This window comes from Bacillus sp. S2(2024) (assembly GCF_050474045.1).
Lineage (GTDB): Bacteria > Bacillota > Bacilli > Bacillales > Bacillaceae_G > Bacillus_A > Bacillus_A yunxiaonensis.
Genome location: NZ_JBFLUS010000005.1, coordinates 230685 through 288355, shown reverse-complemented (window position 1 = coordinate 288355; position 57671 = coordinate 230685). Strand labels below are relative to the sequence as shown.

Annotated in this window: 47 protein-coding genes, 3 pseudogenes and 2 CRISPR repeat arrays (1 of these 52 only partly in view); of the genes and pseudogenes, 41 read left to right on the top strand and 9 right to left on the bottom strand. The window is 34.6% G+C overall.

Features of this window, described 5'->3' with window-relative positions; translation table 11 throughout:
• Nucleotides 1–301: 301 nt before the first annotated feature.
• Complete coding sequence (locus AB1284_RS26375; RefSeq protein ID WP_429762101.1) at nucleotides 302–1309, bottom strand: helix-turn-helix domain-containing protein; 1008 nt, start codon at nucleotides 1307–1309, stop codon at nucleotides 302–304.
• 391 nt (nucleotides 1310–1700) lie between these two features.
• Between AB1284_RS26375 and AB1284_RS26370 the strand changes: the two genes are divergently transcribed.
• A complete protein-coding gene (locus tag AB1284_RS26370) occupies nucleotides 1701–2873 on the top strand; it encodes a tyrosine-type recombinase/integrase (protein ID WP_429762100.1) in 1173 nt (390 codons plus the stop codon).
• Between the two features lie 122 nt (nucleotides 2874–2995).
• Here AB1284_RS26370 and AB1284_RS26365 read toward each other — a convergent pair whose 3' ends face one another.
• Nucleotides 2996–3682, bottom strand: coding sequence for an IS6 family transposase (locus AB1284_RS26365; RefSeq protein ID WP_429762099.1), 687 nt, complete (start codon nucleotides 3680–3682; stop codon nucleotides 2996–2998).
• A 183-nt stretch (nucleotides 3683–3865) separates the two neighbouring features.
• Here AB1284_RS26365 and AB1284_RS26360 point away from each other — a divergent pair, with 183 nt between their 5' ends.
• From AB1284_RS26360 to AB1284_RS26340, 5 genes are all read left to right on the top strand, one after another.
• The gene (locus AB1284_RS26360; protein ID WP_429762098.1) at nucleotides 3866–4774 is read left to right on the top strand and encodes an acyl-ACP desaturase; all 909 of its coding nucleotides are present in this window, start codon (nucleotides 3866–3868) and stop codon (nucleotides 4772–4774) included.
• Between the two features lie 215 nt (nucleotides 4775–4989).
• Nucleotides 4990–5451: a CarD family transcriptional regulator gene (locus tag AB1284_RS26355; protein ID WP_429762097.1), complete on the top strand. Its 462-nt coding sequence runs from the start codon at nucleotides 4990–4992 to the stop codon at nucleotides 5449–5451.
• Between the two features lie 559 nt (nucleotides 5452–6010).
• Entirely contained in the window at nucleotides 6011–6175 is a 165-nt protein-coding gene (locus tag AB1284_RS26350) for a BC1881 family protein (RefSeq protein WP_253629179.1), read from the top strand.
• Between the two features lie 279 nt (nucleotides 6176–6454).
• On the top strand, nucleotides 6455–6688 hold the full coding sequence (locus AB1284_RS26345; RefSeq protein ID WP_429762096.1) for a hypothetical protein: 234 nt from the start codon (nucleotides 6455–6457) through the stop codon (nucleotides 6686–6688).
• Nucleotides 6689–6926: 238 nt separating this feature from the next.
• Nucleotides 6927–7160, top strand: a complete 234-nt coding sequence (locus AB1284_RS26340) for a YuzF family protein (protein ID WP_026591141.1) — start codon at nucleotides 6927–6929, stop codon at nucleotides 7158–7160.
• A gap of 67 nt (nucleotides 7161–7227) precedes the next feature.
• On the opposite strand, the gene AB1284_RS26335 is transcribed toward AB1284_RS26340, so the two are convergent.
• Entirely contained in the window at nucleotides 7228–7503 is a 276-nt protein-coding gene (locus AB1284_RS26335; RefSeq protein WP_429762095.1) for a hypothetical protein, read from the bottom strand.
• 356 nt (nucleotides 7504–7859) lie between these two features.
• On the opposite strand from AB1284_RS26335, the gene AB1284_RS26330 reads away from it, so the two are divergent.
• The 3 genes from AB1284_RS26330 to AB1284_RS26320 all read left to right on the top strand — a co-directional run bounded on the left by AB1284_RS26330 (nucleotide 7860) and on the right by AB1284_RS26320 (nucleotide 11782).
• Nucleotides 7860–8570: a class I SAM-dependent methyltransferase gene (locus AB1284_RS26330; protein WP_429762094.1), complete on the top strand. Its 711-nt coding sequence runs from the start codon at nucleotides 7860–7862 to the stop codon at nucleotides 8568–8570.
• 104 nt (nucleotides 8571–8674) lie between these two features.
• A complete protein-coding gene (locus AB1284_RS26325; RefSeq protein WP_429762093.1) occupies nucleotides 8675–10108 on the top strand; it encodes an IS4 family transposase in 1434 nt (477 codons plus the stop codon).
• A 318-nt stretch (nucleotides 10109–10426) separates the two neighbouring features.
• Nucleotides 10427–11782: an RNA-guided endonuclease TnpB family protein gene (locus AB1284_RS26320; RefSeq protein ID WP_429762092.1), complete on the top strand. Its 1356-nt coding sequence runs from the start codon at nucleotides 10427–10429 to the stop codon at nucleotides 11780–11782.
• Between the two features lie 270 nt (nucleotides 11783–12052).
• A CRISPR array of direct repeats spans nucleotides 12053–12475; the repeat unit is 30 nt; unit sequence GTTTAACACAAACATAAGATGTATTTAAAT.
• Nucleotides 12476–12852: 377 nt separating this feature from the next.
• On the opposite strand, the gene AB1284_RS26315 is transcribed toward AB1284_RS26320, so the two are convergent.
• On the bottom strand, nucleotides 12853–13509 hold the full coding sequence (locus tag AB1284_RS26315; protein ID WP_429762091.1) for a DUF6037 family protein: 657 nt from the start codon (nucleotides 13507–13509) through the stop codon (nucleotides 12853–12855).
• Nucleotides 13510–13722: 213 nt separating this feature from the next.
• Here AB1284_RS26315 and AB1284_RS26310 point away from each other — a divergent pair, with 213 nt between their 5' ends.
• The 13 genes and pseudogenes from AB1284_RS26310 (at nucleotide 13723) to AB1284_RS26250 (ending at nucleotide 31270) form a co-directional block, all read left to right on the top strand.
• Complete coding sequence (locus AB1284_RS26310; protein WP_429762090.1) at nucleotides 13723–14298, top strand: recombinase family protein; 576 nt, start codon at nucleotides 13723–13725, stop codon at nucleotides 14296–14298.
• Nucleotides 14299–14325: 27 nt separating this feature from the next.
• Nucleotides 14326–14574, top strand: a complete 249-nt coding sequence (locus AB1284_RS26305; RefSeq protein ID WP_429762089.1) for a YueH family protein — start codon at nucleotides 14326–14328, stop codon at nucleotides 14572–14574.
• A gap of 44 nt (nucleotides 14575–14618) precedes the next feature.
• Entirely contained in the window at nucleotides 14619–15410 is a 792-nt protein-coding gene (locus AB1284_RS26300; protein WP_429762088.1) for a DNA/RNA non-specific endonuclease, read from the top strand.
• Nucleotides 15411–15909: 499 nt separating this feature from the next.
• Complete coding sequence (locus AB1284_RS26295; RefSeq protein ID WP_429762087.1) at nucleotides 15910–19059, top strand: phosphatidylinositol-specific phospholipase C domain-containing protein; 3150 nt, start codon at nucleotides 15910–15912, stop codon at nucleotides 19057–19059.
• Nucleotides 19060–19261: 202 nt separating this feature from the next.
• Nucleotides 19262–19759, top strand: a pseudogene (locus tag AB1284_RS26290) (IS6 family transposase); the annotation flags it as partial.
• A gap of 189 nt (nucleotides 19760–19948) precedes the next feature.
• Nucleotides 19949–20533: a TetR/AcrR family transcriptional regulator gene (locus tag AB1284_RS26285; RefSeq protein WP_429762086.1), complete on the top strand. Its 585-nt coding sequence runs from the start codon at nucleotides 19949–19951 to the stop codon at nucleotides 20531–20533.
• Between the two features lie 59 nt (nucleotides 20534–20592).
• Nucleotides 20593–22419: an alpha/beta fold hydrolase gene (locus tag AB1284_RS26280; RefSeq protein WP_429753082.1), complete on the top strand. Its 1827-nt coding sequence runs from the start codon at nucleotides 20593–20595 to the stop codon at nucleotides 22417–22419.
• Nucleotides 22420–22469: 50 nt separating this feature from the next.
• The gene (locus tag AB1284_RS26275) at nucleotides 22470–22952 is read left to right on the top strand and encodes a TetR/AcrR family transcriptional regulator (RefSeq protein WP_429762085.1); all 483 of its coding nucleotides are present in this window, start codon (nucleotides 22470–22472) and stop codon (nucleotides 22950–22952) included.
• A gap of 72 nt (nucleotides 22953–23024) precedes the next feature.
• Nucleotides 23025–26219, top strand: coding sequence for a bifunctional cytochrome P450/NADPH--P450 reductase (locus tag AB1284_RS26270; RefSeq protein WP_429762084.1), 3195 nt, complete (start codon nucleotides 23025–23027; stop codon nucleotides 26217–26219).
• A gap of 237 nt (nucleotides 26220–26456) precedes the next feature.
• A protein-coding gene (locus AB1284_RS26265) for an IS3 family transposase (protein WP_429762083.1) occupies nucleotides 26457–27805 on the top strand; the annotation gives its coding sequence in 2 pieces (ribosomal slippage) (nucleotides 26457–26913 and nucleotides 26913–27805; 1350 coding nt in all).
• Between the two features lie 229 nt (nucleotides 27806–28034).
• Nucleotides 28035–28556: a hypothetical protein gene (locus tag AB1284_RS26260; protein WP_429762082.1), complete on the top strand. Its 522-nt coding sequence runs from the start codon at nucleotides 28035–28037 to the stop codon at nucleotides 28554–28556.
• A gap of 528 nt (nucleotides 28557–29084) precedes the next feature.
• Nucleotides 29085–29723, top strand: coding sequence for an NAD(P)H-binding protein (locus tag AB1284_RS26255; RefSeq protein ID WP_429762081.1), 639 nt, complete (start codon nucleotides 29085–29087; stop codon nucleotides 29721–29723).
• 110 nt (nucleotides 29724–29833) lie between these two features.
• The gene (locus tag AB1284_RS26250; protein WP_429762080.1) at nucleotides 29834–31270 is read left to right on the top strand and encodes an IS4 family transposase; all 1437 of its coding nucleotides are present in this window, start codon (nucleotides 29834–29836) and stop codon (nucleotides 31268–31270) included.
• Nucleotides 31271–31412: 142 nt separating this feature from the next.
• Here the strand turns inward: AB1284_RS26250 and AB1284_RS26245 are convergent.
• Nucleotides 31413–32276 (bottom strand): annotated as a pseudogene (locus tag AB1284_RS26245) (FecCD family ABC transporter permease); the annotation flags it as partial.
• Nucleotides 32277–33247: 971 nt separating this feature from the next.
• Here AB1284_RS26245 and AB1284_RS26240 point away from each other — a divergent pair.
• The 11 genes from AB1284_RS26240 (at nucleotide 33248) to AB1284_RS26190 (ending at nucleotide 48034) form a co-directional block, all read left to right on the top strand.
• Complete coding sequence (locus tag AB1284_RS26240) at nucleotides 33248–33514, top strand: hypothetical protein (protein ID WP_429762079.1); 267 nt, start codon at nucleotides 33248–33250, stop codon at nucleotides 33512–33514.
• Between the two features lie 446 nt (nucleotides 33515–33960).
• Nucleotides 33961–34179 (top strand): small, acid-soluble spore protein, alpha/beta type, encoded by a 219-nt coding sequence (locus tag AB1284_RS26235; protein ID WP_377881911.1) that lies wholly within the window; start codon nucleotides 33961–33963, stop codon nucleotides 34177–34179.
• A 1053-nt stretch (nucleotides 34180–35232) separates the two neighbouring features.
• Nucleotides 35233–35799 (top strand): recombinase family protein, encoded by a 567-nt coding sequence (locus tag AB1284_RS26230; RefSeq protein ID WP_429762078.1) that lies wholly within the window; start codon nucleotides 35233–35235, stop codon nucleotides 35797–35799.
• 300 nt (nucleotides 35800–36099) lie between these two features.
• Entirely contained in the window at nucleotides 36100–38529 is a 2430-nt protein-coding gene (gene cas3 / locus AB1284_RS26225; protein ID WP_429762077.1) for a CRISPR-associated helicase Cas3', read from the top strand.
• A 118-nt stretch (nucleotides 38530–38647) separates the two neighbouring features.
• A complete protein-coding gene (cas5c, locus tag AB1284_RS26220; RefSeq protein ID WP_429762076.1) occupies nucleotides 38648–39358 on the top strand; it encodes a type I-C CRISPR-associated protein Cas5c in 711 nt (236 codons plus the stop codon).
• Nucleotides 39359–39362: 4 nt separating this feature from the next.
• Entirely contained in the window at nucleotides 39363–41267 is a 1905-nt protein-coding gene (gene cas8c, locus AB1284_RS26215; protein ID WP_429762075.1) for a type I-C CRISPR-associated protein Cas8c/Csd1, read from the top strand.
• A gap of 2 nt (nucleotides 41268–41269) precedes the next feature.
• On the top strand, nucleotides 41270–42130 hold the full coding sequence (cas7c, locus tag AB1284_RS26210; protein WP_429762074.1) for a type I-C CRISPR-associated protein Cas7/Csd2: 861 nt from the start codon (nucleotides 41270–41272) through the stop codon (nucleotides 42128–42130).
• Nucleotides 42120–42779, top strand: coding sequence for a CRISPR-associated protein Cas4 (cas4, locus tag AB1284_RS26205; RefSeq protein ID WP_429762073.1), 660 nt, complete (start codon nucleotides 42120–42122; stop codon nucleotides 42777–42779). Before cas7c ends, cas4 begins: the two co-directional genes overlap by 11 nt.
• Complete coding sequence (cas1c, locus tag AB1284_RS26200) at nucleotides 42776–43807, top strand: type I-C CRISPR-associated endonuclease Cas1c (RefSeq protein ID WP_429762072.1); 1032 nt, start codon at nucleotides 42776–42778, stop codon at nucleotides 43805–43807. Before cas4 ends, cas1c begins: the two co-directional genes overlap by 4 nt.
• A gap of 9 nt (nucleotides 43808–43816) precedes the next feature.
• Entirely contained in the window at nucleotides 43817–44107 is a 291-nt protein-coding gene (gene cas2 / locus AB1284_RS26195; RefSeq protein ID WP_429762071.1) for a CRISPR-associated endonuclease Cas2, read from the top strand.
• Nucleotides 44108–44274: 167 nt separating this feature from the next.
• Nucleotides 44275–46954: direct repeats of the CRISPR family, unit length 32 nt; unit sequence GTCGCACCTCTTGTAGGTGCGTGGATTGAAAT.
• 402 nt (nucleotides 46955–47356) lie between these two features.
• Nucleotides 47357–48034: a hypothetical protein gene (locus tag AB1284_RS26190; protein WP_429762070.1), complete on the top strand. Its 678-nt coding sequence runs from the start codon at nucleotides 47357–47359 to the stop codon at nucleotides 48032–48034.
• Nucleotides 48035–48105: 71 nt separating this feature from the next.
• Here AB1284_RS26190 and AB1284_RS26185 read toward each other — a convergent pair whose 3' ends face one another.
• Nucleotides 48106–48435, bottom strand: coding sequence for a YolD-like family protein (locus AB1284_RS26185; RefSeq protein WP_429762069.1), 330 nt, complete (start codon nucleotides 48433–48435; stop codon nucleotides 48106–48108).
• 14 nt (nucleotides 48436–48449) lie between these two features.
• Complete coding sequence (locus AB1284_RS26180; RefSeq protein WP_429762068.1) at nucleotides 48450–49721, bottom strand: DNA polymerase thumb domain-containing protein; 1272 nt, start codon at nucleotides 49719–49721, stop codon at nucleotides 48450–48452.
• Between the two features lie 506 nt (nucleotides 49722–50227).
• Here AB1284_RS26180 and AB1284_RS26175 point away from each other — a divergent pair.
• From AB1284_RS26175 to AB1284_RS26165, 3 genes are all read left to right on the top strand, one after another.
• Nucleotides 50228–50557, top strand: coding sequence for a PadR family transcriptional regulator (locus AB1284_RS26175; protein ID WP_429762067.1), 330 nt, complete (start codon nucleotides 50228–50230; stop codon nucleotides 50555–50557).
• Complete coding sequence (locus tag AB1284_RS26170) at nucleotides 50554–51279, top strand: permease prefix domain 1-containing protein (RefSeq protein WP_429762066.1); 726 nt, start codon at nucleotides 50554–50556, stop codon at nucleotides 51277–51279. The genes AB1284_RS26175 and AB1284_RS26170 overlap by 4 nt, the downstream gene beginning before the upstream one ends.
• Before the next feature lie 169 nt (nucleotides 51280–51448).
• Entirely contained in the window at nucleotides 51449–52879 is a 1431-nt protein-coding gene (locus AB1284_RS26165; protein ID WP_429762065.1) for an IS4 family transposase, read from the top strand.
• 327 nt (nucleotides 52880–53206) lie between these two features.
• On the opposite strand, the gene AB1284_RS26160 is transcribed toward AB1284_RS26165, so the two are convergent.
• Entirely contained in the window at nucleotides 53207–53752 is a 546-nt protein-coding gene (locus tag AB1284_RS26160) for a transcriptional regulator (RefSeq protein ID WP_306200607.1), read from the bottom strand.
• 126 nt (nucleotides 53753–53878) lie between these two features.
• Between AB1284_RS26160 and AB1284_RS26155 the strand changes: the two genes are divergently transcribed.
• From AB1284_RS26155 to AB1284_RS26145, 3 genes are read left to right on the top strand one after another with little or no spacing between them, the layout of a single operon-like run.
• Nucleotides 53879–54118: a PLD nuclease N-terminal domain-containing protein gene (locus tag AB1284_RS26155; protein ID WP_098198184.1), complete on the top strand. Its 240-nt coding sequence runs from the start codon at nucleotides 53879–53881 to the stop codon at nucleotides 54116–54118.
• Nucleotides 54115–55020: an ATP-binding cassette domain-containing protein gene (locus AB1284_RS26150; RefSeq protein WP_429762064.1), complete on the top strand. Its 906-nt coding sequence runs from the start codon at nucleotides 54115–54117 to the stop codon at nucleotides 55018–55020. The genes AB1284_RS26155 and AB1284_RS26150 overlap by 4 nt, the downstream gene beginning before the upstream one ends.
• A complete protein-coding gene (locus tag AB1284_RS26145) occupies nucleotides 55017–55805 on the top strand; it encodes an ABC transporter permease (RefSeq protein ID WP_429762063.1) in 789 nt (262 codons plus the stop codon). Before AB1284_RS26150 ends, AB1284_RS26145 begins: the two co-directional genes overlap by 4 nt.
• Nucleotides 55806–55896: 91 nt before the next feature.
• Here AB1284_RS26145 and AB1284_RS26140 read toward each other — a convergent pair.
• Nucleotides 55897–56016 (bottom strand): annotated as a pseudogene (locus AB1284_RS26140) (IS6 family transposase); the annotation flags it as partial.
• 461 nt (nucleotides 56017–56477) lie between these two features.
• On the opposite strand from AB1284_RS26140, the gene AB1284_RS26135 reads away from it, so the two are divergent.
• Together AB1284_RS26135 and AB1284_RS26130 are read left to right on the top strand one after the other, a co-directional pair.
• Entirely contained in the window at nucleotides 56478–57032 is a 555-nt protein-coding gene (locus AB1284_RS26135; protein ID WP_429762062.1) for a recombinase family protein, read from the top strand.
• A gap of 24 nt (nucleotides 57033–57056) precedes the next feature.
• A protein-coding gene (locus tag AB1284_RS26130; RefSeq protein ID WP_429762061.1) for a Tn3 family transposase crosses the window boundary here: on the top strand, nucleotides 57057–57671 show its 5' portion. 2346 nt of this gene lie beyond the right edge of the window; the window shows 615 of its 2961 coding nt (coding positions 1–615); the start codon lies at nucleotides 57057–57059; the stop codon falls past the right edge of the window.

Below are 57671 nucleotides of genomic sequence, written 5' to 3'. Positions count from 1 at the left end.
AGTTGAAATAATAAGAGCCATAGAAGAAATATGATTCTCTTTGAATCTATAAAAATATAAAAAAGAATTTATTCCAATTCTCTTCAAGTAGGGGCATGTGTTGATTGATGTGATTATGCCCCCTATATTATTTCTATTTATAAAATCTATTAAACCGAATTATAGTTGTGTAATTTTTATATAATAAATAAGAATAATTCTGAAGAAATATATATATATAAATAATGTTTCTTGCATAAGGCTTTTAAAAGAAAAAAGGTTATTCCTTGATGAGAATTGAGCACTATCCATTATGTAGATTTTAATTATTTCCCTCTTTTAATGTACTCATATATGTCTTAACAGCTTGAAATAAAAATTCTTCTTGCCCTAAACCTGCAACCGTTGCCATTTTAATGACTTGTTTTTTAAATTCATGATCTGCATGAAATGTTAATGGTTCCATATTACTTTTAAAGAAGATTCCTTCAGCATGTGGTAATATAGAACCTGTTTTCATATGTGAATGTAAATACCTAATCTCTTCTTGAAATTGAATCGGATCAACCTTACATACAAAGGGCTTAATTTCTATATGAATTGTATCTTGATCCACAGATAATCGCATATTTGTAGAGCCAATTTCTCTATAAAATAATGTAATTAATTTGTACGTAATAGAGTCAAAAAGCTGCGGTCTTTTAAATTTAAATGAGAGATATCCACGTTTTGTAATAACTGCTTGCTTTTCAAAATGCTCCACTTTGTATCCACGAGCTATGTATTCAGATAGAGGAAAGATTTCTTCCTCTTGTGTCATGACTTTTCCATCTTTTCCGTTTATCTCTATAATACGAGCTAATTTAGATGTTTCATTGTGTGTGAGTAACTGAAATAAATGCACTTCAGTATCCTCAATCTTGGTAATAAATGTTTTTCGCTCTTTCGTAGTGGTTTTTGCATAATGAAGTTGAAAGGTTTGTAAATCGTCTTCCGAAATCATATAAACTAGTTTTCCACGCTTCTCGATTAATGTTGCGGGCAACTTTCCAGATTTAATATAAGTAAAGATAGTAGATGGTGCCACGTTTAAAAGTTCAGCTGCTTCTTTAGTGCTTAAGCCTCTTATCTCTTCTTCATTTATTAACTTTTCAATATCTTCTAAGTAAAATATTTTGCTACCAAATTGTTTCCAATTATCTTTATATACACATTCTATTAGACCCTCTTTTTCTTTCTTCAAAACGGTCTGTACAGTTACTCCTAATATTTCAGCTGCTTCTTTGGTAGTTACTGTCGGCTTCGAGATAAATAATAAATCTTGTGACATTAATACAATGCCTCCTAATCTATAAACTTATATTTATATTATATCAGAGTATTTGATATATATTAAACCTATGGATATTATAAATCAAAATTCATTGTGTTTATATAAGTATTTAAAACATGATATGTAATTTATTAATTATTAAACTTCTAATCAATATTTAAATATAAATCAATTGAAATAGATTAGATATATTCTTTAAACTAACAATCATTTAATAATAAATTATAAAAAAATAAGTGTATATTTAAATATAGAAGAATGGGGGATTCTTACCGAAAAAAGATGATTTTTAATTTATATAATTTATGTAAGTAAATTCAATTACGTATTATAATGTATTATAAGATAATATATTAAGAATCTATACAGAAAGTGGGATAGTAATTGTATGGATAATAAAAATGGAAAAGAAATTATACCTATTAAAAACAATCAAAACGAATTTATAGATACATATATAGATAACATAAAAGATGTTGTTACCTTTTTGAATAACAGTCATTATATAAATGATGTAGAACAAAAAATGGAAGCAGCAGAAAGAGAGGGGAAGGGAAAATACGATTTCCTGAGTGACCTTGAAGTGATTTACCACTTTGTACATATGCAAAAAGATATGGATGAAAAAAAGAATAGAAAAGAAGATACCAAGAAGAGCTATTTAACTGAAATACTATCATTTTGCCAATGTATGGTGCAGCATGCAGAAGCATTTGAGATAGATGGGGCAGAAGTAACGAAAAAAGATTCCTTATTAAAAACACTAAAACCTTGGCACATTCGAAAATTTAATAACTGGTTAAAACAAGTAAAGAATGGCCGAAATGAATCCAAATATGCAGTCGCAACACTTGCAAAGAAGACGGTTTTAATTCGTTCATTTCTAAAACACTTGTATGGGTTTGGATACATAGAAAAACCACTTCATGAAGAAATGCAGCAGGCAAATGTAAACGCACAGGATCGACCAAACCGCGATTTATCTTATGACGAGGTTATGAAGATACTTGGTTTTTATAAAGATAGAGGACATTTAGTGAATTACACGATTCTGCTTGCATTAGCAAGTACTGGAGCACGTATTCAAGAATTTTGTACAGCAAAGGTAAAAGATTTACATTACGATGGAAAGTACTGGCTAAAAGTAACAGGAAAGGGGAATAAAGTACGTGAACTTTTCATTTCAGAATATTTGTATCGATGTATTTGTGAAATGAGAAAAAGAAGGGGATTTGAGACAGTATTGAACCAGGGAGATGAGAATCCTTTATTTGTGAATCAAAGAGGCAACTTTTATAGTGCCAAAACACTATCTAACCAGGTAACGGATATGATTAAAAAAACAAATTTAGATTTCTTAAAACATCGTGAAAACCCTGTAACTGCACATACATTTCGTCATGCTTTTGCGATTATGGCGGTAGAGCAGGGAAATGCTGATTTGTATCATCTTATGCAAACATTGGGCCATGAAGATATACAAACAACAAAGATTTATTTAGAAAAGCACATGAAACGTAAAAATAATGTGGGGACTACTTTTGCAGATATGTTGAATTAAAAGTAGAAAGACAATGAATAACAAAGAATTTCAATATATGTATCAAAGTAAACGATGAATAAAACGGTTCTGTTGCAAAGTTTCCGAAGATATAAAGAGATGGGGAATGTTATGGACCAGTTTTATGAAACTATTAATAATTCATGTAATGCGTTATACGTCGAAAAAACGAAGTTTGGTTGAAGACTTCGTTTTTGTTTGTATATAGCATGAACAGTTTCTATACCTTTAATAGTACGTGAGGCATGGCGAAGACTTTGAAATCCTAAAGAACGGGAGAATCGACGTTTCACATGCCGGTGATCTTGCTCAATGATATTATTGAGGTACTTGATTGTACGATGAAAGGTATTTTTGTAAAGGCCTATCTCCTTTAATTTTTTGAATGCGGAAGCTAAAGAAGGGGCCTTATCTGTCGTCAGAACCGTTGGTTCTCCAAAAGATTGAACAAGTCTTTTCATAAAAGCATATGCTGCTTGTGTGTCCCGTTTTTGACGAAGTTGAATATCAAGTGTTTGTCCCTCTTTATCGATTTCTCGATATAAATAACACCATTTCCCTTTCACCTTGATATAGGTTTCATCCAAACGCCAAGATAATAATGTGTTTTTGTTTTTCTTTTTCCAAATTTGATAGATAAGTTTTCCATATTCATGAACCCAGCGCATGATAGTTGTTGGATGAATGGAAATACCACGTTCTTTGAGAATTTCAGACACATCGCGATAACTTAAAGAAAAACGACAATAGTAGCCAACGGCTATTAAAATAATATCCTTCTTGAACTGTTTTCCTTTAAAATATCCCATCTGTAATTCTCCTCGTTTTCTTTTTCGAAAGTGTAGCTTAGTTTAGAAAACTTTGCAACAGAACCTTTAAGGCTATCTAATCAACTACATTTATTTAACAAAAGGAAAGTAATATTTATTTGTAGAAAATTTTTAAGGATAAAAATAGGATGAATATCCATGGTAAGAAAAGGGGGCACTTATATGCTAACAAATGATTTAGATTTCCGATTAGAACCACGTTTAAAAGAATTGTATGAACAACATAAAATAAGAGCGCAGAAGATAGACTGGGGTTATCATGAGTTTTTACCATGGGATAAGGGGATGGACTTTAAAAGAGTTCCTTGGGATGAAAGTCAAGTTACTCTTCCTTCTGGTGTAATTACGGCCATTGAAACAGCCTTATTAACAGAAGTGAATTTACCATGGTTTACAACGTATTTATCGGCGACCTTTAAAGGATCCCTTTCTGTTATTACAGACTTTATTCATACTTGGACCTCAGAAGAGGATCAACATTCGAATTTATTGGAGACATATTTACTACTCACTCGAAGTGTGAACCCTAAACGAATACATGATTTAAGAAAGTCAGTCGTTGAGGGTGGATTTGAGCCTGATTTTCATACACCAATCGAAGCAATGACGTATACGACGCTACAAGAACTTGCAACGATGGTGTTTTACAATAATGTAGCTAAGGTTGCAAGTAAGCATGATCCAGATCTTGCTACATTATTACGCCGTCTTGCAAAAGATGAAACTCTTCATTATGCGTTTTATCGAGACGTCATTCGAACACATTTAGAATTGGAACCAAATTATTGCTATCATATTGCCAATGTGATTAAGAATTTTAAAATGCCAGGTGCCGTCATGCCTGATTTTGAAAATAGAATGGCTGTGATTGCAAAAGAAGCGAATTATGGACCACTACAATATTTTGATCAAGTACTTGATGTATTGGTTGATTATTGGGGGTTAAAAGACTTACGACCAATTGCACCTTTAGCTGAAAAAGCAAGAATTGAGATTTTGGAGTACCACACAAGATTGAAAAAAATACGGGATCGATTTGGTCATTTTCAAGGGAAAACTGATCTACGTTAATGAATAGAGATTTCAGAATATAAGCGGGGAAATTCCCCTTCCCTTTATGGGAAATCTGACACACTCCCTATTGTTTTGGGGGTGTTTTTTACTTAATTTAATTTTTGTTAAAAGTAGTTGACGGTAAAAATGATTTTATGATATTATAAAATATTTGATAAAAAACCGCGTATATGTTAAGGTTAAGAAGGTTACCATATATGGAGGTGGATTATATGTTTCAAATTGGCGATAACATTGTTTATCCAATGCACGGAGCAGGTATAATTGAAGCCATAGAAGAAAAAGAATTCTCAGGGGAAAAACAACAGTATTATGTCATAAAAATGTCGATCAGTAATATGCAAGTCATGATTCCTACGGATAAAATATTGAATGCGAATATACGCCCAGTTACTGATATACTTGCATTAAAGCACATTATACACATTTTTCAGCATGAAGAATCTTGTAAATTACTGCCGTGGAAACAAAGACATAAAGTGAACACAGACAAAATAAAAACGGGTGAAATACAAGAAGGTGCTGAAGTTGTACGCGATTTAATGCGTATGAAGAAAGAAAAAGAACTGAATACAAGCGAAAAAAAATTGTTGGATGATGCATATAAATTTTTGGTCAGTGAACTAGAATTAATTAAAGGAATTACTGAAAATCAAATAAAAAGTTTCTGTTAAGGTTCATTATAGATAATGTATTATCTCACCCGAAAACATCCTGAATTTTTCGAGAATGTGATGAGTATTAAAAGCAAATCATTTCAAAGACATTCAATTTCTTCAACCCACTTTTAGAGTAGGAACCTCTTTTGTTATTACTTCAATCTAATCCATTTTTATTATAAAATTTCTTTTACGATCGTTCGAAGTTTCATCAAATAATTCGATTAAATAGTCACTTGATTTTTGTAATCCTGATTCACACTGGCACGGACAAGGAGCCGTAAGGATGAAAGAGAGGTAGGGCTTTCATTGTTTTAGGTAATATACTATCTAAGTCATTATTTCTAGAAGAAAAAACAATCAATCGCATTTCTATCTTTAAGAATTTTTTTACAATTACTGAGACAATGAATAGTAATTATTTATCTTCTTTTCATAAGAGAGATGCGCGAGTTGGTAACATCTAAATATATGGTCAACGATAAAAAATGATGGGATTTCTAGAACTAGAACCCATTTTTACAATTTATTTAACATAATAAGATTAAATGGAACAATAAGAAGGAGTGAAGATATGAAACGCATGCCAACGCAAGAATTAAGTAACGAGTTAAAGAAGCGGAAAGGAATTACTTCTATTAAGATTGAGTCTTATGAAAAAATTGAAGTTGGTGGAATTCTTGTAAATGGACCGGCTGTTATTTTAATTAATCAAGAATACCTAAAAATTGTTGAATGAACGAAGAAAAGGATGATCCTTTACAAAAAGGGATGATCCTTTTTGTTTGCTGCAGCTAATGTGGGATATACATAACTTTTATCTGATGTGTTGGGGTTAAAAGGAAGGAGAGGGTCGGGATTATCATGGTGGAAAGCTTAATATTGGTAGGATTTCTTTTTACGTTATATAAATTAGTTGATAAAAAAACAAACTAATTATTTAAAACGATAGATTGTTTCCTTTTTAAGGGCGAGATTTATTTGAGAGTGAAATGGATCATTTAAAGGAGGAATTTAGATGGATGCAAGGAAAGAACGCATAAAATACGAGAAGATGTCAAAGAATTATAATCGTATTTATTTAGTTTCGTTTATCCTATTAATTGTACTTGTTTGTAGTAGTGTGATTATCATAGGAGCTACAGGGGGAAAATATGGAGTGTTTTTATTGTTAGCAATTTTACTTAACGCACGTATTACGAAAGAATCAAAAAAAAAGTATGAGCGCTATTCTAATAAAGGGCGTATTTAAAATGATACATATCCTAAAAAGAACAACCTAGATGTACATTCAAAATATCCCTATATCATCTCCTATTAACTAGTAAAAATAACTTTATATAAATCATTTTTTAGCAATATAGAAATAGAAACCGAACCTTATTAAAATGTTATTTCCGTTCCTATAATGAATTATCCTTCTAGCATATTGATAAGATTTATATCATATATTAGGAGAAAGAATGCAAGTTAGAAAGGAGTCTTATAGAATGAGTTATTCGGAAGGAAATAACTTGAGTGAACAACATATGGTAAGTGCACCCAATCCCTACGTATATCAGACATTACAATCAGTAATTGGTAAACATGTGGTTATTGAAACTGTAAGAGGTAATGTAAGAGGAAAGTTAAAAGATGTGAAACCAGATCATTTGCTCATTGAAGATACGATGCCATATATTGTACGCATTCAACAAATTGTATGGATTATGCCAAAACAATAATCAAATTATATCTAATCAGATTTATAAAAAATTAGTGTCATAGTGCACCAAGTAAAAACACAGGGTTTTATCTCTGTGTTTCTTCAAATTTCCGTTTTTGAATATATGCTTGAGCATGAATAAGTTCTTCTTGAAGTTCTTTTAATTCTTTTGTAGATTCTGATTCAATAACCATGTAAGTAGTAACTAAACTGATCATCATATCCATCTTCTCTACTATATTTTGAATGACTTGTTCAGATTGCTCTTTTTTAGGGTGTTGTATTGCTATTAATACATTTTCTATATAATTGTTCTTTCTTTGCTGGATATCATAAATAAACTGTTTTGTGTTTGAGTTCATTTGTTATTCCTCCGTTTTGGATATACTTGTATTCTATCATATTTGAGTGGAAAATATTAGATTCTCCTAAATTTACACCTGTCTCGTACATCTCCTCAAATAGGCGTACCGCCACATGCCCATCAACCTAAGAAATTAAGTCGCCCCCAAAACAAAAAATCTCACTTCTTATCTTTTTTCAGATAAGAAGTGAGATTTTTTTTGATACTTTCAATAATGAGTGGTTATGTCAACCTCACATGTATATATGATTCATCTTTTTTTCTTCAAGTAACAAGGTAAGATAGTTCAAAAAGTTATATTAAATCTGTTACAGTATTTTATAGAATACATAATTTGAGAAATGAGGAAAAACAATGAACAGAATTGAATTTATAAGAAAAGAAGAGAAAAAATATCACGACTATTGTTATGATAATTATAAACTGTTTGAAGAAGGTTCGTGGCTACATAAACCTGTAAAAACGGTAATAGATCTAATTCCATTGTTTGAAGGAAAAGACGATCTTAATATGCTTGATTTAGGTTCTGGAGTGGGTAGAAATAGTATCCCATTGGCTCAAGCTATAAAAGAAAATGGCGGTACAGTTGTGTGTGTTGATGTATTAGACTCTGCTTTGCAAAAATTAAATGAATATAGTCAGGAATATGAAGTTCAAGAAGTAATTCAAACTGAAAAAGCTGATATAGGAAACTATGAGATTAAGCCTAATAACTTCGACTTCATTGTTGCAGTTTCAAGTTTAGAACATGTCCAATCAGAAGAGGTATTTGGAAAAGTTGTTCAACGAATGGCAGATGGAACGAAGTACAACGGAATAAATTGTATCATTGTAAATTCTGAAGTTGAAGAAATTGATATGGATACCAATAAAAAATTGGATGCACTAATGGAGATAAACATTCCAACAGAAGAAATGATGAATATATTAAGACAAATATATGATGGTTGGGAAGTATTGAGTATCATGGTAAAACCACTCGAATATAAAATTATTCGAAATGAAAAGTCTGTTTTATTAAAAACAAATGCAATCACATATGCTGTGAGAAAAAATAATCTATAAGGGGCCATCATACATTACTATCAATCAAAGATGAATTTATACCCATAATTCACAGAAAACGTTATTCTTTTTGTAGAAATATAAAGAAAGGATGGCGTTTTTGTATGAATCTATCGACTCAAGATGAGTTTCATTTGTTCGCTGAAGAACTACAGCGATATCTATCTCCACATATTCTTCAACAACTTGCACAAGAGACAGGTTTTGTAAAACGTAAAAGTAAGTATGGCGCACAAGACTTAGCTGCTTTATGTATCTGGATTAGTCAACAGGTAGCAAGTGATTCTCTTACTCGATTATGTAGTCAGCTTTATGCAAATACAGCTACACTTATGAGTCCAGAAGGACTTAATCGACGCTTTAACCGATGCGCTGTTTTATTTTTGCAGCGTGTATTTTCCCTTTTAATCAAAAGTAAACTAAACGACTCGTCTCAAATCTCAAACCAATACACCTCTTATTTTCAACGTATACGAATTTTAGATGCTACTATTTTTCAAGTACCCAATCATTTGGCTCCTATTTATCCTGGTTCAGGAGGATGTGCACAAACAGCCGGTATTAAGATTCAACTAGAGTATGATTTACATAGTGGGAAATTCCTCAATTTTCAAATGGAACCAGGTAAAAATAATGATAAAACCTTTGGTACAGAGTGCTTAGATACCTTACGTCCAGGAGATTTATGTATTCGAGATTTAGGATACTTTTCTCTAAAAGATTTAGACCCAATGGATCAACGAGGGGTATTCTATGTTTCACGGTTAAAATTAAATAATAGAGTATATATAAAAAATGAATCTCCAGAATTCTTTCGGGATGGGACGGTAAAAAAGCAATCGTTATATGTTTTACTTAATCTTGAAGATATCATGCATCAGATAAAACCAGGGGATACTTATGAAATTCGGAATGCCTATGTTGGACAACAAAAATTACCCTCACGAGTTGTAATATACAGACTTACATCAACTCAAATTCATAAACGTAGGAAACAGCAATCTTATATTGAAAAGAAAAAAGGAGTTACATACTCTGAAAAAAGTAAACGTTTAACAGAAATCAATGTTTATATTACCAACATACCGTGGGAAATTGTTCCGATGGAACATGTTCACGAGATTTACTCTTTACGTTGGCAAATAGAGATTGTATTTAAAACATGGAAGTCTCTTTTTGGTATCAATCATTGTCACAATATTAAGAGAGAGCGTCTAGAATGTCATCTTTATGGACAGTTAATCGCTATTTTTCTTTGTTCTTCCACTATGTTCAAAATGCGACAGCTGTTACTACAGAAAAAACAAAAAGAATTAAGTGAATATAAAGCGATTTATATGATTCAAGATCATCTGTACTTAGTATATGAAGCTATACAACAAGACACCAAAGAAGTATCAAAAATTTTCCTTCGTTTGTTTGATCTCTTACAGAAAAATGGACGGAAATCCCATCGATATGAGAAAAAGACAGTCTTTGATATTTTAGGCGTTGTTTACCAATGCACTGTATCCAATCTAAAGCAGAAAACTGCATAACCTTTAAAAATACACCTTATCAAGGTTTATTTGGAATGCGTATTTTTAAAAATAAATAAACAAAATATCAATCATGTAGACCCCATGTAGGCAATAAGAACGGAAGTTCATGGAATACCCAACCTTAGGTTGATGGGCATGTGGCGGTACCCCTTATATATCAAAAGGGTCTTTTTTTACGCAAATTTTAATACACAGACCTCTATACATGATAAATTCACAACTGATTAAAAATATATAGTTATAAAAATAATTGATAGTATAATTTTTATTGATTTGGTTAGGATGGTGACATCAGGTACATGAAGAGGTGACATTTTGGGAGTAACAATTAAGATAATGAAATATCAAATTTTATGTCCAATGAATGTCGATTGGACAATATTTGAAAAACATTTACGAAACTTAACATATCAGGTCAGAACGATAAGTAATCGAACCATTCAACAATTATGGGAGTTTGATGCTTTATCCTTTGACTACTTTAAAGCAAGAGGGACATACCCTACTGTCCAAGATTTGTATGGGTGTACACAGAAGAAAATTGACGGTTATATATACCATACATTACAAAGTAAATATCCAAATATACATAAAGGAAACATGTCTACCACTCTTCAAAAAATTATAAAAACGTGGAAGAGTAGAAGAAATGAAATTAGAAAAGGTGAAATGTCAATTCCTTCTTTTCGAAATCGTATACCAATTGATCTCCATAATAATTCTGTAGACATAACAAAAGAGAAGAATGGAGATTATATTGCTGGTATATCTCTTTTTTCACGAGACTTTCATAAGGAAAATAACGATGTTCCAAAAGGGAAGATTTTTGTAAAGTTAGCTACCCAAAAACAAAAAAGTATGAAAGTTATTTTAGACCGATTAATGAATCAAACATACAGTAAAGGCGCATGTATGATCCATAAATACAAAAATAAGTGGTATTTATCAATTACTTATAAATTCAATGCTATAAAAGAAAATAAATTTGATAAAAAATTAATCATGGGTATTGATATGGGTGGAATAAATACAGTTTACTTTGCATTTAATGAAGGGTTTATTCGTAGCAATATTAAAAGTGATGAAATTAAAGCGTTTAATGAAAGAATTCGACAGAGACGTATCAATTTATTGAAACAAAGTAAATATTGTAGTAATAGTAGAACTGGAAAAGGTAGGACAAAACGGTTACAGCCAATAGACCTGTTAAGTAATAAAATAGCTAAGTTTCGAAATAGCACTAACCATAAATATGCAAACTATATAATAAAACAGTGCCTAAAACATAACTGTGGGCGTATTCAAATGGAACTTTTAAAAGGCATATCAAAAAATGATAAGGTTCTTAAAGATTGGACTTATTTTGATTTGCAGGAGAAAATCAAGAATCAAGCTGAGATTCATGGAATTGAAGTCATTAAAGTTGCCCCCGCATATACTAGTCAACGATGTAGTCAATGCGGATATATTTGTAAAGAAAATCGTTGTACACAAGCGGTTTTTGAATGTAAGCAGTGTGGATATAAAACACATGCTGATTATAATGCGGCAAAAAACATTGCTACTTATGATATCGAAAATATTATAAATAAACAATTAGCGGGACAAAGCAAATTGCATTCAAAAAAATGCATGGAAGAGTATATAGAAAAATTAGGATACCTTGATTAATACAGGTGAGTGAGTCTATATTAAATAATTTGGTGGATTTACACGCCATAAATGGAGAAGTAGCACGTAAGAAATTTACCAAGTGCCAACACTCCATAAGGTAGTATCAAATGTAAATAAACATTGATGCATGGGCATTTTTCATGCTCTGAAGGGTGTAACACAAAAACCGTTACACGATACATCTAGTTGTTGGTAAAATAATGTTTAATGTTCATCTTATCAGGTTTTTTCCGTATCTGTTAAAGTATATATCTTTATTTCATCGGTGTTTAACACAAACATAAGATGTATTTAAATAGTTAATTGAAGTATCTTGTCTAACAGCATATTCTGTTTAACACAAACATAAGATGTATTTAAATAGTTAATTGAAGTATCTTGTCTAACAGCATATTCTGTTTAACACAAACATAAGATGTATTTAAATGTGGGCATCATCATTTTTCCTACGTACCCACGTGAGTTTAACACAAACATAAGATGTATTTAAATAATTGTAATACAATAACGCTTTTGTACAAAACTTATGTTTAACACAAACATAAGATGTATTTAAATGCTAGGAGGACACATGAGCAAGGAAGCAATGATTGTGTTTAACACAAACATAAGATGTATTTAAATTCACGACAAGACTTACATAAAGTTTTGTTGTCTTCCATTGAACACTAAGATTAAATGTATTTAAATAAGTTTATAAAAAGCATTAAACTAAGCTAAGAAAGTGAATTTTATCAATACGGGTTTTTTCTTTTACATATTAAAATGAAAGCACCCTTTCAATGTATACTGACCCCTTCACAAATCGTGAAGGGATTTTTTTATTCAATAAATGAGTTTTACAAAAGATACAAAATGTTAAATTTATAAAAGCCATTGATTTCAAGAAGAAATGCTGAAATCAATGGCTTTTTATATAGATATTTAACGAACAGTTTTACAAACAATAAAAAATTATCAACTTAGTTTTACTTTTTATAAATAATACGTCCTTAAAAGGATGCATAAATATAACGAATCTTCACTATATCCTTAGTAAAGGTCTCAAGATAAAACCGCTTTCAGTCCTATAAAACTAAGGAGCGGTTTCTTTCCGCCCATCGTAGAAGAATAATCTCATCTGAAGTCTCTCTAGCAGGGTCTTCAGAAAAACAAAAACTGATTGTTAGATCATCCTTTAATTTTTTAAATAATTCTGGTCTCAATAGTTCTGCTTTTTGATTATTTTCAGGCCTTCTTTGCCCTGGTGTACCATCATTTTTAAGTCCATTTCTTTTGACACCAAAACAGTAGATACCATCGGAATCAGTTTTATTCAAATACCTTGTTATAGATTTTTCTAATGCCGACTCTTTATTTATAATTAATTGATTTGGAATAAAAGTAGAAAAATATTGTGTGAATTGTTGAATGATATCTCCTAGATTTTCTTGATCAAAATCGATTTCGAAAAACTCTCTAAACGACTTATAAGTTGGAAAATGTAATTTATATAAATCTGCATACGCACATAAGCTTTCGGAACCGCGTCCCTTTTTTATAAATTCCAGCTTTACAATCGCATATGGACTATCCTTAGTTTCCCCTTTTGAATAAACTTTTACTAAAACAATATATTCTCTCTTTTTATACTGAAATAGAAAAGCGTCTACAGCCCAATCTCTTTTCTTTAATTCATCTCGGATAAGTTTTAAATTGTATAAACGAGCTTTTTGTGAACACATTAAGTAATCCTCCACCCCTCTAAACGTTTTGAATATTCTTACATATTTATTTTAAATATAAAGTTAAATTTTTACAAATCCAATCATGTCATATAATTTAGTGTCCCAAAAAGTAAAGTTTTTGGAATTGGATTATTTACCAATTGTAAGGAACGTGGTATTCTGTACTTAGATAGTTCCAAAAACTTATTCCAAAAATAAGACGGTGATAATGTGATTCGCGGATACGCAAGGGTAAGTAGTAGTGATCAAAACTTAGATACACAAATTGAAGCGTTGCAACAACACGGGGTAGATATCATTTATCAAGAAAAAGTTAGTGGCATATCCCAAAAGCGTCCCAAATTAGAGGAATTACTTTCTGATTTACAGGAAGGGGACACAGTTGTTGTAGCTCGTATGGACCGTTTAGCCAGAAGTTTAAAGCACATGTTAGAGTTAGTTGAAGATCTGGAAAGAAGAAATGTCCATTTAGTTAGCTTAGACTATAATTTTGATACACGAACAGCAACAGGAAAGATGTTATTTCACATTATTGGTGCTGTTGCAGAGTGGGAGCGCGAACTTTTAAAGGAAAAGCAAAAAGCTGGTTTAGATATCGCTAAGAAAAAAGGGGTGCAGCTGGGTCGACCTCGTAAGTATGGAAAAAAGCATGAGGGTATGGAACATGCCATTGAGTTATATAAAAATGAAAAACATACGATAAACCAAATTTGTAATATTACACAAGTTAGTCGTTCAGCTCTATATCGTGAAATTAACAAAAGAAATCTGAAAAAAAATGTTTGAAACATTCTTTGAAGGGAGGAATTTTACGTGAAATGTGTTGAGTTTGAAGTGTTGAAAAATTATGAATCACCAACGGTGTATTTTTGTGAACATGATATGAAGCATAGTTGTTTGGTTGCTATTCCATCGTGGAATTGGAGTTTCTTAATTGATTATGCAATTGACTTTAAGGATGAAAAACCTATGTTGATGGAAGCTTTGGAAAATCATGTTTCGTATCATCATGTAGAAAATGTGGCCGATGCGTTTTATGACTTTGCTCTTAGTGAATTTTAATCAATCAGATTTGAATTTTGTAGAAAAGGAAGGTGTAATATAGCGTGTTAAGTAAAAGATTATTATCTACATTAGCGTTAACAACAGCATTACTAGGTTTAGGTACTGGTTGTGCAAATCAACAAGCTAGTAAAGAAACCAATACGATAAAAGTAGCAGAACAGGGTCAAAAGAAACAAGAATCTAATCAGGCTCAAAATAAGACTTCTAACGGCCATCAACAACAGTCTTATAACATAGAGGACATTGCAAAGAACTACAAAGGGCAAAAAGTAGTAGAAGTAAACGGAAATAAAGCTGATTTTACACAAGAGCAATTAGATAAAGTACAGTTGAAGAATACAAATCCTACATGGCAAGAGTTCTCTAACTTAGATAGTAAGAACAGAGTTGGAGTAGCAACAGCACTAATTGGTAAAGAAATTCAACCTAAAGAAAAACGAGACGAGAGATTGAATACAAAGCCTACTGGTTGGCATCAAAAGAAATTAAGTGATGGTAGTACATTATTTGATAGAAGTCATTTAATTGGATATCAACTAACTGGTCAAAACGACAATCCAAAGAATTTAATGACTGGTACAAAAGATTTCAACCGACATAGTATGTTAAAGTATGAAAACATGGTAGATAAAGAGGTTGAAAAAGGAAGTTATGTACTTTACGAAGTAAAACCAGTATTTATCGGTGACGAGCTAGTCGCGAGAGGTGTACAAATGAAAGCGAAAACGGTTAATAACGACCACTTAGACTTCAACGTATTTTGTTATAATGTGCAAGACGGTGTAGAGATTGACTATAAGGATGGTACTTCTAAACTAGTGGGTAAACAATAAGTATTCATTGGAGTACCACCAGTATTTCGGAAAAAATCCACGCTAAGAGCATGCAAAATTTTATACAAAAAATAGGGAGACATAGGGAACCATCGGGAAGCCAAAAGGCGCACCAGAATAGGAATGTATAAAAAGATGCATAGAATCATAGAAAAAGAAAAAGGCGAATCCCTTGTGAGAATTGGGATTCGCCTTTTTCTTTGCTACCGATAATGTTACGTTATGTTAACCGAGAATGTATACAATATGCAACATAAACAGCTCAAAAAATAGAGCCCATTAAATTTGAAATGTAGATAAATTTATAAATATAAGTAAAAATGGAACGAAAATAAAAATTTAATAATTTTGTATAATTTTGAAATAAAAACCAATTAAATATTTACATTTATTTCCTGTCTTTATAACATAGAAATGTAGCCACAAATAATTAAGTAGGGGTTACCATATCAAAAAAGAAGACGGTTGTTTTAAATTTATTCAAAGGAGTGATTTATTAATGACTAATGAATTAGATAGCAATACGCAGTGTTTCAATGAAATCGATAATGGTATACAAGCTCTTGATCCATATACTTTTTACCGTATTCGTACTTTTTGTGGAAAAATGCTAGATGTAGTGGGGCAATCAACTGCTGATAATGCAATGGTTGTACAATACTCTGTTAACAATAAAAAAAACCAAAACTTTCTCATTTTCACTCTTGATGATGGCTATTCAGTTATTGCATCAGAAAATAGCGGTAAAGTACTTGATATATCACAATCATTAATTTTCAAAGGAATTCTAATACAATACGGTTTTGAAAATGCAGATAATCAAAAATTTCTTATAAGTAATAATGGAACTATTGCAGTAAAACGTAGTGGAAAAGTGTTTGATGTAGCTGGCGCATCAACCTCTAATGATGCATTAATTGTAGAATACAATTTTAATAATGCGGTTAATCAGAAATTTACTTTTGATCAAGTTAAAAATTTTCAAGTACCAAATCCATCAAAAGAAACTCTACCACCTGCGCCTGATTTTAAAAATGATATAAATGAACAATTACCAGATAAAACAGATCCTGTTATCACACACTATACCAATATTCCTTATTTTATGGTTGCTGATAATACTTTGAATGCCCAACAACAAATTCAAATTTCTCCTTATTATAAATTAGTAAAAATTCAATATTGGGAAAAGGTTACCCAACGAATATTAGGACCAAGAGACGAGTATGAATATCAAAAGAGAAAAGGGATATCTCGAACAGATCAAACAAGTATGACAGAAACGGTTTCTATGTCAATTGGTGCAGATTTTGGGTTTATGTTCAAAGGATTTTCAGCAAACCTTTCAACACAAATTACCAAAGAATTATCTGTTACCAAAAGTACTTCAACTACAGAAATGACAGAAGAGACTTATAAAGAGAACTATACAAACCCGTTTAATTATGAGTTGGCACGTGCTCAATATGTATTGGTAAATGAATTTTATGTAACACATATGGATGGTACACGAATTACAGCTAATTGGACTGTAAGAGATGACACTAGAACCGTTACAAGGGTTTTCCCTAAATCAACTTTTAATGGTGATGTAGAATCTTTTGAGGATTCCGTAATTACGAATAATGATAACGGTTATGCGTATGATTCAAATATTGGATATTCTAATCCGAATTGGATGAGTAAAATTTCCAGTAGTAAAAAAATTAGTGAATTATCCATTCCTGGGACTCATGGATCTATTGCATTACATGGGGTTACATTTGCGGATGAGGATTGGGTACGTAATCAAAGAATGTCTATCACAACACAATTAACTTCAGGTATTCGTTATTTAGATATACGTGCAAGGCGAACCGGTAACTCATTCGCTATGCACCATGGTTCAGTATATCAAAAAAAAATGTTTGGTGATATTTTAAACGAAGTCACTACTTTTTTACATCAAAACCCTCAAGAAACAGTCTTGATGCGCTTAAAAGAAGAACATACACCTGAAGCAGGATCATTATCATTTGAAGAAATTTTGAACAGATATTGGGATAATCCTGCATATAAACAATATTTTTGGAAACCACCTTCATCCAATAATAATCCAACATTAAATGAAGTGAGAGGAAAGATCGTACTCATACAAAACTTTAATGCCTCAAAAAAATTTGGTATTTCCTATAATACGCTTAATATTCAGGATCAGGATAATGTAGATGATACACCAGATAGTATGTATTCAAAATGGACTGCTGTAGGCAACCACTTGAAAGCTGCTGATGCGAGTAATCGTCAATCCATTTATCTAAACCATCTAAGTGGAAATGGTGGTTTTTCAGGGGCAAAACCTTGGTTTGTTTCGAGTGGGTATAGAGGTCGAGGTACAAATGATGGCAAGCAAATGATCACAGAGCATCGTGATCCAAACAAGTGGCCACAATTTCCACGTGGATATTATGGTCAAATTTTCTATGGTGGAATGAACATAATGGCTACCCAATATATCCAACAGTGGCCTATCCACCATGCTGGTATTATTGCCGCAGACTTCCCAGGAAAAGGATTAATTGATCGTGTTATTCGATTGAATGAGAGATTCATGGGTGAAACTATTCGCTATATAGAACCACAAGGATCTAAAACTATAAGAATCGGGTTTGGTGGGAATAATTATTTGCAAAATCACTATAAGATTTATGTTAATGGTAGGTATTATGGAGAAATTAATAAAGGACACCCATATTATGGCACTTGGCATCAGACAGATTTTGGACATGAGTTTAAAACAGGGGACGCTCCCTTATTTACAGGTGATAAAGTAGAAGTTTTTATAAAAAATAGTGACCAACAAACACTAATTAAAAGTCAAATTTTAAATGTAGACGAACAAGAAGGGGAAGAAATTCGAGTACTAGATGGACATTTTAGTATTAGATCTGCATTAAATACAGCTAAAGCTGTTCATATGCACCGTAATGACAGTCGAAATATTACTCTTTACCAGTATAATAATGAATTACATCTTGAATTTACCCTTCAATACGATGAATCTAAAAAAGCATACACTATTTGGAACCGTTGGGATCCAACTAAAGTGATGGCATGGAATGATATTCCTAATTCGCTTAATGTGTTTGGAACACCATTTGATCCGAACAAAGATGAACATTATTGGAAATTTAAGCGTGCTGGAAATAGTTATGTATATCTAGAAAACTTAAAAAATGGTGAGGTATTAGATGTAACTGGCGGGAGTAGCACTAATGATACCAATATAGGTGTTTGGCCATTAAACCAAAAAAATAATCAAAAATTCAAGTTAGTTCAACGAAATGAAACAAAGAAAGCTTCCATAGTGTCTGAAAAAGGTCCACAATCTGGACAAAAAAATAGATCTAGCAACAATTTTTCTCTTGGCAGCGCAAAAGGTAAGCAAGTTCGAGTTCTGATAAAAAATGCTGAAGGGCAAGAAGCGAGTATTAGCTTCCGAGTAATGCGTGATAAGTCGGCCGATACTGATCCGGTTATTTGGTCAGGGGTAAGAAATGGTTCGTTATTAACTGTACCTACAGATGCAAATAGTAGTAATTTATACATTGCAAATCCAAGCGGTGCGACTAGCAACTTTACTGTGGAATTTTATACCTTAGAAAATTAATCAAAAAACTGGACATACTCTGTCCAGTTTTTTATCGTGAATAAGGGTGTTTTTGCCCAAATCCCGAAACGGGGGAATTAGCTCAATTCACAAAAAATTTATACATCATATCAAAAAGTACAATGCAAAAAGGTTCTGGTGCAAGAAATCTAGTAAACTTGGACATACTGATACTAGTACTCTAAAAAGGGGCGTGATCAGTATGGAAAAGCAAAATTTATTCAAGTGGAAACATTATCAACCCGATATTATTCTTCTTACTGTCAGATGGTACCTACGGTACAACTTGAGCTTTCGTAATCTTGTGGAAATGATGGAGGAACGAGGATTATCGATGGCTCATACGACCATTATGCGTTGGGTTCATCAGTATAGTCCTGAATTAGACAAGTGACTTCGTCGTCATCTAAAACGTACAAATGATTCATGGAGAGTGGATGAAACATATATCAAAGTAAAAGGTCAATGGATATACCTGTATCGTGCTGTTGATTCGAGAGGAAATACAATCGATTTTTACCTAAGCAAAACAAGAGACCAGAAAGCTGCAAAGCGCTTTTTCAAGAAGGCCTTGCAGTCTTTTCATGTTTCAAAACCTCGTGTTATAACAGTCGATAAAAATCCAGCTTATCCTATAGCAATTGAACAGTTAAAAAAAGAAAAAAGCATACCTGGTGGTATGCGACTTAGACAACAAAAGTGACACTTGACTGGAAGCCCCTAATTTTTAGTTCGGTCACAATATATTCGGATTGGGTATTTATCCAGGCTCGTACGTTTATGGGGAATTCTTTAGGAGTATTGATACCTCCATAGTGATTTTTATATTTGTATGCATTTCATCAATCATTCCCTTGACTCTCCATTTGTAGTACTGTATAGTACTAATATGAAAAAAAATACACTTAGTAATAAAGATATTGCTCTGCAATCCGCTTTTACATTGTTTCTTACTAAAGGTTTTCTGGCAACAAGCATGGACGACATAGTCACACATAGCAAAGTTTCAAAAACGAACATTTATTATTATTTTAAGAGCAAGGAGGAGTTGCTGCTCGCTATTGTTAATCAGTTGATAGCACATTACGAGCAGCGAATTAATTATATTGTGTCTCAAACTGAGCTCACCGTTCAGGAGAAATTAGAAGCGGTACTCCACATTTTAAGCGATACTATTGAACAAAATAACTACCTTGGCGGTTGTCCTTTCCTGACTCTGTATACACAGACGCCTATTGACGCGGTTGAAATTAGAGATAGAATCAAGAGTTTTTTTGAAAAACAGCTGCATGGTGTTGAATTGATTTTAGCCCAAGGGATTGCACGACAGGAACTAAAGGAAGAGCTGCCCGTTAAACAAACAGCTATGTTGATTGTCTCCTCTATTGAGGGTGCTCTCTTCTTGGCTCAAGCTTCTAACAATCAAGATATGATCAAAAATTTATTTCCTGCTTTAGCTTCCATGCTAAAGTAATATTTTTAGATGCATTAGTACTAGTTAGTACTATAAAATAATAAAGGAGTGTTTTTATTATGAATATCTTCATGACCGGCGGAACTGGTTATATTGGACGTCATTTAATCGCTGAGTTAGCTTCTCAGCATCAGATTTATGCACTTGTACGTCAAAAAAATCGTCTTCTTACCATCATCAATCAACTGGCACCCGATCAACAGAACAACATTGTTCCTGTTATCGGTGATCTAACGCAGCCTCGATTAGGTTTAAGTGATGACAGCTACAAGCAATTACTTGCAACTGATCTAATTATTCATGCAGGAGGTCCAATGAATATTGAGTTGAACCTCAGTGAAGCTGAGCAGTCTTTCCTCACCCCTGCAAAATCCCTTGTTCGGCTAGCACAGGATATCCACGCTGCAAAAGAATTAAAGCATTTTATCCATGTCGCAGGCTTTATGAGTCCCTATCATGAACAAAATGCATTGTTGGATCTAGATCATTTGCTGGACAATCAACCGCCTTATGAAAAAATGAAGTTTTTAGCCGATTCTTATATACGAAAATCTCTTCATAACATGAGCATTCCCTTATCTACTGTTAATCCTAGTGTAATCGTCGGAGACTCCTTCTCAGGGAAAACAGAACAGATTGGAGGCCTTAGTATCTTAGTCGATGCCGTAAGGCGAAATCTTATGCCGCTTGTTCCAGGCGGCGACGATTATTGGTTACCAATGGTTCATATTGATCATGTGGCTTCGTTTATTTCAAAACTTGCTAATACAGAAGGGTTATCAAGCAATACCTACTATCTTTTAGATTCTAAGCAAGAGAGTCCGTCGATCCGAACTTTCATCAAACTCATGGCACACGAATTGCAGACAACAAAGCCGTTAGGAACTATACCGCTTCCGTTATTGAAAACTGTACTTAGAATGGGTGCTGGTAAGATGCTTGGTATTCCTAAAGAATCCATGAGTTTTCTTGTTAAGTCGGAATTCCCTGTTTACAGTAAATTAGAAATAGAACAAAGGAGCGGCAGAAATTCATTCGTAGTTCCGTCCACGCTCCCTTTTATCATTAGTGATTTGGATTATCGGTTAAATCATTTAGGTCTGAATCAAAATGAGCAGAAAGATTTTAGTCAACGAAGAAGGGCTAACTTAGTTTCGCTAGAGAAAGATAGGAATGAAACGCCTATTATTTTTCTTCATGGGACGTTCAGCAATGCCGATGCCCTTTTGCCCCTCTCACAATTTTTAAGCAGTTTAAATACTTGGTTCGTAGATTTACCTGGATTTGGGCGTACCCCTTATCACCATAATCCTTCTGTGCTAGAAGGCTATGTAGAGAGCATTTCCACTATGATCACTGAGTTGAACAGACCCGTTATATTAGTGGGGCATTCATTTGGCGGATTGATTGCGGCTCAAGTGATGGAACGGCTGCCCTCACTGATCAAACAACTCATTTTATTGCAGCCAGTACTGCATCCTATCCAACCTAAATATAGATTTCGACGTATTACAAGTTTCGTTCTAAAATATATGGAGCCCGCCCGTTTGGAAAAAGAGCTACTTCAAGCCAATAGCTTTAGAACATCCAGTCAGTTATTGAGTAATTACGCTCATTCTGTGGTTCGGGATTTAAAATCCCCCCGTATACGCAAAACTAACGCTACGGTCATGTCTTGCTTAACTATATCAAAATCCATTCAGTTAAATCCCGAGACATGGGATAAGAGGAAAATTAAGATACTATGGGGAGCTTTGGACAAAGATCATCATGTCCCAAAGCAGTTTGAACACTTGGATATTACACGTATTCAGTACGGTCATCAGTTTCCTGTTGAATCTCCTGAACTAACTGCTCAATGGATTTCTCAAGCTGTAACAGTATAAGGGGTACGGAAACGAGTCTCCGCGAAATTGCAATGGATGCTAATGTCAATATGGCTCTTGTAAAGTACCATTTTGGTTCAAAATTAGATTTATGGAAAGAAGTGATATCAAAACTTTCCCATAGGGTGATGCAAACCAATGACTTTAGTCTAAAAGATGTAAATAATGCTTCGGATATGAGAGTCTTATTAGTCGAATTATTCGACAAACTGGTTGACATGAGTTTTCAACATCGAGAATTCAGTTTGTTTATCATTAACGAAACCGTTCAACAAGGTGAAAGATTTGACCATTTACTTGCTAAATTAATCAAGCCTTTTCACGAACAAACTTATCCTTTTATTGTAAAAGGGATAGAATTGGGTGTTGTCGCAGACCAGCATCCAGAGGAACTCAGTGTCATGTTGTTGTCATCTGTTGCATACCAGCAGGCCACCCCTCATGTTATGAGAAATTTCACGGATATAACAAAAGATGAAGAGAAATGGAAACAAGTGATCAAGCACAGCTTAAAAGTAAACTTTATCAAGTAATACGGATAGTCAGAGATTTTCAAATAAAGATAATCAATAAAAATAACATACTTTTTTGAAAGGGTGTTTTTAATGGAAAAATTGACTGCTATTCCTCAACCGAAAACCTATGGACCGCTTGGTAATATCCCATTAATCGATAGAGATAAACCTGTTTTATCGTTTATCAAACTAGCCGAAGAGTACGGTCCCATTTTTCGGCTTCAAACTCCAGGAGATACCGCCATTATCGTTTCTGGACATGAACTGGTAGCGGAAGTCTGTGACCAGTCACGGTTCGATAAAAGTGTAGAAGGGGCTTTAGCAAAGGTTCGTCCGTTTGGAGGAGACGGGTTATTTACAAGCGGGACTCACGAGCCTAACTGGAGAAAAGCCCATAATATTTTAATGCCTACATTTAGCCAGAGGGCAATGAAGGATTACCATGCCATGATGGTAGATATTGCCGTACAGCTCGTTCAAAAATGGGCACGGCTTAATCCGAATGAAGAGGTGGATGTCCCGGAGGATATGACCCGACTTACATTGGACACGATTGGTTTATGCGGTTTTAATTACCGATTCAACAGTTATTATCGTGAGACTCCTCATCCTTTTATCACCAGCATGGTCCGTGCTCTAGATGAAGCTATGCATCAATTACAGCGACTGGATATACAGGACAAACTCATGGTAAGAACGAAACGTCAATTTCAGCATGATATCCAAACCATGTTTTCTTTAGTGGATAATATTATTGCTGAACGTAAGGCCAATGGAAACCAGGAAGAAAATGATTTACTTTCCCGTATGTTAAATGTGAAGGATCCGGAAACCGGCGAAAAACTGGATGATGAAAATATTCGTTTTCAAATCATCACCTTTTTAATAGCCGGGCATGAGACAACAAGTGGATTGTTATCCTTTGCGATCTATTTCTTATTGGAAAATCCGGATAAATTGAGAAAAGCCTATGAAGAAGTAGATCGGGTATTAACAGGTCCCACTCCGACATATCAACAAGTTCTGCAGCTTAAGTATATACGGATGATTTTAAATGAATCGCTGCGTCTATGGCCTACCGCACCAGCATTCAGCCTATATGCAAAAGAAGACACGGTGATTGGCGGGAAATACCCAATTAAAAAAGAAGAAGAACGAATTACTGTTCTTATTCCACAGCTGCATCGAGACAAAGACGCATGGGGAGACAATGCTGAAGAATTCCATCCTGAACGGTTTGAAGATCCGGATAAAGTCCCACACCATGCTTATAAGCCATTTGGAAATGGCCAGCGGGCATGTATCGGTATGCAGTTTGCCCTTCATGAGGCCACTCTCGTACTGGGAATGCTTCTCCAGCATTTTGAATTTATCGATTATCAAAACTATCAGCTGGATGTCAAACAAACATTAACACTAAAGCCAGGCGATTTTAAGATTAGGGTTCAATCCCGAAATCAAGCTGCCATCCATCCATCTGTCCTTACACCTATAGTGGAGACGCCGGAGGAACGCAAGATGGAACAACAAGTTCAGAATGCAGCTTCTCTCATTGGAATCAATAACCGTCCGCTGCTTGTTCTTTACGGCTCTGATACAGGGACTGCAGAAGGAATTGCACGAGAACTGGCGGACACAGCTAGTTTACACGGTGTTCAGACGGAAGTAGCAGCCCTTAATGATCGGATTGGAAGCCTGCCAAAAGAAGGGGCGGTTCTTATTGTGACTTCCTCTTATAATGGAAAGCCGCCAAGCAATGCAGGTCAGTTTGTTCAGTGGTTGGAGGAACTAAACCCGGGTGAGCTTACCGGTGTCCATTATGTGGTGTTTGGCTGTGGAGATCATAACTGGGCCAGTACCTATCAGTATGTCCCGAGATTCATTGATGAACAGCTTGCCCAAAAAGGGGCAACCCGATTTTCGGCACGCGGGGAGGGCGATGCAAGCGGAGACTTTGAGGAGCAGTTTGACCAATGGAAATGCAGCATGTGGTCGGACGCGATGAAAGCTTTTGGATTGGAGCTCAATGAAAATGTAGAAAAAGAACGCAGTACCCTAAGCCTTCAGTTTGTCAGTGGCCTTGGAGGGTCTCCTCTTGCTCGTTCGTACGAAGCAGTGAATGCAACTATTGTGGAAAATCGCGAACTTCAATCAGCAGGCAGTGATCGGAGTACTCGGCATATCGAGGTGGCCTTATCGCAAGGAGTTACTTATCAGGAAGGAGACCATCTCGGAGTGCTCCCACACAACAGTGAGGAGAATGTCAACCGCATTCTCCGTAGGTATAATTTGAATGGAAATGATCAAGTAGTGCTAACATTAAGTGGACGAAACGCAGGTCATCTGCCACTTGATGTGCCTATTAGTTTACATGATCTTCTCAGCTATAATGTGGAAGTGCAGGAAGCAGCAACCAGAGCACAAATACGGGAACTGGCATCGTTTACGGTTTGTCCTCCGCACAAACGCGAATTGGAAGCTTTAGTGGAAGAGGGAATTTACCAGGAGCAAATATTAAAGAAACGTATTTCCATGTTAGATCTTCTCGAAAAGTACGAAGCATGTGAAATGCCGTTTGTGCGGTTTTTAGAACTTCTCCCTGCACTCAAACCGCGTTACTATTCTATTTCAAGCTCACCACTCGTTGCCCGGGATCTCCTTAGTATTACAGTCGGTGTTGTAAGCGGACCTGCATGGAGTGGACGAGGCAAATATAAAGGGGTCGCTTCTAACTATTTAGCTCAACGTCACAACAAAGACAATATTGCTTGTTTTATTCGTACTCCACAATCCGGTTTTCAGTTGCCAAAAGATCCAGAAACGCCAATTATCATGGTTGGACCCGGAACTGGGATTGCACCATTTCGAGGGTTTTTACAAGCTCGCCGAGTTCAAAAACAAAAAGGGGTAAAGTTAGGAGAAGTTCATCTATATTTCGGTTGTCGTCATCCTGAAAAAGATTATCTTTATCGTACAGAACTGGAAAAAGATGAAATGGATGGCTTAATATCCTTGCACACAGCTTTTTCTCGCTTGGAAGGACATCCCAAAACATATGTACAGAACTTAATGAAACAAGATGGAGCTAAATTAATTTCATTATTAGATAATGGAGCTCATCTCTATATATGCGGTGATGGAAGTCGAATGGCTCCGGATGTAGAAGATACTCTTTGTCAGGCTTACCAAGAACATCATGGTGTCAGTGAACAAGAGGCAAAAAAATGGTTGGATCAGTTACAATGTGAAGGACGATATGGAAAAGATGTTTGGGCTGGAATCTAATTTTTCTTATTAAAGGGGTCTAGACGCATACCCATCAACCTAACAGACATAAACTACCCCAAAACGAGAAAATTGAGCAATTTGCACAAAATCTTTGTTTTGGGGTAATTCTAAATTCTTACCTTGATGGCGATGTGGCGGGACCCCATATTATAAAGAAAAGTGGAAAAGGAACTGACTTATGAACTGCACCCCAATTGTTAGACACAGTCTAACAATTGGAGGTGCAGTTTTTTTATGGCCAAATATTCTTTAGAAACAAAATTAGCAGCAGTTCATGCTTACCTGAGTGGTGTGGAATCTTTTAAAACAGTGGCTGAAAAATATAGTGTAAATATATCAATGCTAAAGAAATGGGTAGCTAGGTTTAGAGAACACGGATTGGAAGGTTTTCCAAAAGCGTATACAAATTATTCAATTGAGTTTAAAATGGACGTACTTAATTATATGAACGAAACGGGAGCGTCCATTTCAGAAACTACTACAATCTTTAATATTCCTGGCTCTAACACTGTTTGGGAGTGGAAGAGTTTATTTGATACACAAGGCATCGACGCTCTTCAATCAAAGAAAAAGGGGCGTCCATCTATGAACAATAAAAAAGAAAACAATCACTTAGTCGAAGGATCAGAAGAAACATTACAAGCTGAAGTTGAGCGATTACGTATGGAGAATGCGTATTTAAAAAAGTTACATGCCTTAATTCAAGAAAAGGAAAAATCACCGAGAAAGACAAAGCGCAAATAATTTATGAATTAAGGTACGAATTTAAAGTCATTGACTTAGTTAAAGTCGCTGACATTCCGCGCGGTACGTATTACTACTGGACAAAACGACTAAATCGCCCAGATAAATATAGTGAAGTGAAAGAAGTTATTCAACGTATATTTCATGAACATAAAGGTCGATATGGCTACCGCCGTATCGCATGGGCATTACGTAATCGTGGCATGGTACTAAACCATAAAACAGTACTTCGCCTAATGAGCGAGATGAACTTGAAATCTCTTGTCCGTATGAAGAAATATCGTTCTTATCGTGGGGAGGTTGGTAAAATCGCACCGAACATTCTAAAGCGCGATTTCGAAGCTGCAAAGCCAAATGAAAAATGGGTAACCGATGTGACAGAATTTCACTTACACGGGGAGAAACTATATTTATCGCCAATACTTGATTTGTATAACGGAGAAATTATTGCTTATAACGTGGAGAAACGCCCTGTCTATCCACTTGTATCAAAGATGTTGGATAAAGCTTTTGAACACTTAAAAGACGGAGATACACCTATCCTTCACTCGGACCAAGGATGGCATTATCAAATGAAACAATACCAGCACACACTGAAAGAACAAGGAATTACGCAAAGTATGTCTCGGAAAGGAAATTGTTTAGATAACGCAGTCATTGAAAACTTCTTTGGCTTATTAAAGTCTGAATTACTTTATTTACAAGAGTTTGAAAGCATGGAGCATTTTACGTTGGAATTAGAACAATATATTCATTACTACAATAACGATCGAATTAAGACAAAATTAAAAGGTATGAGTCCTGTACAATACAGAACTCATACCTCGCAAGCTGCTTAAAAATATGTGTCTAACTTTTGGGGTTCACTTCATTCCTGATAGGTTCCTTCTATAAATGGGGAAAATTTCAAATGTGGTGGGTTATTCTTCGAATCGTTTCCGTACCCCTATATCAATAGACATTTACACGTTTCTACAAATATATGTTTAAAAACATGCTAACATTAAACTGGCTATTCTTCATTTTAAATCAAATACCAATGTAGCTGCGCTTAGGAGGTGATTATCTGTGGATTTTCTTAATGATTTTTTTACTTGGGCGTTTGAAAGACATCAAAATATCCTAAGTTGGTATATTCGTCCGCTATTTTTATTGCCGTTTTGCTATTTTTCTTATAAAAGAAGTATCAAAGGGATAATAATCACTTTAGTTGCATTAGCTACAAGTATGTTTTGGTTTCCAAAACCTACAACAGTAAATCCCAAAGTGGAAGCTTTTTTGGAAATAGAAATGGATTATTTGTTTGGCAAGTGGAACTTTATTAAGATTGCGTTGTCTTCACTGGTTCCGGTGACAATGTTTGCTTTAGCATATGCGTTTTGGAAACACTCTTGGACGTATGGAATACTTGTCATTAACTTAATTGCTATATTGAAAGTTCTATGGAGTTTATATGCAGGTGATGGTTCAGGAGTATCAATCGTTTTACCAGCTTCTATCGGACTGATAATTTGTAATTTATTTATTTGGATTGCTTACAAAATTGTAAAAAAAAGAGATAATGATAAATCAACAAATAATAAATTTTAATCATTTAAGATCATTACGAGATAAAAACTTCATAAAAAAGCAGTAAAATAAATAACCGGTTCCTTAACGTACAGGGAATCGGTTAATTTGTGTCCAAAATGTGTCTAAACGTACAATTTTCTTTTTTTGATATGGTGACCCCATGCCCATCAACTTAAGAAATTCATTATTCCCCAAAACGAAAAAAATGAGCTAAATTCTTATAAATAACTGCAAAATAATAAAATTTTTGTTTTGGGGACACTTCAAAGTACTAGATTGATGACAACGTGGCGGGGCTCCTAAAATAAGATTATAATTAGCATCGCTTTTAACAATGTGACAATGATTATTGTCAGACTTCCATTTCGGTTGCGATTTATTTTGTTATTTAAGGCGTTAAAAGAAAACTTCAGAACAACTAGGTAATTTATGTTAAAATATAAAGAAAAATGATAAATATTATTAATTGTAAAAAGGACAAGATTGTAAAATAAGAATTTAATTCGGAAGGATTGAGTTTACTTATATATTCTTAGGAGTGATGGAATGGATAATCCTTATAAAATAGCTGTAATTGGTGGCACTGGTAAGGTAGGGCGTTATATAGCTTCAGAATCGTTAAAAAATGGCTACCAAGTTCGTATGCTTGTTCGGAATCCTAAAAATTTAAAATATAACGATGATAAAGTTGAGATTGTAACAGGTACTGCGGAGAATGTAGATGCAATAAGACAACTACTCGAAGGTTGTCTTATTGTTATAAATTGCTTTGGTCAACCTATGAGAGATACACCTATATATAGCAAAGTTACCAGAGATATACTTGAAGTAATGAAAGAAAAGGATATTAAGAGATATATTGGAGTTACAGGAGCTTCTCTTAATATTATAGGAGATAAAAAAAGTCTTTTAAATAAGATTGGAGCAAAAATGTTTGAAGTGCTCTTTTCCAAAATGATGAAAGATAAAAGAGAAGAGCTGAATATTCTTTTGAAAAATAAAGACCTTGATTGGACGCTAATAAGACTACCTTTTGTAAAAGAGGGTGTTGAAGTTAGAGCAGTCAAAGAAAGTCTTACCGATATGCCTGGGACAATGATTTCAAATAAAGAAATAGCAAATTTTATAATTAGCCAGATTGATAATAAAGAGTATATTCATAAAACACCTTTTATTGCGATTTAATATAAGGGTAGCGTCACATCGCTATCAACTTAGGAAATTTTAATACCCTCAAATACCAAAAAACGTTATCCTTTCTAAACAAGCTAAATTAGAAAGGATGACGTTTTCTTATGAATCTCTCGATTCAAGATGAACTACTACCATTTGCTGAAGAATTACAACGATATGTTACACCTGTATTCTTAGAAGAACTTGCAAGAGAAATCGGATTCGTAAAGCGAAAACGTAAGTTTTCTGGATCAGACTTAGCTACTATTTGTATTTGGATCAGTCAACGGGTGGCAAGCGATCCCTTAGTCCGATTATGTAGTAGGCTTCATGCAGCTACTGGTACTTTACTCAGCCCTGAGGGCTTAAATAAACGCTTAAATACAAAAGCAGTTTTGTTTTTACAACATATTTTTTCTTTACTGTTACAACAAAAAATATGTGAACAAACACCGATTTCTAACCAACTCTTCTCTTATTTTGAGCGAATCCGTATCCTAGATGCCACCGTATTTCAAGTGTCAAATGCTTTAGAAAATGTATATCCAGGATCTGGAGGATGTGCCCAAACAGCTGGAATCAAAATTCAATTAGAATATGATCTGCACAGTGGGGAATTTCTTAACTTTCAAGTTGGACCAGGAAAAAATAATGACAAAACTTTTGGTACAGAATGCTTAGATACCTTACGACCAGGGGATTTATGTATTCGTGATTTGGGTTATTTTTCATTGGAAGACTTAGATCAAATGGATCAACGAGGTACATACTATATTTCTCGTTTAAAATTGAATACGAATGTATATGTGAAAAATCCAAACCCAGAATGCTTTAAAAACGGTGCAATTAAGAAACAATCAGAATACATACAAATAGATGTGAAACAAATTTTAAATCAACTACAGCCTGGAGAAACATTTGAATTAAAACATGCTTATATCGGTGATAAACAACAGCTGTTTGCACGTGTTATTTTTAACCGACTAACAGAAAAGCAACTTCAAAAACGACAAGCAAAAATCGCGGAAAAAGAAAAATCCAAAAATAGAACGTACTCAGAGAAAAGTAAAGTTGTAGCGGGATTAAACATGTACGTGACGAATACACCTTGGGAATGGGTTCCGATGGAACAGGTACATGAGTTATATACTTTGCGTTGGCAAATAGAGATTGTCTTTAAAACGTGGAAATCACTCTTCAAAATAGATCATTATCGTAATGTAAAACAAGAACGATTAGAGTGCCAACTATATGGAAAGCTAATCTCTATTTTCCTGTGCTCCTCTACTATGTTTAAAATGCGTCAACTTCTTTTGCAAAAGAAGAAAAGAGAATTAAGCGAATATAAGGCAATAGGGATGATCCAAGATTATTTATATCTTCTGTATCAAGCTATACAGAAAAACACCCAAGAAATAACAAAGATTCTAATCCGCCTATTCCACCTACTACAGAAAAACGGGCGAAAATCTCATCGATATGAGAAGAAAACAGTCTTTGATATTATGGGTGTTATCTATGAGTATAGTGGATTTAGAAAACAAAAGAAAGTTGCATAACCTTTAAAAATAATACCTACCTAGGTTTATTTGGCATGCTCATTTTTAAGGATAAAAAGTGTTTTAAGGGTTTTTTAGTTTATTTGAACGAAAGTTCATTTTGTTTCCGTTCTTAAGTTGATGGGCATGTATGGTGACCCCAAATAGCTAATTCTCGAGGTGGATCAACTGTCCGAGCTCCTAAATCAGCTAAAACTAACAAAATCGCTCCTAATAATGCTGACATCGGAATAATAAGCCGATAATCCCCTCCAACTAACTTTCTAGAAAGGTGAGGAACAACAAGTCCAACAAATCCGATAGAGCCAACAGCTGACACAGAAACCCCTGCTAAAATCACAGCTACCGTTATACAAATTACCCTAACACGCGTTGTTTTCACCCCAAGGCTTATTGCAATACCATCTCCCATTGAAATGAGAGAGACAGATCGTCCTAAAAAGATAGCCCACATAATCGTAAACAAAATAGTAGGGGCTAAGATACGCAAATGGGCCCACTTTATCCCGGCTACTCCTCCTGCATACCAAAAGGCCAAGTCTTGACTCAAATCGTAATATATGGCCACACCCGAGCTAAGTGAATGTAAAAGCGCTGCAATTACGGCACCTGAAATAGTAAGCTTAATTGGTGTTAGTCCTCCAGGAGTAGCCGAGCCAATAATAAAAATAGATAATGTACTTAACACAGCTCCAATAAACGAAAAGACCATTAACATGGAATATGGCATACTTGGAAAAAATGCAAAACAGAGTGCAACAACAAACATTGATCCACCATTAATTCCTAATATTCCAGCATCGGCTAAGGGATTTCGGGTTACTCCTTGCATTAAAGCTCCTGCCACAGAAAAAGCTGCTCCGACAATTGCTGCTCCCAACACACGTGGAAGACGCAATTCATAAATAATTTGTTGCGATGTTAGTGTAGGATTATAATGAAATACGGCTGACCATACGGTATGAACATTCATCTCTTTTGCGCCAAATGTTATAGCTAAAAACATGCTCACTATTAATCCTAAAGTTATCAAAATGAAAAGACTTAATTTTATATAAATATTTCGACGATTTTCTAAAGAAAAATTTTCTAACATTAATTACTCCTTTATCCTCTGCAGCATCTTTTACGATAATGATAATTGTTATCATTTATATACATAAGATATTATATCTATACCATTGTACAATAGCAATAAAATCTTTCACTTTGGTTGCAAACAGGGATTCTGATTTATGTCTACCAAGCTAGTAACTGTGTCAGAACCCCATTCTGAATACAAAACTACCTCTAACATACCCATGCCCATCATGCTTAAAAAATGCTATCCTTTTAGTAGGATAATTAATAAGAATGGCGCTTTTATCTCAAATAGCCAAGAATACTCCACCTCAAGGAATGTGAAGGGTGTAGCCCGATGAGTAAGTGGGAGATGAATTAGCTTTTTGTATAGCAAAACATATTTTTTTGTTAAGATAAATATAGAACGAATTCAAGCGTGGTTGCTAGTTGGTAAATAGAACTTGTCTAGTGGTTGTCGTTCACCTATACCATTCGAAATTCGCAAAAAGGATAAACCGTAAATCTGTGACACGAAAACTAAATGTCAAATCAACAACCAAGACTGAAATACCCTACGAGTTCCGTATCAACCGTAGGGACTACGAGAGTAATCCCTTAAATAACTAACGGGCTGGTGTTTGTAGGAATCCCACACTTCAGACGTTAGCTAAGTGGGGGTAGTTTAATACAGAAGGGGAAGTAGTAAATAAAAAGAATCTGATTACCTTTACAACAGGAAAGAAAAAGTTACCTACTCAGTTATCAAAATCACTCTACAATCAGGTTGGGAAAGATAAGGTTCGCGGAGGTTTCAATTCATCTTCTGAAGTAATAAAACATATTATTACCGAATACTATGAGAAACGGACCGACAAAAAATAACATATTATTTTCCTTGCAGAAAGAGTGTTTTTTGTGAAAAGATATTCCATTAATTGGAATGTGATTATAAACGAATTTATTGTGTGTACAAATACTAAAAAAGTTGTATTGAGTTCTATTTTAGGAATAACTGTCATGCTAGCAGGATACCAATCTGACCTAGAAAAAGCACGTAAAGAAAGTAAGTCAAAAGAAGAAGTTAAGACAAGGGAGGAAGAGAAATACTCTTTAAATGAAACGGAAAAAATACCCCGTAAGAAGCTTAAAAATGAATTAACTGATGAAGTAAAAAAGAAATAGCGCCAGGAATCGAAAAAAAGCGAAAGAAAAGTATACCAAAGAAAGATATGATGCTGCGATGAAAGATATAGCAACTGACATCCAACGTGTACAAGATGAAAAATTTAGAATCGATGATTTCTTTGCAAAGTATCAAGCGAAATAGTTCCGAATTTTATTTTGTAGAACCAGTATCACATTTAAAAAGCTTAAGTTTGTGAATCGGGACGAAACTTGATAGCTATCTATAAGAATTTAGAATAGTGACGTAAAATCTTAACTAATTTGAGATTTTTTCAAACAATTTTTTTTGTTCCTGGTGTGCGTAAAACTTCTACTATATATTCCATAAAGACGAAAAAAGTTCTCTAGTGTGAATTCGATACGAAAATGGAAGAAATTTAGATTAAACGCATATTTATCCTAATTAAGAGCACATTATATACAAATATAATGGAGGTGTAATTATGAATATTCAACGTCATGATAATAATACAAATGAAATTCTTATTGCAGGGGCAGCAAGTGCAATTGAGCAAATGAAATATGAGATTGCTCGCGAATTTGGAGTCACACTTGGTCCAGAGACATCCGCACGTGCCAATGGTTCTGTTGGTGGGGAGATTACAAAACGCCTTGTTCGAATGAGTGAAGAGAAATTAGTGGGTCAATATAGAACTCATTAAAGATTTTTACATAGGTAAATTAAAAAAGTATCCTTACTCTAAACTAAGGATACTTTTTTATTTAATAAAAGAGGGGGAAAAAGAAGAGAAGTAAAGACTTGAGAAGTTTAGTTTCATATAGGAATTTCAGTCGTATAAATATGTGAGATAGTAAGAAATCTCCTGAATATGAATTATTGACACTCCCACCCCTAAAGGGGCAAGCAAGCTGACGCTTGTGGAATTCTTGCTACCAAAGGCGAAGTCCATTTCTGGTATCGCTGACGTGCAAGATTGCGGTGTGCCATCACCACTCCATAGACAGTGCATCTAGCATCTATGGCTACGGAACTATAACCATACCGTACAGATTATTCGTGTTCGAAAATGTTTTAGCGTCTTGTTCTTGACGACTTCATACATTTTACATGGCGAAAGAATTTGTTGTCACAACTCCATATGTATGCTGTTTTCAATGAACACATATGCGTTTTAAAGACTTGTACTTGTCTATAACCTTATTATAACAAAACAAATGTTTTTCTAGGAAAAAGCGATACTTCCATCCCATGCCTAAAGGCGGACCAAAGTCCTGCATGGGCTTTCCCATATCGCAAAATCTATAAAATTTTATTAAAAATATGGTACGTGAAATTATATAAAATTGATCTAATGATATATTGACATCTCCCACTTTCACTGGTACTGTCGCACCTTTACGTTTAGAAGGCATACCGCCAACATTTTAACGAAAATATACGCTAAGCAAAATTAGACATGAGAAAACGTTGAGTTTACTACTTTAAGGTATTCACCAATTCCCAAAAACGATTATTTTTGGGAGATTCGGATATCCATCAATTTTTGATGTTTTTTTGTCGAAAACTACTCCCAAAACTCATTACAAAAACTATATACCTAATATGTACGTTTATGATAAAATTAAAGTGTAAATAAGTAATATTTTGGAAATTAAGATTGATCTTAGAAACCCCAAACATGATTTTTTCTAAAATTAAATACTTTATGCTTTTTAGACAACTTTATTATTCGACAACAGGAGTGTAATGAAATATGAAAATAGGATACGCAAGGGTAAGTACACACGAACAAAACTTAGATATGCAAGTAGATGCATTACAGAAAATTGGATGTGAGCGTATTTACCAGGAAAAAGTATCAGGTGCTCAAAAGAACCGACAAGAATTACAAATAGCTTTGGATATGCTTCGCGAGGGAGATGTATTTGTAGTTTATAAGCTAGATCGATTAGCCCGATCCGTTAAACATCTATACGAGATCATGGATATCATTCGTAAAAAAAATGTTCAATTTATTTCTCTTAAAGATAACATCGATACCTCTACAGCTTCAGGAAGAGCCATGTTCGGTATGTTTGCTGTTTTTGCTGAATTCGAAAGGGACATTATTCGTGAAAGAACACTTGCCGGATTAAGTGCGGCTAGAGCAAGAGGAAGAAATGGTGGAAGACCTAAAAAAGATGAGAAGAAAATACAACAGGCAATCGAACTATATCAGTCTGAAAAATTTACCGTTAAAGAAATCAAAGAAATGACTGGCGTTTCAAGTTCCACTTTATATAGAGAATTAAAAACTACCGTAGAAAAAAAACAAAATTAAACAATTTGAATTTTATTAAAAAACAGTAGAGTGCCAAGAAGAACTTTCTTTGTCAACTAACACTCTTTTAATAAGTGAATAATTATAATATCAGTTTTTTATCATTTTATAGTTAATTAATTTAATACCTTGTCGGTGGACAGTTTGTTCGCAAACTACTGTGTATCCTCGGGACATAAAAAGGGTTTGACTGTAATAAGAGTTTCGATTTTCTTTTCAAACTTTGCAACGGAACCCCTATTATGAAATTGATTTACTTAGTTATGGTTATACATATTTCCTATTACAGGAGGGGATGAAATGAATTATATTGCTCACATACGTAAAAGTGATAATGAAATACAAACCGTTGAGGAACATTTATTAGAAGTGAAAGATTTAGCAGAAACCTATGGAGAAAAGCTCGGTGTGAAGCACTTAGCCGGTTTAGCTGGGATGCTCCATGATATAGGAAAATATACTAATGAATTTAGAGAATACATATTAGAAGCAGCAGGCAACCCTGACTCTCCACCTAAAAGAGGCAGTGTCGATCATTCAACGGCAGGTGGAAGGCTTTTATACGAGCTTTTTCATACAGCAGGGAACATTACTCATTATAAAGGAATAGTGGCTGAAATTGTAGGAAATGCTATTATTTCTCATCATGCTTACCTTCAAGATTTTTTAAGTCCAAATTTGGAATCCAGCTATTTAAATAGAGTACAAGATAAGAAACTAACTGAGTTTCATGTAACGAAGCACTGTTTTTTTGAACATATTATGAGCGAGGCAGATTTCCATGAGTATGTTGACAAGGCAGCTGTTGAATTAGAGAGTTTTTTAGCAAAAGAGTCCCCGGAACATAATGAAAAACAATTGATGTTTTTGACGAAATTTATCTTTAGTACTTTAATTGATGCTGACAGAACGAATACAAGATTATTTGAGGAAAATAAAACCTACGAATCGCTAGATAATTATGAAGAGTTGTTCAACGTATACTATGAAAAACTTATAGCAAAAATTAATTCATTTAAAGAAGATAAAAGTGCAATAACTCCCATTAACCATCTAAGAGCAGAGATGTCAGATCGGTGTGATCAATTTGCTGAGAAGTCTTCAGGAATATATACACTATCTATTCCGACTGGCGGAGGAAAAACATTAGCAAGTTTGAGGTATGCGCTAAAACACGCCAAACTGTATAATAAAAAACGCATCATTTATATCGTTCCCTATACAACTATTATTGAGCAAAATGCAGAAGAGGTTCGAAAAATATTAGAGGATCAGGTCAATATTTTAGAGCATCATTCAAATGTAATTGAAGATGTGAATGATAATGATGAAGATCAAGATGGCTTCATTACTGTACAGCAAAAATTAAAGCTAGCTAAGGACAATTGGGATTCTCCTATTATTTTCACAACGATGGTGCAATTTTTAAATGTATTTTATGCAAAGGGAAGTCGAAATATCAGGAGGCTTCATAATCTAAGTGAGTCAGTTATTATTTTTGATGAAGTGCAAAAGGTTCCTATTTCCTGTGTATCCTTATTTAATCAGGCATTAAATTTTTTAAAAACATATGCACATTCTAGTATGGTTCTCTGTACTGCTACTCAGCCGGCACTAGACTTTGTTGAACATAAGTTAGAAATCAATACAGATGCTGAGATTATTGATAACTTAGAATATGTTATTGATGCGTTTAAAAGGGTGGAAGTTGTTGATAAAGCAACGAGTGAAACATTTAATACTGACAAACTTTCCAATTTTATTGAATTAAAAATAAAAGAAGTTCAAAGTATTTTAGTCATTTTAAATACGAAATCGGTTGTTAAACGTCTATATACCAAATTAAAAAATAGTGAAGAACGTATTCCAATTTACCATTTAAGTACATCAATGTGTGCGGCACATAGAAATAAAATCTTAGATGAAGTAAAAGTGCATCTTAAAAAGGGTAATAAAATCATTTGTGTTAGTACCCAGCTTATTGAAGCTGGTGTAGATGTTAGTTTCGAGTGTGTAATTCGTTCTCTAGCGGGATTAGATTCCATTGCACAAGCTGCAGGTAGATGCAATCGGCATGGAGAGAAGGAGTTACAAAAGGTATATGTTATAGATCATGAGGAAGAAAACCTAAATTATTTAAAAGAGATTAAAGTTGGGAAACAAGAGGCAAGAAAAATTTTCATTGATATTAGGCGTAATAAAACGCATCATGGCGGACATGTCTTATCTAAACAAGCCATGGAAAAATATTTTAAGGAGTATTATACAGAGTTTAAATCTGGCTTAAATTATTTTATACCGAAGCTAAAAAAGGAAATGACTGAGTTATTGTCTGCAGGGAAAACAAACAGTAGTTACTATCAAGCTTATCTTTATAAGGAGCGAAAGCAACTTCCGTTATTTATCGTAAATAGCTATAAGACAGCAGCAGAACATTTCCATGTAATTGAAAACAGTACAACTTCTGTAATCGTTCCTTACGACGAAGGAAAAGAGATTATTGCAGAATTAAGTAGCAATGCATCAATTGCTGATCTTACAAGGTTACTACGGAAAGCACAACAGTATACAATAAATCTTTATAGATATGAATTGGAGCAATTAGCAAAAAATGATGGATTGGTCAGTTATCTGGATGGAAAGATTTTAGTGTTAAAAGAAGGCGCTTATGACACAGAATTCGGTTTTAACCTCGAAAACGACAGTCAGTTCGATATAAGTATGTACTAAAAAGGGTTGATCTAAAATATCTTTTAGGTCAGCTCTTTTTAAATAAAATAGTATATTTTTTAATTCGCAAAAAGTATATAATTGAATTATTTGGAAAATAAAGAGTGGAGGTGACCGTATGAGAAATGCTATTGAATTTGAAGTCTATGGTAATTATGCTTTATTCACTGATCCTTTAACAAAGCTGGGAGGTGAGAAGCTTTCTTATCAAGTTCCTACCTATCAAAGCTTGAAAGGAATTGTCGAGTCTATATATTGGAAACCGACATTATTGATGATGATTGATGAAGTTCGTATCATGAATTCAATCCGAATGGAGTCAAAAGGGATTCGGCCAATTGAATATGGCGGAGGAAATACGCTTGCTAATTATACATATTTAAAAGATGTTAGATACCAGGTTCGCGCTCACTTTACTTTTAATCCGCATAGACCCGATCTAGCTTTTGACCGTAACGAACATAAGCATCATAACATCTTGAAGCGCGCTCTTTATACTGGGGGACGGAGAGATATTTTTCTTGGTGCAAGGGAATGTCAGGCTTATGTAGAACCGTGCGTATTTGGTGAAGGTGAGGGCTTTTATGATAATTATGGAGAGATTCATTTAGGTACTATGGTTCATGGAATTAACTATCCAGATGAAACAGGCAGGAATCAATTGGAAGTGCGTCTATGGAATCCGGTTATGAAGGATGGCATTATCCAATTTATAAGGCCAGATCAGTGTCAGCACACACGTAAAATTATAGACATGGAACCGAAGCGTTTTGATGCTGCCAATACTGAATCAGCAGACGACCTGTTACAACAATTAGAACAGGGGTGAAGGCGTGAGTTGGTTATTAAATTTATATGAAACATATGAATCTAATTTAGATCAAGTTGGCGTGATTGAAAAAAAGTATAATAATCAGGAATTTACATTATTGCCCATTTCTCATACAACACAAAATGCGCATATTGAAGTGCAAATAACAGACGCCGGTGAGTTTCATTCAGCGGCCGTCATTGAGAAGAAAGATGCTAATACATTAATTCCATGTACGGAAGACTCGGCAAATCGAGCTGGTTCTAAGATAGCACCTTATCCACTTCATGATAAATTAAGCTATGTGGCGGGAGACTTTGTAGCGTATGGCGGGAAAATCAAAAAAGAAGAGCCTTTTTCATATTACATTAAGCAATTGGAAGAGTGGGCAAATTCTCCATATGCCAATGCTAAAGTGAAGAGTATCTATAAGTATTTAAGCAAAAAACAATTAATTCAAGATTTAGTGGCAGAAAAGATTCTGTATTTAGATGCTAATGGTCATTTAATAGATGCGTGGGATAAAAAGTGTGAGTCTATATATGGAGAAAAGCCAGCCATATTTTCAGTCCTTAGCGGCGAACAGGAAAGTGCCTTTATTCGATTTAATATTTACTCACCGAATGAGGTTTTAACGAAGATTTGGAAAGATAAAGAAATGTACAAGTCTTTCATTTCTTTTTATAAAGAATTACTAGGGGATACAGATATTTGCTATGTAACGGGCAAATTGTTACCAAGCACGGACAAACATGCAAATAAAATAAGAAATGCTGCAGATAAAGCGAAGTTAATCTCAGCAAACGACACAAGTGGTTTTACGTTTAGAGGGCGCTTTAATAAAAGCGATGAGGTTGCAAGTATTGGTTATGAGACGTCTCAAAAAGCACATAATGCCTTAAAGTGGCTGATTAATCGCCAGGGAAAAATAATTGATCAGCGAGTGTTTCTTATATGGGGTAATGATGAACTCGATATTCCGGATCTTACAGATGATACTTTTTCGATCAACCCAATCCCAATTGAAAAAGTAAATAAAATATCCTTTACCAATCAGGAATTTGCTCATGAATTTGCTAAGGCTTTAGACGGCTACCGAAATAACTTATCGATTAAGTCAAATATCAATATTTTAATCATTGATTCTGCAACTACAGGCCGATTGGCAGTACTTTACTATCGGAATATAAATAAAGAAATATATTTAAATAGGCTGGCAGCATGGCATTCAACATGCGCATGGCTTCATCGATATCAAAAAAATGAAGCTGGTGAATACATACAGTTTTACGGCGCTCCAGCTACGAGAGATATAGCATATGCTACGTATGGGCCAAGGGCGAGTGATAAAGTAGTAAAAGGATTGATGGAGCGTTTGCTGCCTTGTATTATAGATGGGAAGAAAATTCCATTTGACATCGTCAGAAGTGCCTTTCAGCGCGCATCAAATCCCGTGTCAATGGAGGGGTGGGAATGGGAAAAAACTCTCAGCATTGCCTGCGCATTAATCAATAAACAGGAGGGGTACAATTTGGCGTTAGATAAAGAAAGTAATGATCGAGACTATTTATTCGGGCGTCTTTTAGCGATTGCGGATGTGTTAGAAAGAAATGCTTTGAATCCAAGTGATTCACGTGCCACGAATGCAAGACGTTACATGAGTTCCTTTTCCCAACATCCAGAAAGAACATGGAGAACGATTCAAGGGGCTCTCCAACCATACCAGGCACGTTTAGGAGAGAAAGTTTGGTATTATAATAAATTAATTGATGAGGTTGGTTCAAAAATCAAAACCGAAGATTTTAATAATAAACCGCTATCTGGTAGATACTTGTTAGGCTTTTATAGTCAGCGACATGAGTTGTATCAAAAAAAGGAAAAGAATGTTTCACTAGATGCAGCAGTAAATAATGGAGAGGAGAATTAAAAATGACAACTTTGGATCATAAAATCGATTTTGCAGTTGTTCTATCTGTTACAAAGGCTAATCCAAATGGAGATCCGTTGAACGGAAATCGTCCGAGACAAAATTATGATGGCTATGGTGAAATTTCTGATGTAGCTATTAAAAGAAAGATTAGAAATCGCCTTCAGGATATGGAGGGATCTATTTTTGTTCAGTCAAATGACAGAAAAGTAGACCAGTTTAATAGTTTAAGGGAAAGAGCAGAGGCGAATGAAGATCTAGTAAAAGCATTAAAATCGAAAGAAAATCCTAGTGAGCAATTTGCTGCACTTGCATGTAAGGAGTGGATTGATGTAAGGAGCTTTGGACAACTTTTTGCATTTAAAGGCGGAGCCGGAAAAGGTGTCTCTGTCGGAGTAAGAGGACCTGTTTCTATTCATACGGCAACTAGTGTTGATCCAATTGACATCACTAGTATGCAAATTACGAAAAGTGTAAATTCTGAGCCTGGGAAGGATAAAGGTTCAGATACGATGGGGATGAAGCATCGTGTCGATTTTGGAGTTTATGTTTTTTATGGAAGTATTAATACACAATTAGCTGAAAAGACAGGCTTTACTAACGAGGACGCGAAAAAGATTAAAAATGCACTTGTTACATTGTTTGAAAATGATGCGTCAGCAGCACGTCCTGAAGGAAGTATAGAAGTACATAAAGTTTGTTGGTGGGAGCATAACTCAAAACTTGGTCAGTACTCTTCTGCAAAAGTACACCGTTTACTGGATATTAAGCGGAATATTGACGAACCAAAAACAATTGATGACTATACCATCTTGGTACATGAATTAGATCGTTTAAAAGTTGAGATCATTGATGGACTATAATGAAGAAGATAGTTATCTAATGTTATCTGGTATTCAACATTTTCAATTTTGTAAAAGACAATGGGCCCTCATTCATATTGAACAGCAGTGGGAAGAAAATGTTAGGACGATTGAAGGACAGCATGTTCATCAAAAAGCTGATCAACCATTTATTAGAGAGAAACGAGGGAACAAACTCGCTGTTCGTGCGATGCCTGTAAAGTCAAATGAGCTTAAAATTACAGGTATTTGTGATGTGGTTGAGTTTATTCAAGATACTAGTGGTGTTGAAATAGCTGGTACTGAAGGAAAATACGTTGCTTATCCTATCGAATATAAACGTGGAAAACCAAAGAACAACGATGCAGATTTATTACAATTAGCAGCACAAGCTATGTGCTTAGAGGAAATGATGCTTTGTGAAATAAGCATAGGGTATATATTTTATAACGAAATAAAACATAGAGTTGAAGTACCTTTAACAATTGATACTAAAGAAAAAGTTAAATCGATTGTCGCAGAAATGCACGAATACTATAAGCGCAAATATACACCTAAAGTAAAGACAGGTCCATTTTGCAAAAGTTGTTCTCTTCAACATATCTGTCTACCGGAACTTATGAGTAAACGGTCTGTGAAAAGCTATATTGAAGGGAAGATTAAGGAATGAAAAAACTTCTTAACACATTATTTATCACTCAACCAGACGTGTATTTATCGTTAGATGGAGAAAACATTGTCCTTCTGAAGGAACAAGAAAAGCTAGGCAGGCTGCCACTTCATAACTTAGAATCTGTTGTCTCTTTTGGCTATACCGGTGCAAGCCCAGCGTTAATGGGCTATTGCGCAGAAAGAGATATTTCATTAGTATTTTTAACAATAAACGGCCGATTTCTCGCGAGAGTGATCGGGCAAAGCAAGGGTAATGTAATTTTAAGAAAGAAACAATATTCTACATCTGAAGATGAAGTGGCATCAGCAAAAATTGCACGTAACTTTATTACAAGTAAAATCTACAATAATAAATGGATGATTGAAAGAATGACGAGAGATTACCCGTTGCGAATCGATGTCACACAATTCAAAGAAGTATCCCAGCATTTATCATCTATTATTCTTGAAGTAAGAAAGTGTGAAAACTTAGAAAGATTAAGAGGTTGGGAAGGTCAAGCAGCTATCAGCTACAATAAGTTAGTCAATCAAATGATATTACAACAAAAAGAGGACTTTTATTTCCATACACGTTCCCGAAGACCTCCATTAGATAATGTAAATGCAATGTTATCATTTGCTTATACACTATTGGCAAATGATACGGCATCTGCACTAGAAAGTGTTGGATTAGATGCATATGTTGGTTTTCTACACCGAGATCGACCGGGAAGAGCCTCTCTAGCTTTGGATGTAATGGAAGAGTTGCGTGGCGTCTACGCAGATAGGTTTGTTTTATCATTAATTAATAAAAAGGTCATGAATAAATGGGATTTTCTAAAAAAAGAAAATGGTGCTGTTATTATGACGAATGAGGCAAGGAAGAAATTTTTAACAGCCTGGCAAAATAAAAAGCATGAGAAAATAACACACCCATACCTAGGTGAGAAGATATCCTGGGGATTAGTACCGCATGCACAAGCCTTATTGTTAGCCCGTTATTTACGTAAGGACTTAGATGAATATCCGCCATTTTTATGGAAGTAGGTGCAGCATTTGCTAGTATTGATTACATATGATGTGAGTACAGTCACTAGTGAAGGACAAAAAAGACTGCGCAAGGTCTCGAAAGTATGTCAGAATTATGGTCAACGCGTTCAAAACTCAGTATTTGAATGTGTTATAGATGCAGCCCAGTTTACAGCTTTAAAAATAGAGCTTGCTACTATTATTGATGAAGATCAGGATAGCCTTAGATTTTATCGTCTAGGTAACAATTATAAGACCAAGGTAGAACATATTGGTGTAAAAGAATCAATTGATTTAGAAAGCCCTTTAATTTTTTAGTGCGAACGTACAGCACACATGAAAATCCAGGTACATTCGCACCTGAATTTTCATGATTTATGATTGAATTTTATGATTTTCTGTATAAGTTTCTTTATTTAATAAAGAAATTAGCGTATTTTTGAACAGAATTTACGTATTTGTCCGTATTTTGAACAAAAATCGCAGTCGCACCTCTTGTAGGTGCGTGGATTGAAATTCATTACCAAAAGGTTGCTATGCATTTGACTTTAGTCGCACCTCTTGTAGGTGCGTGGATTGAAATAAACGCAATGAGTTGTAAAGTAGTAAATCTCTTCGTCGCACCTCTTGTAGGTGCGTGGATTGAAATATACATTAGGTGTTATGGAAGATGGAGAAAGAGGTCGCACCTCTTGTAGGTGCGTGGATTGAAATTATGAAGTATTTTCGAATCGCTCGACCAGCTTCGGTCGCACCTCTTGTAGGTGCGTGGATTGAAATATTTATATGCCACGCTCTATACCACGCCTCTTTGTCGCACCTCTTGTAGGTGCGTGGATTGAAATTATCCGACACAACCACACGTGTTATAACGATCTTGTCGCACCTCTTGTAGGTGCGTGGATTGAAATTCAGCTCCACCTGTTAATGCGGAAATGTCAAAAGTCGCACCTCTTGTAGGTGCGTGGATTGAAATAACTCTCAATGCTATTTGCAGAATTGGAAAAGTAGTCGCACCTCTTGTAGGTGCGTGGATTGAAATATTACAGACACTTAACCTTGCGAAGTCGCCATCAAGTCGCACCTCTTGTAGGTGCGTGGATTGAAATTTCGCAAAGAAGACGACACCGCCCGAAGATGCGGAAGTCGCACCTCTTGTAGGTGCGTGGATTGAAATATATTTGTTACCTCTTTTGAAAATGACAGCAACGGTCGCACCTCTTGTAGGTGCGTGGATTGAAATAAATATGTTAAGGAGGGAATGAATTGGAAAATAAGGTCGCACCTCTTGTAGGTGCGTGGATTGAAATAACTCTCAATGCTATTTGCAGAATTGGAAAAGTAGTCGCACCTCTTGTAGGTGCGTGGATTGAAATACCCTAATCAAATACGAGCTTTTAAAACAGGCGAGGTCGCACCTCTTGTAGGTGCGTGGATTGAAATCACAAAATCCATTGAGGAAGGGCCTTTAATTCAGCGTCGCACCTCTTGTAGGTGCGTGGATTGAAATCTCAAAGACGGGAGCATAAACGATTTTCGGTGTTGTCGCACCTCTTGTAGGTGCGTGGATTGAAATTATTCGTGTAGGTGGTGAATGATATGGGCATAAAAGGTCGCACCTCTTGTAGGTGCGTGGATTGAAATCATGAGTTGTTTGAACTAATTTATAAAGTTATGCGTCGCACCTCTTGTAGGTGCGTGGATTGAAATATTTTGTTGATATTTTTCCAAAAAAATTATAAAATGTCGCACCTCTTGTAGGTGCGTGGATTGAAATTGGAAATGTTGACTTGCCAAGTTGGGCGACTTATGGTCGCACCTCTTGTAGGTGCGTGGATTGAAATCAAACTATTGTGCCCTGAAAACAAAAAATAGTCGTCGCACCTCTTGTAGGTGCGTGGATTGAAATAAATATGCGCCGTCATAAAGATGAAGTGGGTGAGGTCGCACCTCTTGTAGGTGCGTGGATTGAAATAAGTTATAAGCAGTTGAAGGCTTATCCACTTTATAGTCGCACCTCTTGTAGGTGCGTGGATTGAAATATAGAAAAGAACTGGAAAATGCTTTTAGGTATAGGTCGCACCTCTTGTAGGTGCGTGGATTGAAATCACAACTGCATGAACATTCCAGAGACACCGTCAGGTCGCACCTCTTGTAGGTGCGTGGATTGAAATTTCTGAATCATCTTCTTTCTTTGCAAAGAATTGTCGTCGCACCTCTTGTAGGTGCGTGGATTGAAATAGTACTTCGTTTTCTTTCATTAAAAATAAATTGTGTCGCACCTCTTGTAGGTGCGTGGATTGAAATCACTGTACGCCTGCTAGAATGTCAGCCAACTTTTGTCGCACCTCTTGTAGGTGCGTGGATTGAAATATACCTCAAGAATTAATTAATCTAGGTGTAACGAGTCGCACCTCTTGTAGGTGCGTGGATTGAAATTAAAACAGTAACAACGTTAATGCCTGTTCTAAAGTCGCACCTCTTGTAGGTGCGTGGATTGAAATGTTCTTCGACATAATGGAATAAAGAGGTGTGACGTCGCACCTCTTGTAGGTGCGTGGATTGAAATACGCCAAACAGGTTTTTTCCTTCATACGCAAGACGTCGCACCTCTTGTAGGTGCGTGGATTGAAATATTCCACGTCTAACACGCTGATAAAACGTTGCTAAAGTCGCACCTCTTGTAGGTGCGTGGATTGAAATTATAATGACTTAATTCGTCACCTCATATCTATACGTCGCACCTCTTGTAGGTGCGTGGATTGAAATTTTCTAGATCTCGTTGATAATCACCCAATCTTCGGTCGCACCTCTTGTAGGTGCGTGGATTGAAATAATGCAGGTGGTACTCATTTACACTATGCAGATTGTCGCGCCTCTTATAGGTGCGTGGATTGAAATTTTCTAGATCTCGTTGATAATCACCCAATCTTCGGTCGCACCTCTTGTAGGTGCGTGGATTGAAATAATGCAGGTGGTACTCATTTACACTATGCAGATTGTCGCGCCTCTTATAGGTGCGTGGATTGAAATCAGAATATTGGTATCATTATACAGGAGATAGTGGTCGCACCTCTTGTAGGTGCGTGGATTGAAATCTGTTTTCGTGACAGTACTAAAATAAACAGTTAAAGTCGCATCCCTCGTGGATGCGTGGATTGAACTTACCCATACCAGCTACTTATTTAATTAATAAAGCTGATGAAATTACATTTACTTATGTGAATCCAGATTATACAAGTCGAATAGATCCTCAAAACATACTGCAAATAATAAAAAATAAAGAAGCCTAATAGATATGGTGACCCCTACTATGGAATTTATGGTTGGTACTTTCAAATTTGAAACGAGTAGCGTTGATGATGCTCTATTAACGTCTAATGAAGAAATATTCAGATGGTTGGGGAGTTTGTTGTTCTATACCTAGCTTTGAAACTGAATAATAGCGTAGTGTGCAATCACGAAATAGGAGGGTTATCAATTTGTTGAAAACAACTGATTGACTGAAAGTAGGAATATTGCATGTGTATATCAAAAGGCATTTTAGAGTAAATAAGGGGGAAATAGATGTTTAATAATCAAATAGAGTTTGCAAAAGTAATTCGCTTTGATAATAAGGGGTTTTTCACAAAGCCATATAACTCTTCTTGCTTTTATCATGCATTCCCATTTCTTGATGTGGAGATCACAACGTTAACTAATAATAATCAAATTTTAGACAGTGAAAATATGATTATAGAACCTCACTTCAATGACCCTAGTTCATCCGGTTGTTTTGCTTTTTTAAATGAATATAATCCTAAGTTATTCCAAGAAAGTGGTGCCATGTATTTTCGTTCAAAAGATAAGAAGAATACAATGTACTTAAATACAGAAGAAATAATTTGGGTTAGAAATGTAGACCATAGGAATCAACCCTTCTATACTCAATACAATAAGAATTATGTTCATGATGGAAAAAACTATGAATTTTTAGAGTATATAGACATGGTTGATGTAAAATCAAATTGGGTTAGAATGTCCGTAAAACTTGCACTAGAGCGAACAAGGTTATATAAAGAAAACTTCCCTTCTCAAGAAGGGATTCCAGAAAAGATCACGGAATTTTATCTAACAGAGCAACAAGTAAATCGATTAATTAGCCCATTCCATATGTATAAACAACAATTTAAAAAAATGTGTCTACATTTATTTAAGACAAAAAACTTAAAAGAACACTCTAATCAAGACCACACTATACGATAAAACCTAATTTAATTAGGTTTTTTATATTGTCGAATTATAGATTTAAAATAAAGTTACACTGTTTATAAAACTCACTTATATTTTATATCTGTAATATAACTGATATTTATGTATCGTACCTTGTTATCATTATTAATAATTCTTAATTCATTTCTAGATGTATCATAATAATGAATATAGCCCGTTTCCAAATGTATTCTTTCCTGTTTGTGATACGAAATGCCTACTTCAAGATTTTCGGACATCGCCTCACATACAATCTCATTTATAGATTCTAATTGCTGTTCATCTAAAATTGGCATTGGAACGTGACTTTGTCTTTCATACAATTCATTTAGCCCTTCAAATTGCTCCTTTATTGCCGAAAACGGCGTCCATCTCATCATACCTCTATCAATCATGACTGTATTCCTCCTTATGCCTTGTGACCACCAATTTTGTTATTTCTATCACGCTGTGTAGCCCCTTGAATGTAACTTATACCTCTCATAATCGAACTTTTACCATACTTATGACGGATACCATCCATTGTTTTTGCTAATTTCCTTTGAACATCTTTTTTGGAAGTATCTTCAAATAAAGACATTTGTATTGCATCATCCCTAGTCAAATTCTTTAAAGTTATATGTATTTGGCGCACTGGATGCCCAGAATGAAACTTTTTTAACAATTGTAAGCACGCTTCATAAACATCTTCAGTTAAGCAAGTCGGTTGTTCCAAGGTAATTGCTCGTTTAAATCCTCCACCAATATATTTACTGTACCCTATGGAAAGTTCAACCGTTCTACAACATTTATCGATAGATCGTAATCGAAAACAGGTTTCCTCAATCTGTTCTAAAATAAGTAATTTTAATTTATTTAGGCTAAAACAGTCTTCTAATAATATTTGTCCTTTTGTTATTGAAGTACTTTTAGGAATGTATTTATTAGAAATCCGGCTTTCATCAATACCATATGAAAAACGATGTAGATCTTCACCTTTTACTTTGCCAAATCGCTGTATTAAATGTTCTTTTGGCGTTTTTGCAACATCTTTTAAGGAAAATAGACCCATTTTGTGTAGAGCTTCTTGAGTAGCTGATCCGATTCCCCATACTTTTTTAAGGGGCTTGATTTCCCATAATTTTTTTGAAACATCCTCGTATGACCACATCGCAATCCTTGATCTTGAATGTTTACTTTCCACATCTAATGCAACTTTTGCAAGGAATAGATTAGGCGCAATTCCAATGGATGCAGTTATTCCGGTTGTATCATATACCTCTTTTTGAATTCTTTTAGCAATAACAAGGGGATCTCGTCCAAAAAGATGTGCTGTTTGTTGCAAATCTAGAAAGCACTCGTCTATTGAGTAAACATGTAGATCTTCTAATGCTACATATCTCGTATAAATTTCTGTGATTTGATTTGAAACTTCAACAAATCTTCTCATTGTTGCATTCACAATTATGATGCTTGGATCTTTGGGTATTTCGTATAATCTGGTTGCTGTAGAAATCCCTAATTTTTTTAATTCTGGCGTGGCCGCTAATACAATAGATCCATTTCTGTCCGTATCCCCGACAACCGCCAATTTCACTTTTAGTGGATCTAGACCTCGCATCACACAGGCACAACTGGCGAAAAATGAGCAAAGATCTATACAGAATATCATCCGATTCATGCATTTTGAGTAATCAAACATTATTTTACCTCCCAAAAACAGAACGTTTGTTCCTATTATAATCCTTTTATCCCGTGCTATTCAATCCCTTGATGAAAATAAATTGTTTATATTTAATTTATATTACGATACGTGAAATTATATAACCGTTGAATTCAAAGTAACATGATTATATATAGATTTACCCATCAGTGTAATGTAATATTTACTAGAAGGATATTTCTAGAAATTAAGTTTATAAATATTTTTATTAGAGGGGATTAGTATGAAAAAAAAGATTTTAGTAGTAGGGGTACCGCCCCATAGCCATCAACCTAATAGAACGTGTTGCCCCCAAAACGAAAATTTTCTTTGTTTTGAGGAACTATCAACTTAAGATAAGTGTATTTATCCAAAACAAGTAAAAAGAAAAATTTATGTAGCTAGGATCTTAATAACATCTTTCATAATGAAAGATGTTATTTTCTATCTTTACATGTTGTTTCATGATATATGTCGTGTTACGATTTATCTTAGGAGGTGAAAAAATGGACAAAGAAATGATGAAGGGAAGCATTGATATACTTGTACTCTCTATAATTTCTCACCATGATACTTACGGTTATGAAATCATTCAAAAACTTAAAGTACAAAGCAATGACGTTTACCATATGAGTCAAGGCACACTATATCCAGCACTCAAACGAATGGAGCAAAAAAATTTGATTGAATCATACTGGGGAGAATCAGAAAGTGGAATGAAAAGGAAATTTTACCGTATTACTAAGGCTGGAAAGCAGGAACTAGAGAAGAAGCTGGATTATTGGGGACAAATCACTGCACTTATTCAAGCTTGTCAGAAAGGAGAATTCGCATGAAAGAGTTTGAAAATTACATAGAATGTATTGTAAAAAAGACTAATCTAGATGGGGCAGCCCGTGAGGAACTAGCTATAGAATTACTTGATCATCTTATTAGTTTAAAGGAAGAGTATGTTAAACAAGGAATGTCTATAGAGCAAGCAAAACAATTGGCGATACAACATTTTGGAGAACCAGATTCTATTGGAGGGGAGCTTCAAAAATCTATTTTTCCATATGAAAAATTTATAAAGCGTTCTGCATTGTCTCTATTTGTTCCTTATATATTATTCTTTATTTGGTATCAGTACTTAGGAAATAGCGTTGGTCGTGAGTGGTTTCTTGGGATTATTGAGCAATTTTCAAGAAATCATGATGTAATGTGGTTGCTTCGCACTTTTATTGATATTACACCTTTCTATACCCTTTTTCTATATAACATACCTGGTTATTGGATAGCACATGCAGTTAAACCAATTATCTTATTGATTCCATTGGGATTTTTAATTCCTATACTATTTCATAAGTTCCGTTCTTCTAAAGCAGCTTTTATGCTCTTTGTGAAATTAACTTTAAGCATTGAGTTGTTGTATATTGTCATGTTAGTAGGTACTTTTGACACTACTAGTATTATTTTTCATTTGGTTGGCCTCTTAGTTGGATTTATGGGATGGAAATTATTACAGAAACTGCAAGTTAAAAAATCCCTTACACCATCTAATATGAACTATGTGAAGTGAAAATTTTATTCTGATTAATTCATAGAGGATCTTGAAACTAAATAAAAAATGTACAAGAATTTAAAAATGTTTTGTCTTTATTATTCAGGTAGCAATTTAGACTATTCCTTATATGTAAAAAAACGCTATTCTTTTGTTAACCACATACACGAAAGGATGGCGTTTTTGTATGAATTTATCGATTTTAGATGAACTAGAATTGTTTTCTAAAGAATTACAACGATATATGTCACCACATGTTTTAGAACAGTTAGCTAGAGAGATAGGATTTGTTCAAAGAAAAAGTAAATACCGTGCTCAAGATTTAGTGGCTCTATGTGTTTGGTTAAGCCAAAATATAGCTCATACTTCATTGATACAATTATGTAGTCGCTTAGAAACGAATACAGGTATTTCTATGAGTCCAGAAGGACTCAATCAACGATTTAATTCTCAGGCTGTGCAGTTTTTACAACAAATATTAACCTATTTACTCCACCAACAACTCTGTACATCTAGTAAGATTTCAACTTTATATACAAACCATTTTCGCAGTATTCGTGTATTGGATTCTACACATTTTCAGATTCCAGATAAATTTGCTTCTACATATCAAGGTTCAGGAGGTAGTGGTCATAGTGCTGGTGTAAAAATTCAACTAGAGTACGATTTACTTAGTGGTCAGTTTTTACATGTCCATGTAGGGTCTGGAAAGCACAATGATAAAAATTATGGTTCTACTTGCTTAACGTCTCTTCAACCGCGCGATGTATGTATACGTGATTTAGGATATTTTGATTTGAAAGACCTGCATACGATAGACGAGTGTGGTGCTTATTTTATTTCTCGATTAAAGCTGAATACTCGTATATATCAGAAGAATAGAGAGCCTGAATACTTTCAAAGTGGAACAATAAAAAAACACTCTGAGTACGTCCAACTAGATATGGAGCAATTTATTGACCAATTACAGTCTGGTGAAACATATGAGATTCCTGAGATTTATATTGGAATGTATCAAAAACTTCCTGCAAGACTTATTCTGTATAAATTAACTGAAACGCAAATGAAACGTAGACAAAAGGACTTAGCTGTTAAAGAACACAAGAAGCAAATCACCTATAAAGAACGCAGTAAGCGACTTAGTGCAATCAACTTCTACATTACGAATATCCCTTCGGAATACCTACCAAAGGAACAAGTATACGATTTTTACTCCTTACGATGGCAAATTGAATTGATATTTAAAACATGGAAATCATTTTTTTGTATTCATCATTGTAATTCTGTAAAATTAGAACGGCTAGAATGTCATTTATATGGACAATTAATAAGTATCCTTCTTTGCTCCTCCACCATGTTTCAAATGCGTCAATTACTCCTCACCAAGAAGAAACGAGAGCTGAGTGAATATAAAGCGGTTTATATTATTAAAGATTACTTTCTACTTCTTTATCAAGCTCTACAAAAAGATACTCAAGAACTATCAAAAATCTTGCTTCGTTTGTTTAATTTTTTGCAGAAAAACGGAAGGAAATCTCATCGATATGAGAAGAAAACAGTCTTTGATATATTGGGTGTCATATACACTTGTTTCGTTACTCATAATCATGTAGCTTAATTAAAAAAATGAAACCCGTTAGGGTTTATTTGGTATGCAAATTTTTAGATAGCTGATATCACTTCTTTAGAAAACAGAAAAAATCTAGTTGAACGAACTTTTACTTAATCTTAGGTTGATGGGCATGGGGTACCGCCCACATTTTAACGAAAATATACGCTAAGCAAATTTCGACATGAAAGAAGCCGATTTTTCCTACGCTAAGGAATCATCGGCTTTATTTTTATAAGATTTAAAGCTGTTTTAATCGATCAAGTGACTGTCGAGTAAATAATGAGTACTTGTTCCAATATTGGAGTCACCGGGTTTTACAAATACTTAATTCGTTTAACTATCCGGAATAATTGTAATGGCGATGGTCCTAAATGGAGCCTCTATTTCGTTGCCCTTACTCTGGGTCTGGTAATATTTTGTCATTAATTCATTTAATTCGTTTTGAAATTTTATAAAGTGTTCCTCATCTATCTTCAATTCCACTACAGAAAAAGTAGCACTATCCTCTTGGTGGTTTTGTTCATCTAATTTCTTAAGATAACTTTGATATTGCGTCATAAGTGATAACTGGTAATAGGAAATGTAGTCTAACTTTTCCTTACTCGATAGTTCCTTCCATTCACTCCCGTCAATTTTTGCTTCTTCTTCATTTATTGCGTAATATTTTTCGGAAACAGATTTCACCTTTTTTTCTTTAATCACACGGACAATACCAGAATCAACCATAGTTTGTAGATGTCTATATAGAGTTGCTTGGGGTACATCTTTAAGGATTTTTACCATTTCTAATGGTGTTAACCCATTTTCTCTATTTCTCATTAATGCTTGGCAAATTTTTATTCTTACCGGATGCATTAATATTTCAGCTTTATTACTCATCCAATCACCTTATTTTTTATTAAATTTAATTCTCATTATAAATAATGAGAATTATGATTGCAATACATACACACTTCGTTTATCATTATTGATAATGAGAATGAACTTAAAAGGAGAATGATGGGAATGCAACTACATTATGGATTAAATGACTTCAAAGACATTGACCTTATGGCTATTCTGCCCATTTTATTGCCAGTTATTTTTGTGGGAATGCTTTTAGTTTTAATTGCATTAATTGATTTATATCGTCATAGGAAGACAAGGAAAAATGTGCTTATATGGACGCTAATTATTCTTTTTGTTAGTATACTTGGACCTATTTTGTATTTTGTTATAGGGAGAAAGGATAGTGAGAGATCTTGAAACTAGAAATTAGAAATGTAACAAAATTATTTAAAGGGAAAATTGCTGTCAATAATTTCTCGATGGAACTGCAATCAGGGGAATGTGTCGGTCTAATTGGACCAAATGGAGCCGGCAAATCCACATTAATAAAAGTGATTTCAGACATTATTAATTCAGACGCAGGTGAAGTTTTATTAAATGGCAAAAAAATATCAAAAATGAAAAGAGAAATTGGTTACCTACCGCAGTACCCTAATTTTTTTCATTGGATGACAGCAAGAGAAACCCTTACGTTTATGGGGCAACTATCAGGATTGAAAAAAGAAGTATTAACAAACTTGATACCGGAAATTCTGACAAAAGTTGGACTAATGGGTGAAGAAAATTCAAAGGTTGGTACATTTTCTGGTGGAATGAAACAACGACTCGGTATTGCACAAGCCTTACTACATAAACCTTCGCTTATTGTCATGGATGAACCGGTATCTGCGTTAGATCCAATCGGTCGAAGAGAGGTATTAAACCTGATTGAAGAAATAAAAAAAGATACAAGCATTTTATTATCCACCCATATATTAAGCGATGCGGAAGAAATCTGTGAACGATTTGTCATTATAAAAGATGGAACAAAAATAGAAGATACAACGATCACCGAGCTTTTAAACCGTAATAGCGAAAATAAGTTAATTGTGGAAATCACTGCGAAGGATCAAAAGTGGATTGACGTTGTAAAAAAACTCCCTTATGTGAAAGGGGTAGAAGTTATCGGGCTTAAAGTTAAAATTAAAGTTGAAAACATCGAAAAGAACAAAAATATATTGCTAAAAAATGCACTCGAACATAAAGTAGACATCGTTAAATTTGAAATGAATAACGATACTTTAGAAGAAATCTTCTTAGAATTGGTGGTGCAGAAATGAATAACTTAATTGTACTGATAAAAAAAGAATTTGTTCAGATGGTACGTGATTTTAAAGTAATTTGGTTACCGATTGTTTTTATCTTTTTAGGGGCAACTCAGCCGATAGTAACTCATTACTTGCCATCAATTTTAGAAGCATTGGGCGGTGGTCAGGGAATTACCATTGATCCGAGTATGACAGCACAAAAAGGAGGCGAAGTACTAGCAAGTACTTTAGGATCTCAATTTGATCAGCTTGGTATTATGATTCTTGCAATTTCTATGATGGGTATCATTCAAACAGATAAAGCCAACGATATGCTGGCCTTTATTTTAACACGGCCTGTATCCGTTACTTCATATATTGGGGGGAAAATAATATCAAATTATTTTGTGGCAGCTTTTAGTGTAACGAGTGGATACTTTGCTTCTTATCTATATGTAAATTATCTTTTTACTGCTGTTCCATTTTCACACATGATTACTGGATTGGTATTTTATCTAGTATGGGTTCTTTTTATTGTATCTTTCACAACAATGATAAGTACTATTTTTCACAGTCAAGGTATTATCGCACTAATTTCAATTATTTTTCTTATAGGTTGTAGAATAATCGTTGGTTTGAATCCAATAATGGATCAGTTAAATCCAGCCAGTATGAGCAAACATGCAATGGAAACACTAATCACGGGATTAGTAAATTCAAACGTAATAGGCAATGTACTTCTAACACTCGTTTGGATTTTATTGACACTTTTTGTAACGAATTATTGGATTGCTAATAAAAAATTTAATCATGAATAAGTAGAGAATAACCATGATGATAGTATGAGATTTTTGGCTCTGTTGCAAAGTTTGAAAAAACATAAATAGATTGGTAAATGAGGAAAAAGGATTAGGAAGTAGCTAGTAATTGCTGAAGTTCATTGTATGTTGAAAAAGCGGAGTCTCTTTGCAGACTTCGCTTTTGTTTATATAGCGCATGAATGGTATTGATACCTTTTATCCTATGTGAAGGGGGTTCGGCCGAGATACTACAAAGATTACTGATGTCTTATTAAAAAAATGATTTAGACTGAAAATGTGTTTTACTTAGTTAACAATAGTTCTTAGCTAGTTTAACTGTTAGGGGTCCCGCCCCATCGCCATTAACTTAAGAAATTGATTGTTTCCCAAAACGAAAAAAACGAGCTGAACTCTCATAAATAACTGTAGAAGGTAAAAATTTCGTTATGGGAGTGTCTCAAAATCTTAGCTTGATTGGCGGTATCCCTATTTAAAACAAGTGCATTGATAGAAATGTTAAAGAAATAAAAAGTCTCAAAAACGGAGGTTTTTGAGACTTTTTTATGCTTTTTATTTGATATTGAAATAATGCTATGTTATCCGTCTCAAAACTTGTCTTAAAATCAAAATCTCATTATTCCTTTATTTTATGAGTTATGAGACAATACAAAAGTATATGGAGGTGATAATTTGTTAATTGGCTACGCTCGTGTGTCTACACATGATCAAAATTTGGATTTACAGAAAGATGCTCTTATACAAGCTGGGTGCAAACGGATTTTTACTGATGTAGTAAGTGGATCTATCTCATCTCGCTCTGGATTAGATGAAGCTCTTGATTACGTACGCGAGGGCGATACATTAGTAGTTTGGAAATTAGATCGCTTAGGTCGTTCCCTCAAGCACCTTATTGAAACCATCAATATATTAAATGAAGAAGGAATTGCCTTTCGAAGTCTTCAAGAAAATATGGATACTTCTACAAGTGGAGGGAAACTCATTTTCCACGTATTCGGAGCATTAGCTGAATTTGAACGAGAAATGATTCAAGAACGTACACAAGCTGGATTGTCAGCCGCTCGTGCACGTGGTCGTCTGGGTGGGAGACCTAAAGTGATGGATACAACCCAGGTTTCTATGGCAAAATCTTTAATGAAGGATCCAAATTATTCTACTGAAGATATATGTAACACCTTAGGTGTTTCAAGAGCTACATTGTATCGATATCTGCAGAAAGCGAAATAACAAATACAAAGGGGATGACTTCTAATGTATGTGAGAGTAAGAGAACTTCTTACAGCAGAAGAACGAAAGCAATATATGCAAATCCCCTCTGATATAAGCGAATGGATATTAAGTACATACTTTTCTTTCAGTCAGCATGATATCAAAATCATTAATCGCCATCGGAGGGACTATAATCGTCTAGGTTTTGCTATTCAATTAAGTGTTTTACGATATTCAGGATGGCCCTTATCTGATGTAGGAGATATTCCGAATGTCGTTTTAGAATTTGTAGCTACACAAATTGGTGTAAATACAGAAGATTGGGGACTCTATGCTCAACGAGACGCTACACGATATGAACATATAGAAGAGATTCGAAAAGAATACGGTTTTCGTAACTTTACAATTGCTGACTATCGAAAGTTATCTAAATTTCTTCAACCACATGCATTAAATAATGGAAATACAACATATCTCATTGAAACAGTATTGCAAGAACTCCGTACTTGGAAGATTATACTTCCTTCGATGGCAATTATAGAACGAGCAATATGGGAAACACGTAAACGAGCAGAGAAAAGCATATTTAAGATGCTAACATCATCTTTAACCTTTTCACAAAAGGAAAAACTAAGTGGGTTGCTCCATTTCATGCCT

Coding starts and splice junctions, on each gene's coding strand:
- AB1284_RS26375 (WP_429762101.1), bottom strand. CDS start 1,309: ATGTCACAAGATTTATTATTTATCTCGAAGCCGACAGTAACTACCAAA.
- AB1284_RS26370 (WP_429762100.1), top strand. CDS start 1,701: ATGGATAATAAAAATGGAAAAGAAATTATACCTATTAAAAACAATCAA.
- AB1284_RS26365 (WP_429762099.1), bottom strand. CDS start 3,682: ATGGGATATTTTAAAGGAAAACAGTTCAAGAAGGATATTATTTTAATA.
- AB1284_RS26360 (WP_429762098.1), top strand. CDS start 3,866: ATGCTAACAAATGATTTAGATTTCCGATTAGAACCACGTTTAAAAGAA.
- AB1284_RS26355 (WP_429762097.1), top strand. CDS start 4,990: ATGTTTCAAATTGGCGATAACATTGTTTATCCAATGCACGGAGCAGGT.
- AB1284_RS26350 (WP_253629179.1), top strand. CDS start 6,011: ATGAAACGCATGCCAACGCAAGAATTAAGTAACGAGTTAAAGAAGCGG.
- AB1284_RS26345 (WP_429762096.1), top strand. CDS start 6,455: ATGGATGCAAGGAAAGAACGCATAAAATACGAGAAGATGTCAAAGAAT.
- AB1284_RS26340 (WP_026591141.1), top strand. CDS start 6,927: ATGAGTTATTCGGAAGGAAATAACTTGAGTGAACAACATATGGTAAGT.
- AB1284_RS26335 (WP_429762095.1), bottom strand. CDS start 7,503: ATGAACTCAAACACAAAACAGTTTATTTATGATATCCAGCAAAGAAAG.
- AB1284_RS26330 (WP_429762094.1), top strand. CDS start 7,860: ATGAACAGAATTGAATTTATAAGAAAAGAAGAGAAAAAATATCACGAC.
- AB1284_RS26325 (WP_429762093.1), top strand. CDS start 8,675: ATGAATCTATCGACTCAAGATGAGTTTCATTTGTTCGCTGAAGAACTA.
- AB1284_RS26315 (WP_429762091.1), bottom strand. CDS start 13,509: ATGTGTTCACAAAAAGCTCGTTTATACAATTTAAAACTTATCCGAGAT.
- AB1284_RS26295 (WP_429762087.1), top strand. CDS start 15,910: ATGACTAATGAATTAGATAGCAATACGCAGTGTTTCAATGAAATCGAT.
- AB1284_RS26285 (WP_429762086.1), top strand. CDS start 19,949: ATGAAAAAAAATACACTTAGTAATAAAGATATTGCTCTGCAATCCGCT.
- AB1284_RS26280 (WP_429753082.1), top strand. CDS start 20,593: ATGAATATCTTCATGACCGGCGGAACTGGTTATATTGGACGTCATTTA.
- AB1284_RS26275 (WP_429762085.1), top strand. CDS start 22,470: ATGGCTCTTGTAAAGTACCATTTTGGTTCAAAATTAGATTTATGGAAA.
- AB1284_RS26270 (WP_429762084.1), top strand. CDS start 23,025: ATGGAAAAATTGACTGCTATTCCTCAACCGAAAACCTATGGACCGCTT.
- AB1284_RS26255 (WP_429762081.1), top strand. CDS start 29,085: ATGGATAATCCTTATAAAATAGCTGTAATTGGTGGCACTGGTAAGGTA.
- AB1284_RS26250 (WP_429762080.1), top strand. CDS start 29,834: ATGAATCTCTCGATTCAAGATGAACTACTACCATTTGCTGAAGAATTA.
- AB1284_RS26235 (WP_377881911.1), top strand. CDS start 33,961: ATGAATATTCAACGTCATGATAATAATACAAATGAAATTCTTATTGCA.
- AB1284_RS26230 (WP_429762078.1), top strand. CDS start 35,233: ATGAAAATAGGATACGCAAGGGTAAGTACACACGAACAAAACTTAGAT.
- cas3 (WP_429762077.1), top strand. CDS start 36,100: ATGAATTATATTGCTCACATACGTAAAAGTGATAATGAAATACAAACC.
- cas5c (WP_429762076.1), top strand. CDS start 38,648: ATGAGAAATGCTATTGAATTTGAAGTCTATGGTAATTATGCTTTATTC.
- cas7c (WP_429762074.1), top strand. CDS start 41,270: ATGACAACTTTGGATCATAAAATCGATTTTGCAGTTGTTCTATCTGTT.
- cas4 (WP_429762073.1), top strand. CDS start 42,120: ATGGACTATAATGAAGAAGATAGTTATCTAATGTTATCTGGTATTCAA.
- cas1c (WP_429762072.1), top strand. CDS start 42,776: ATGAAAAAACTTCTTAACACATTATTTATCACTCAACCAGACGTGTAT.
- AB1284_RS26190 (WP_429762070.1), top strand. CDS start 47,357: ATGTTTAATAATCAAATAGAGTTTGCAAAAGTAATTCGCTTTGATAAT.
- AB1284_RS26185 (WP_429762069.1), bottom strand. CDS start 48,435: ATGATTGATAGAGGTATGATGAGATGGACGCCGTTTTCGGCAATAAAG.
- AB1284_RS26180 (WP_429762068.1), bottom strand. CDS start 49,721: ATGTTTGATTACTCAAAATGCATGAATCGGATGATATTCTGTATAGAT.
- AB1284_RS26175 (WP_429762067.1), top strand. CDS start 50,228: ATGGACAAAGAAATGATGAAGGGAAGCATTGATATACTTGTACTCTCT.
- AB1284_RS26170 (WP_429762066.1), top strand. CDS start 50,554: ATGAAAGAGTTTGAAAATTACATAGAATGTATTGTAAAAAAGACTAAT.
- AB1284_RS26165 (WP_429762065.1), top strand. CDS start 51,449: ATGAATTTATCGATTTTAGATGAACTAGAATTGTTTTCTAAAGAATTA.
- AB1284_RS26160 (WP_306200607.1), bottom strand. CDS start 53,752: ATGAGTAATAAAGCTGAAATATTAATGCATCCGGTAAGAATAAAAATT.
- AB1284_RS26155 (WP_098198184.1), top strand. CDS start 53,879: ATGCAACTACATTATGGATTAAATGACTTCAAAGACATTGACCTTATG.
- AB1284_RS26145 (WP_429762063.1), top strand. CDS start 55,017: ATGAATAACTTAATTGTACTGATAAAAAAAGAATTTGTTCAGATGGTA.